Below are 45,071 nucleotides of genomic sequence, written 5' to 3'. Positions count from 1 at the left end.
GGCGGACGGTGGGATCGGGCGGACGAGGTGCTCGGGGCGGGTCGGCGGCGTGCGCTGGGCGGGCACCGCGGGCGCCTGGGCCTCGGTGCGGCCCCAGCCGCTGAGCCACGAGCGCTTCTTCTTCGCCTCCTCGGGCCGCAGCAGCGCCCGCCGCAGCAGCTCGTCGGTCTGGGCGAAGTCCGCGCGGGCCTTCGGGTCCTTGCGCAGCAGGGCGCGCAGCACCGGGGCGAGGGCGCCCGCGCGCTGGGGCGGGTCGGCCTCCTCGGACGCGAGCGCGGTCAGCGTCTCCATCGCGGAGCCGCGGCCGAACGGGGAGCGGCCCTCGACGGCGGCGTACAGGGTGGCGCCCAGCGACCACAGGTCGCTCGCCGGTCCGGCGATGCCCTCGCGGGCGCGCTCGGGCGCGATGAACTCGGGCGAGCCGAGCACGAGGCCGGTGCGCGTCACGTGGCCCTCGCCCTCGACGCGGGCGATGCCGAAATCGGTGAGCACCACGCGGCCGTCCTCGGCCATCAGCACGTTGCCGGGCTTGATGTCGCGGTGGTCGACCCCGGCCCGGTGGGCGGCGCGCAGCGCGTCGAGCACGGCGAGGCCGATCTCGGCGACCCGGCGCACCGGCAGCGGCCCGTCCTCGCGCATGACCTGGTCGAGCGAGCGCGACCGCACGTATTCCATGACGAGCCACGGCTGCCCCTCGGCCGCCAGCACGTCGTAGACCCGCACCACGTTGGGATGGCTCAGCCGCGCCGCCGCCCGCGCCTCGCGCAGCGTGCGCTCCATGGCCACGTCCCGGGCGCTGTCGAGCAGCTCGGGAGGCAGGACGATCTGTTTGACCGCGACGTCGCGATGGAGGGTCTCGTCCCGGGCTCGCCACACCCGCCCCATGCCCCCGACACCTAGCGGCTCGAGAATGCGGTAACGGTTGGCGACGACGGGGGGCGCGGCGGTCATGCACCATTGTGTACCCGAAGGATCTCTCCGTGACGCACACCCCTCGCCGGTGTGTGTCGCCGGACAGATTTCCGACGGCCCGCAACCCGGCCGTCCCCTCATCCGGCAGGCGCCCCGGCCGATCACATGACAGTGCGCGCACGGGTGCTCGCCTACCGTGGTTGCAGGTCGGTTGCGAGATGGTCATGGAGGAGCTTCGGTGGGCGAGACCCTGTTGCAGTTCGGTGGCACCCGCGGGGAGCTGATGCTCCTGGCGTACCTCATCGGCGGTCTCGCCGTGTTCGGGGCGGCCTTCCTGCCGGGCAACACCGCGCTGTACCGCGTGGTCTGCCTCATCCTCGGCACCGCGATGGCGGCGTGGGCGGCCGAGGTGATGATGTTCGGCGGGTTCGTCTACATCAACGCGTTCGTCCTGCTGGCCCCGGCCGTGCTGCTGGTGCGGGGCGCGATCGGCACCGTCCGCTTCGCCGTCACCCGTCCGGGTCCCCGCCCGGGGATGCGGCCGCACCCGGCGGCCCGCCAGCTCGGCGGCACCGGCTCCTACCAGATGCACCCGCCGGCCGCGTACGCCACGGTGCATGCGAGCTACCCGTCGGCCGAGCCGGTCTACGCCCGCGCGGTCTTCGGCACCGAGCCCGCGTACGCGCCGCCGGTGGACGAGCGGCGGGGCGCGCACGCGGCGGACGACCGGCGGGGCGCGCACGCGGCGGAGCCGACCGGTCACATTCCGCGCCAGCCCGGCCCGCGCATTCGCGAGCTGCCGGGCCCGGCCGTCGCGAGGGCCCGGCACCGGGCGACCTGATCGGGGCAAAAAGCCGTATAAAGATCGGCATGACCCCGATGCGGGAGCCGACCTTCCTGATCCTGACCGCCCTCGCGGTGCGGCCCATGCACGGCTACGCCGTGATTCAGGAGGTCACCGAGCTCTCCGGAGGCCGGGTGGTCCTTCCGGCCGGCACGCTCTACGCCGCCCTCGACCGCCTCACCGCCGAGGGTCTCGTCGCACCGGAGGGCTCGGAGGTCGTCGACGGGCGGCACCGGCGCTACTACCGGCTGACCGAGAGCGGCGCCGCGGCGCTGGCGGCCGATGCCGAGCGCCAGCGCCGCAACGCCGCGGCGGCCGCGAAGCGGCTCCGGCTGCGGGCGGCTGAGGCCCGCTGACCCGCGCGGAGCCGGCTGTGCACAGGGTCCCTGTCAACGGGTCGGGCCGGCCCATTGGTTGCGCATTGTGTTCATCCTCTCGGTTCTCGAATGCCGGACGGTGCCGGCGGTGGTGGGGCGGGATCCGCCGCTCCATACCCTGGCCCAGGCCCCTGACGCGGCGCTGAAACCGCGACATCCGGTCGCCGTCAGTGACTCCGGCAAATAGGACATGCCGGATCGGTCGCCCCGGCTAGACGGCCGCGGCGAGGGTCAGGGCGAAGCGGCCCGCCCGGTCCGTCCACCAGTCGCGGACCGTGAACCCCGCGGCCGCCAGCTCCCCGGTCAGGCCCTCGCGGCGGAACTTGGCCGACACCTCCGTGCGCAGTTCCTCGCCGGCCGCGAAGCCGATCTCCAGGTCGAGGGCGTCGAGCCGCACGCGCATGGGCGCGAGCGCCCGCAGGCGCATCTCGATCCACTCCCGCTGCTCGTCCCACGCGGCGACGTGGGCGAACGCGTCCGGCTCGAAGTCCGCGCCCAGCTCGCGGTTGAGCACGTGCAGGACGTTGCGGTTGAACTCGGCCGTCACGCCCGCGGCGTCGTCGTAGGCCGGGACCAGCACCTCCGGGCCCTTCACCAGGTCGGCGCCGAGCAGCAGGAACTCGCCCGGGGCCAGGCGCCCGCGCAGGGCGGCCAGGAACGGGGCCCGCTCGGCCGGCGTGAAGTTGCCGATCGTGCCGCCCAGGAACGCGACCAGCCGGGTGCCGGCCTCGGGCAGGACCTCCAGGTGGTGCACGAAGTCGGCGACGATCCCGTGCAGGTGCAGGTCCGGGTACTCGCGGCGCAGGTCGCCCAGCGCGTGGCGCAGCGCCGCGCCGGAGACGTCCAGCGGGGTGAACGAGCCGAGCGTGCCGTGCTCGCGCAGGGCGTCGAGCAGCAGGCGGGTCTTCTCCGACGAGCCGGAGCCGAGCTCGATGAGCGTCTTGGCCCCGGTGAGCCGGGCGATCGTCCCCGCGCGGGCGGTCAGGATCTCGCGTTCGGCGCGCGTCGGGTAGTACTCCGGCAGCCGCGTGATCTCCTCGAACAGCTCGCTGCCGCGGGCGTCGTAGAAGTACTTCGGGGGCAGCCACTTCGGGTTCGCGGCGAGCCCGCGGCGGGCATCCTCCCGCAGGCCCGCGGCGAGGTCGGCGTCGGTCAGATGGACTTCGAGGTCAGCGTCCGGCAGCGTCACGTGAGAGCACCTTCCAGCGCGATGATCGTCACGGCCGGCGGGGCCGCGACGAGCAGGGACAGGTCGGGGACGGCAGTCCAGGCGGGGTCGGGGGAGAGGGGTTCGGAAGCGACGAGCACGGCCCCCTCCGCGGTGGACAGATACGACAGGGAGTGCCCGGCGGTCGTGGCGGCGATCGTCTCGCCGTCGGTGAGCAGGAGGTTGAGGCGGGAGCCGGGGGCAGCCGCCGACACGTCGGCGACGACCCCGGCCAGGGCCGTGTCCAGGGCGGCGCCGTCGCGCAGGCGGGCCCGGACCAGGGCCCACACCAGGGCGCTGTCGGTCGGGGCGTCCAGGGTGATCAGGTCGCGGACCGGCAGCCCGGCGGCGAGGGCCGTCACGCTGTCCGGCCAGCCGGCCACCCTGCCGTTGTGCGAGAACAGCCAGCGGCCCTCGGCGAACGGCGCGGCGGCCGTCTCGATGACCGGCATGCCGACCGTTGCCGAGCGGACCGCCGCGAGCACCGCCGTGGAGCTGGTCGCGGCGGCCAGCGCCGGCAGCCCGGCATCACTCCACAGTGGAGTGTCGCGGCGGTACCGTACGAAGGCCGCGTCCTGCCGCCAGCCGACGCCGAACCCGTCGGCATTGATGGTGCCGCCGCCGCGCATGTCCAGGGGCGCCCACGACTGGCGGGCCAGGGAGTGCGGCGGGGTGAACAGCAGATCCGACAGCGGGATCGGCGGCCCGAGGTAGGCCAGGTGCCGGCACACTAGGCGAGCTCCGAGGGCGTGGCGTCGCGGGCCGTGCGCAAGCCGCTGAAGATCTGCCGGCGGATCGGGTAGTCCCAGTTGCGGAACGTGCCCCGGCAGGCGGCGGCGTCGGTGCCGAACGAGCCGCCCCGCAGCACCTTGTACTCGGGGCCGAAGAACACCTCCGAGTACTCGCGGTAGGGGAACGCGGTGAAGCCCGGGTAGGCGGCGAAGTCGCTGTCGACCCACTCCCACACGTCGCCGATGAGCTGGTGCACGCCCAGCGGCGAGGCGCCCGCGGGATAGGCGCCCACCGGCGCCGGGGCGAGGTGCCGCTGGCCCAGGTTCGCGTGCTGCGGGCCGGGATCCTCGTCACCCCAGGGGTACCGCCGCGAACGCCCGGTCGCCGGGTCCCACCGCGCCGCCTTCTCCCACTCGGCCTCGGTCGGCAGCCGCCGGCCCGCCCACGCCGCGTAGGCCCGCGCCTCGGGGAAGGACACGTGCACGACCGGCGCGCCGGGGACGATCGGCGCGGTCCGCCCGAACCCGGTCGCCAGCCAGCCGCCCGGGTCGCGGCTCCAGTGCAGCGGGGGATTCGCCGCGGTCTCGTCCAGGAACGCGGCGTACTGCCCGTTCGTCACCGGCGCCCGGTCGATCCAGAACGCGGGCACGTCGACGGTGTGCGCGGGCCGCTCGTTGTCCAGCGCCCAAGCCTCGGTCGAGGTGCCCATGGTGAACGGCCCGCCCGGCACCAGCACCTCGCCGCGCACGTCCACAGTGGACTCCGGCGGGGGCGGCGCGGACAGCACGGGGTCGCCGGCGCGCAGCTGGTGGGTGGCGAGCATGGTCTCGTCGTGCTGCTGCTCGTGCTGCACGATCATCCCGAAGGCGAAGGCGTCCTCGGTCAGCCGTCTTCCTTCCAGGTGTACGCGCTCAAGCACGTCGAGCGCCTTGTCGCGCACGGTCGCCACGTAGGCCCGCGCCTCCTTCGGCCCGAGCAGCGGCAGCGCGGGCCGGTCCTTGCGGGCGTGCCTGAAGGCGTCGTAGAGGTGGTCGATGTCGGCCCGCACCGGCTCCCGGCCGCCGACGTCGCGCACCAGCCACAGCTCCTCCTGGTTGCCGATGTGCGCCAGGTCCCAGACCAGTGGCGACATGAGCGGCGAGTGCTGGCGCACCAGGTCGCCGTCGTCGACCGCCTCGGTCAGCCCGGCGGAACGGGCCCGGGTCCGCTCGAGCTCCCGGGCGACGCGATCCCGCAGGTCAGCCATTGCGTGTACTCCCTTCGAGCACGTCTTCGGTCAGGTGCGGCGGCAGGTCCAGCCGCGCCAGGGCGAGCTCGCGCACGGCTCGGGCGGCCCGGGCGAGCACCGGGTCGGCCATCCCGTCGCGGGCCGCCTCCACCCAGCGCCCGGCGGCCGGCGCGCACAGCTCCAGGACCCGCGAGACGGTGGCCGGGTCGGCGAGCAGGGCGTGCAGCAGCGCCGCGGGCGCGAACCAGGCGCGCCCGGGCTGGGTGTCGAGGTAGCGGATCTCCAGGTACCCGCGCGGGCGCACCGGCGGGAAGAGGGTGCTGAGGTGGTAGTCCAGGTCGGCGTACGTCGGCCTCGTCTCCAGTGCGCCGCGGATCCAGTCGGCGAACGTCACCCCGGCCGGGGTGTCCCAGGCCCCGTCGGGCCGCCGGACGCACAGCAGCTTCGCGGCCAGCGCGTATCGGGCCCAGCCGGCGGAGGGCTGCCCGTCGGTGGCCACGGCCCGGGTCCGGGACGGGTCGATGCCCCGCCAGGCCCGCTGCCGCGCCGAGGCCCAGCCGGTCTCCGCGCCCGCGAAGCGCGCCGAGTTCGCGAACAGGGCCAGGAGCGGGGGGCCGAGCGCGTGGACCGCGGCCCAGCGGTCGGGGAGCTCGTGCGCGGGGCCCGGGTCGAGGCAGACCTGCAGGCCCGCCGTCGAGCACATCATGATTTTTCCGGATATGCCGCGACGGTCGAAGGCCGCCTCCATCGCGTCGTACCGGGGGGTGGAGAGCATCCGCCTCGGTGGGCGGTGCGGATCGGTGCCGGTGTCGCCCAGGACCAGGCCGACCCGGTCCAGCAGGGCGGTGAGCTGCTCGATATCGGCGCTGACGGCCGTGTGGAGCTCGATCAGGGAGGCGTGCGGCAGGCTGGAGATCTCCACCTGGCCGCCGGGCTCGAGGGTGACGCTGCCGCCGCTGCGCAGCGGGAGCGCCGGGGAGTCGGCCCGCAGGGTCGGCGGTGCGTGATCGCCGAGGGCCTGGCAGAGCCGGGCGGGGTCCAGCGCGGCGGCCGGATCCTCGCGTTGGTGAACGGTGAACTCGAGTTCGACACCGACCGCCGCGGGTGGCCCGGTCTTGAAGCAGATCGATGCGATGTAGCCCTCGGCCTGCTCGATCTCGGCGATGACCGCGTCGTGGTCGGCGGCCGTGCGGGTGCCCTGCAAGGTCGCCATGGGAGCCGACGCTACCCCGGGATTCGGGGATCGGCGAACGCTGCCGTTGAACAACTGGTTACCGTACGACTACGTGCAGCGCTACTTCAGCAGCCGGTACATCTTCAGCGCCTCCCTGGTCACCGACTTCAGGCCGGGCATCCGGGCCAGCGTGACGAGCCGGTCGATGAGCGGCACCGCGCGCTCGATGAGCAGGCGGGTCTTCGCCTGATCGGGTGACGTGTCGTGGACCCAGTAGAGGGTGATGCCCATCTGCCCGAGCCACAGCAGCTCGGGCAGGTCCGGCTTCAGCTCCGCGTCGATCTTCGTGGTGGCGCCCTCGACGACCTGGCGCAGCACCGCGATCGAGCGCTCCCGGGCCGGCTCCGACTCGGCGCTGAACGGGCTCAGCGGCGAGCCGGGCTCCACGGCGGTCTTGATGAACTTGCCGGCGAACGCGTGGTACGGCGTCATCGTCTCCAGCATGCCGGTCAGCGCCACCCGCAGCCGCTCGTCGAAGGGGCCCGGCTCGGCCAGGGCCTCGGCGACGGCGGCCGCGGCGTCCTCCTGGACCGTGGCGTAGAACTGCTGCACCAGGTGATCCTTGGAGGGGAAGTAGTAGTAGGCGTTGCCGACCGAGACGCCGGCGGCCTGCGCGATGCCCCGCATGGTGGTCTTGTCGTACCCCTGGTCGCGGAACAGCCGCACCGCCGTGTCCACGATGAGCCGCTTGGTCTGTTCGCCGCGGCCCGTCTCCGGCGTGTCAGGTGTCGCAGGTTTCACCACAGTCCTGACGATATCCGCGCAGGTTCCCGGCCGACTGCGCCACCCGGCGCGCGATCGGCCGCAGGTGGGGCTGGGAGAGGCGCGCCGCCAGCCCCCGATAGCCGTCCAGCGCCCAGAGGTAGACGAGCCAGGCCGCATCCCCGACGTACACGCCGCCGTCGTCGGCGACCACGGTGATGTCGGCGAGGGTCTCGTCCGGATCGAGCGCCGGATACCGGCGGCGCGCCTCCTGCGATCCCGCCGCGACGAACTCGAGCGGGACGATCTGGGCCCGGCCGCCGAGCCAGGTCCTCGCCGTGCGGCAGAGCCGGCAGCCATCGTCGTAGAGGACGGTGAGCCGGGTGATCATTGCGGTGGCGGCATCTCGCCGGGCTCCGGACGTGGCTCCGGGCGCGGCCCCGGCGGGGGCGGGAACGGCGGCATCAGCGGCGGCCGCATGTGCAGCGGCGCGGTGAGCGGCGCGATGGTGCGGGTCGGCTCGACCGGCGGCGCGGACTGCTCCAGCAGCCGGCGCCGGCGGAAGCGGCTGAGCACGAACAGGTTGAAGAAGTGCACCGCGCCGAGCACCAGCAGGACCGTGCCCAGCTTCATCGCGAGGGCCTCCACCGCCCCGCTCTCGTCCGTGATCGGCTCGCTGATTTTCAGTGCGACCGCCACGTAGCCGAGGTTGAGCAGGTAGAAGCCGACCACGAGCAGGTGGTTGACCGATGTGGCCAGGCGCTCGTCGGCGAACGCGTCGTCGAGGAACACCTGGCCGTTCTTGAGCAGCGTGCGGGCGACCCACACCGTGAGCACGATGCTGACCGCGAGGTACAGCAGGTAGGTGACGAGCTTCAGGTATTCCATTCCTGACCTCCGTTCTATCTGAACGTGTTCAACTAGACGGTAGACCAGCTCCTGAACGTGTTCAACTGTGCTTCCCGTCACGGATGGGTGTAGCGCACCCACTGCTCGTGCTCCCCGCCGACGATCAGGGTGCCGTCGGGCATGGAGAGCGTGATCGCCCCGTCGCTCAGGACTATCGGCAGCGCGGCCTCGTGCAGCGGCGCGGGCAGCGGGGTGAAGGTGCCGCCGCGCCAGACGCCCACGCCCCGCCCCGGCACGAGCATCAGCAGGCCGCCCTCGCCCACCGCGCTGATCATGGACGGGTCGGCCCCGGCCGGGAGCTCCGGCTCGGCCTCGGTGCCCTCCGGCGTCAGCCGCCAGGCCCGTGTCGGCCGCGCGGCGATCGCCCAGGCGTCCCGATCGTCCGCCGACACCCGCACCTCGGCCTCGGCGCCGACCGGGGGCTCGAGCCCGCGCCAGGTCGAGCCGCGGTCGGGGGAGTGGAACGCGTGCGACTCGAGCCCGTCGTGGGTGACCTTCCACGAGCCGCTGATCTCGCGGGAGGGCGGCACGACGATCGCCGACGTGCCGTCGGTGACGATGCTCCGCCACGTCAGGCCGCCGTCGTTCGTCTCCCATACGGTGGTGGGCGACCCGGTGACCCCGATGAGCGCGGAGGCCGGTCCGGGGCGCGCCACCAGCCGGCCCTGTGCCGGCAGCTCCGGCAGCGCGACCCGGCGCCACGTCAGGCCGCCGTCGGTGGTGCGGCCCAGGAAGTGCTCGCAGTCGCCGCCGGCCCGGCAGTCGTTGAACGTGACCCAGCCGTTGGAGCGGCCGGCGAACCCGACCGCCATCTCGCCGCGGGCGCCCTCCAGCCGGACCACCCGATCGGTGAACGGTGCCGGGGCGGGCCGGGCCGCGGGCTGCAGCGCGTTGAGCGAGAGGGCCGCGACCAGGGCCGCGCCGAGGCCGGCCAGCCACAGCGCCCCGCGCCGCCGGGTGCGCCGCCACCGGGGCATCGCCTCGGCCGGCACCGGCCGGAACGTCCCGGTGAACGCCTCGGCGAACCGCGCGAACTCGTCCTCGACCAGGGTGTCAGGCATGCCGGGCCTCCGGGGTCAGCTGGGCGGCGAGCCGGGCCCGGCCGCGGGTGAGCCAGGAGCGCACGGTGCCCTCGGCGACGCCTTCCTGCTCGGCGATCTCGGCCACGCCGAGCCCGCCGAGGTGGTGCAGCACGAGCGCGCGCCGCTGGGCCGCGGGCACCTCGCGCAGGGCCGCGACGAGCGCGACGCGGTCCGGGGTCGGGCCGTCGACGTGCTGCTCGCGCTGGCGGGCGAGGAACCCGATCGCGGTGCGCAGCCGTCGCAGCCGGCTCGTGGCCAGGTTCCAGGCCACGCGGCGCACCCAGCCGGCCGGGTCGGCGTACCGCTGAATCCGCGGCCACTGCTCCAGCGCCCGGCAGAACGCCTCCTGGGTGAGGTCCTGGGCCTCGGCGTGATCGCCGAGATAGGCGTAGAGCTGCACGGCGATGCGCTGGAAGTGCGCGCCGTAGAACTCGCTGAAGGGCGGCTCGGGCATGTCCATGTCACGCGCGGGCGCACCGGATCGCTGCAGGCGTTCGGGAATCGGTGAAGAACCGGCATGTGACCCGACGGGCGAAAAATCCGAAAAGTCGCGGCGCGAAGCGCCCGGCTTTTCGCGTCACAGCGCCGCGATCATCAGCGCCGTCACCAGCAGGGCGAGCTGGTGCAGGGCCTGGTCGGCGACGTACATCCCGCACACGGGCGTCGTCGCCTCCGCGAACCCGGCCGAGCGGGTGGACCGCAGCAGCGCGCGGACCGGCCAGCGCCGGTCCAGCCAGCCGTGGGTGAGCACCGAGAAGGTCAGGCCGGCGGCCACCCCGAGGGGGGACAGCGGCAGCCGCAGCGCGAACGTCGTCAGCAGCAGCACCGCGGTGACCACGAGGTGGTAGTTGAGCAGATGGCCGGCCAGGGCACGCCAGCCGGCCGCGCTGCGCTCCGCCTTGTGCCCGGCCTGATGGTCGGTCTGGGCGACGTGATCGCCGACCGCATGACCGACCAGGAGCGCCACGAGCACGACGGCGAAGACGACCGACCGGGTGAGCGTGTCGTCCGGCATGGGCCGCTCCTCACATCGACGGGAGTTCCGATCATCCGCCCGCCGATGGCCGACTTCTACGCCGAACGCGACAGAACACATGTGTCCTCGGTCGCGTCACCCGGTCGTACCTGGCGATATGCGTAACTAAGCGGACAAGTCGGCCGTTGGGTCAAGGTGCGCAGCGACCCGAGCCCGACGACCCGCGTGCTCTACCTGGCCGGATGGGGGCGCAGCGGCAGCACGCTCGCCGAGAGCCTGCTCGACCAGGTCCCCGGACTGGTCGGCGTCGGCGAGCTCAAGTTCCTCTGGGAGCGCGGGCTGCTGCAGAACCGGCGGTGCTCCTGCGGCACGCCCCTGCGCTCCTGCGAGTTCTGGGTCGACGTGCTCGGCGAGACGTTCGGCGGGATGCCCGACGACGCGACCGCCGAGGCCCTCGACGCCGCGTCGCGCCGGTTCCGCACCCGCCACCTGCCCGGCCTGCTGCTGAAGCCGGCCAGCCCGCCGGACGCCGACCGCCTGCTGTGGTACTACGAGACCCTCGAGCGCCTCTACCGCGCGATCGTGGCCGTCAGCGGGGCCCGGGTGGTCGTCGACTCCTCGAAGTTCCCGTCGTACCTCACCGCACTGCTCCAGTCGCCCACGCTGGACGTGCGCGTGGCCCACATCGTGCGGGACCCGCGCGCGGTCGCCTACTCCTGGCAGCGGCACCGCCACGACCCCGACGCCCCGAACGGCGCGCAGATGCCGCGCATGCACCCGGGGTTCACGGCGCTGTACTGGTCCGCCTGGAACCTCGCGACCGAGCGCATCGCGCGCCGCTCGGGCCTGTCCTACCTGCGCTTCCGGTACGAGGACCTCATCGCCGACCCCGAGGCCACCGTGCGCGCGATCACCGAGCTCAGCGGGGTGCCGGCGGCCGCGCTGCCGGTCGGCGAGCGGGGCGAGGTGGTGGTCCCGCGCACCCACCAGGTCTCCGGCAACCCGATGCGCATGCACTCCGGGCCGGTGGCGCTGCGCCTCGACGACGAGTGGACCACGGGCATGGCGACGCGGCACCGGTACCTCACCGGCGCCGTCACCGTGCCGCTGCGCCACCGGTACGGGTACAAGGACAGCTAAAGCGCTCCCGGCCGCGGCCGATGTGACCGTGGTGAAGGCGTGGCTCGTCACGGCCGCCGTCGTGCTCTCGGTCGCGCTCGGCGGCGCCCTGACCTGGCAGCACTACGTCGGCCGGGTGGGCGAGGCGGACCTGCTCGGCGACACCGGCCGCGAGCACCGCGGGCCGCCCCGCCAGATCGACATCCAGTCCGCGCCGCGCCTGTCCGCCGGCCCGGACGGGCGCCCCGGCGCCGACGTGCAGCGCCGGCTCGACGCCGAGCCCGGGCGCAACCTGCTGCTCGCCGGCCTGGACGCGCGCCCGGGGGAGGACCGGGCCGGCGCTCGCGCCGACACCGTGATCATCGTGCACGTGACCGAGTCGGGCGACCGCGCCTTCCTGATCTCGCTGCCCCGCGACACCCGGGTCGCCATCCCCGGCCACGGCACCGACAAGCTCAACGCCGCCTTCGCGCTCGGCGGCTTCGAGCTGCTCGCGCGCACCGTGCAGCAGCTCACCGGCCTGGTCTTCGACGCCGGCGCGATCATCGACTTCGCCGGCCTGCGCAAGGTCGTCGACGCGGTCGGCGGGGTCGAGCTGTGCGTGGACGAGGAGACGACCTCGGTGCACATCGGGTGGGACGCCTCGGGGAGGGAGACGCCGCCGTACCGCCTGATCCCGCCCTCGTTCCGCCCGGAGCGCATCGCCGGGGTCCGGGCGCAGGTGTACCACGTCGGCTGCCGCCACTTCGCGGGCTGGGAGGCCCTCGACTACGTGCGCCAGCGCGAGCTGATCCCCGACGGCGACTACGGCCGCCAGCGCCACCAGCAGCAGCTGCTGCGCGCGATCGCGGAGAAGGTGACGTCGGCCGGCGTGCTCGCGAACCCGATCGCCCTGAACCGCGCGATCACGGCCGTCGGCGACTCGCTCACCTTCGACGGCAACGGCGCCTCGGTGACCGACTGGATCGTCCGCCTGCGCGCGATCGGCCCCGGGGATCTGACCCTGCTGCGCACGAACGCGGGCCGGTTCCACACCGAGCAGCGCGGCGGCCGCGACTACGAGAACCTGGACTCGACGACGTCGGCGCTCTTCGCCGCGGCCCGCGACGACCGGCTGGCCGAGTTCGCGCGCCGCAATCCGTCGTGGGTCATCTGAGGCCGGACCACCAGCTCGCCTGCGTGAGGTGCTCGAAGCCGAGGGACTCGTACAGCGGCCGCCCCATTCGCGAGGCCGTGAGCGTCATCGGGCGGTCGTCGAACCGGCGCAGCACCGCGTGCATGAGCGAGCGCCCGACGCCCCGGGAACGGAAGGCCGTGCCGGTCGTCACCCAGTACACCCCGACGACCTCGGGCTCGGGGACGGCCACGCACGCGCCGGCCGGCTCGCCGTCGAGCTCGGCGAGGTAGACCTCGACGCCGGTGAGGAGGTCCTCGGGCAGCACGACGCCGCGCTCGTACGGCTGGAAGAGCTCCAGCGGGAACTCCTCGACCACGAGCCGCTCGGCGACGTGCAGCTCGTCCGCCCCGATCCGGCGCACGGGGACGCGGGGCTCGCCGGCGGGCCGGGCCGGGCGCCGCAGCATCACCGGCATCGGGCGCCGGTCGTAGCCCTGCTCGGCCAGGCTCACCGCCCCGAACGCGTCCTCGACCAGGACCCGTCCGGGGCGCTGGATGAGGGCCGCGAAGTCCTCGGCGCCGCGGGCCGCCAGCGTGAGCACGCGCAGGCTGCCGCGCTCGTCGTCGAGCACCGCGAACCAGCCGTCGCCGCGGCGTGTCTCGTGGCCGCGGGCGCGGGCGACCCGGGTCCAGAACTCGGCCGCGTTCCCGGCCGCCATCCGCAGCGCATCCCCGTCCATCCGCGCAGCGTAGGTCATGCCAACCGTACGGTTGCCGATATGCATCGGTGAACGCACGCTGCCCGCCCGGTTTCCGGTGCTAAAGTGGAGGCTTACCTCCGATAGAAGGTGACCGGATGCAGACGCAGGGCGGGGTGCGGCGGCCGCAGCGGGCCGACGCGCGGCGCAACTTCGACGCGCTCATCGCCGCCGCGCGGGACGCCTTCGCGGAGCACGGCACCACCGCCTCGCTCGAGGAGATCGCGCGGCGCGCCGGGGTCGGGATCGGGACGCTGTACCGCAACTTCCCGACCCGGCAGGACCTGTTCGACGCGGTGTACCTGGGCGAGCTCGACGCGCTGTGCCGCGCCGCCGACGACGTCGCCGGGCTGGAGCCGTGGGACGCGGTCGCGGCCTGGCTGCGCCGGTTCGTCGGCTACGTCGCGACCAAGCGCGCCATCTACGAGGAGATCAACCGCGACTCCGAGATGGTGCGGGGTGCCCGCGAGGCCATGTACGCCGCGTTCGAGCCGCTGCTCGCCCGCGCCCAGGAGTCCGGGGCCGCGCGGCGCGACGTCAGCACCGATGACCTGCTGCGACTCGTCTCCGGGCTCACCGCGGGCGGATACGTCGACGAGGCGCAGCGCGAGCGCGTGCTGACCGTCGCCCTGGACGGCGTGCGCGCTCGTTAGTCGATCATGACGCCCGGGTATCGAGCGGTGCATGGGTGTCGATCTGCTGCACAAGCCGGTCGTGGATCTGGCCGGGCTGCCCATCGGAACGGTGGACGGCATCGAGATGACGGTCGGGCGGGACGGGGCGCGGGAGATCGCGGCGCTCGTGGTCGAGCCGCGGCGGCGCTTCTGGGGCAGTACATCGGAAAGAATGCGAATCTCGTGGGACCTTGTGGCCTTCTGTGACCGCAGCATCACGCTCATGGTGCGCAAACACCTCCTGTAGCCTTCGGGTCGACGCGCGCTTCGGTCCTTGATCACGGGGTAGTGGTCGGTGGCCCGGGGCAGAGAGCTCGACTGGATGAGGTGCATCGCAGATGTCCGACCTGGCGCAGATCGGCGTGACCGGTCTCGCGGTGATGGGCCGTAACCTGGCCCGGAACCTGGCCCGCAACGGTTACACCGTCGCCGTGCACAACCGCTCGTACGAGCGCACCCGCCGCCTGGTGGACGAGTTCGCGGATGAGGGCACCTTCGTGCCGAGCGAGTCCATGGCCGACTTCGTGGCTTCCCTGGCCCGCCCGCGGGCCGTCATCATCATGGTCAAGGCCGGCGGCCCCACCGACGCGGTCATCGACGAGCTCGTGCCCCTCCTGGAGGAGGGCGACATGATCGTCGACGCCGGCAACGCGCACTTCGCCGACACCCGCCGCCGCGAGCAGGCGCTGCGCGAGCACGGCCTGCACTTCGTCGGCACCGGCGTCTCCGGCGGCGAGGAGGGCGCCCTGCTCGGCCCGAGCATCATGCCCGGCGGCTCCCCGGAGTCGTACCAGACCCTCGGCCCCATGTTCGAGAAGATCTCGGCGAAGGTCGACGGCACCCCGTGCTGCATCCACGTCGGCCCCGACGGCGCCGGGCACTTCGTGAAGATGGTCCACAACGGCATCGAGTACGCCGACATGCAGCTCATCGCCGAGGCCTACGACCTGCTGCGGGCCGGGCTCGGCGCGACCCCGGCCGAGATCGCCGACATCTTCCGCACCTGGAACACCGGCGACCTCGAGTCGTTCCTGATCGAGATCACCGCCGACGTGCTCTCCCAGATCGACGGCGACACCGGCCAGGCCTTCGTCGACATCGTGCTCGACCAGGCCGAGCAGAAGGGCACCGGCCGCTGGACCGTGCAGAGCGCGCTCGACCTGGGCGTGCCGATCACGGGCATCGCCGAGGCGACCTTCGCCCGCTCGCTGTCCGGCCACGCCGACCAGCGCGAGGCCGCCCGCTCCGCCTTCGGCACCGAGGTCGCGGCGCTGGACATCACCGACCGCGACCAGTTCATCGAGGACGTGCGCGCCGCGCTGTACGCCTCGAAGATCGTCGCCTACGCCCAGGGCTTCGACCACATCCAGGCCGGCAGCGAGGAGTTCGGCTGGAACATCGACCGCGGCGCCGTGTCGACGATCTGGCGTGGCGGCTGCATCATCCGCGCCCGGTTCCTCAACCGCATCCGCGAGGCCTACGACGAGAACCCCGGGCTCAAGAGCCTCATGGTCGCGCCGTACTTCGCCGACGCCGTCAACGCCGGCGTGCCGGCCTGGCGCCGGGTCGTGGCCGCGGCCGCCGCGGCGGGCATCCCGACCCCGGCGTTCTCGTCGTCGCTGTCGTACTTCGACGGCCTGCGCGCGCAGCGCCTGCCCGCCTCGCTGATCCAGGGCCTGCGGGACAACTTCGGCGCGCACACGTATCGCCGCACCGACCGCGAGGGCACCTTCCACGTCGAGTGGGCCGGCGACAAGAAGGAGCACAGCGCGTAGTAGTCGCCTGGTCCACGTTCCGCATTCATGGACATGATCGGTTAGGTCGGTCCTGGTACGGTCATGAAAGCGGAGCGAGACCGGGGCCGCGGTCGTCTTGTGGTTGCCGGAGCGCGACGAGGGCTCCGGCAACCGCCGCCGCGGCGGTGAGCCAGAACGCGATCGCATACGCGCCGGTGCGCAACGGCAGCGTGAGCAGCGCGACGGCGACGGCCCCGGCGAGGTACTGCGCGGTGGTCATCGTCGCCCCCGCGGACGACTGCCGCTCGGCGGGCACGTCACGCGCGCCGAGCACGAACATCGCGGTGTAGACGACCCCGTGCGCGGCGCCGCTGACGAGGAGCCCCGGCAGGACGCCGCCGGGGTAGCCGGTCCCGGCGGCCATCGCGAGCCACGCCAGGCTCGCGGCGGCGACGGCGAACCCGCCGCCGAGCGTCCGCGCGGCGCCGAAGCGGCGCACGAGCCGCGCGGTGAGCGAGCTGCCGACCGTGACGAGCGCGGCGAGCGGCAGGAACGCGAGCCCGGCCTCCAGCGGCGCGAAGCCGTCGCGGTCCTGCAGCATCAGCGTCACGACGTAGAACTCCGAGCCGACGCTGGCCATGTAGAGCGCGGCGGCCAGCGACCCCGCCCGCAGCGACGGCGGGCGCAGCCGGGCGGCCGGCCGCACGATCGCCGCCCCCAGCAGCGCCGCGCCCGCCAGCACCGCGACCGCCGCCGGGTCCGACCAGCCGCGCTCGCCCGCCAGCGTCAGGCCCAGGGCCGCGGCGACCGCCGCCGCCGTCGACAGCAGCACCCGCGCCAGCGGCGCCGGCGCGGGGCGGGCCGGCGCCGAGCCCAGCAGCCAGATCGCCGCGCCCGCGGCGCAGGCCAGGGTCACGGGGACGTTCACGAGGAAGGTCCAGCGCCAGCTGTACCGCGTGAGCAGGCCGCCCAGCACGACCCCGGCCGCCAGCCCCGACGCGCCCACGGCGCCCCACACCGACAGCGCGCGCGTGCGTGCCGGACCCGTGAAGCGGGCGCCGATCAGGCCCAGAATCGCCGGTTGCAGCAGCGCCGCGGCCAGGCCCTGCACCCCGCGCGCGGCCAGCAGCAGCGCCCCGGAGCCGGCCAGGCCGCCGGCCAGGCTCGCCGCGCCGAAGAGCAGGGACGCGGTCAGGAACACGCGGCCCGCGCCGAGCCGGTCGCACAGGCGGCCGCCGAGCAGCAGCAGGCCCGCGAACGGCACCGCGTACGCGCTCACCACCCACTGCGCCGCGGCCAGGTCGAGATCGAGCTCGCGGGCGATGGCGGGCAGGGCGACGTACACGATCGAATAGTCGAGGGCGAGCAGGAACTGCGCCGCCGAGAGCACGGCAAGGATCATGCTCGCCATCGTCCGACCCTCACACTAGTGTGAAGGTCAATGCGCATCGGCGAACTTTCCGCGCGCACCGGGACGCCCGCCCGGCTGCTGCGCTACTACGAGGAGCAGGGCCTGCTCGCGCCCGAGCGCCGCGCGAACGGCTACCGCGACTACGGCGAGCACCTCGTGGACCGGGTGCAGCAGATCCGCGGCCTGCTCGAGTCCGGGCTGCCCACGCGCCTGATCAAGAACGTGCTGCCGTGTCTGGACAACCCCTGCGACATTACGATGTCCGATGCCGGGCCCGAGGTGGTCGACCTGCTGCGCCACGAGCGGGACCGCATGGACGCCCGGATCGCCTGCCTGAGCCGCAACCGTGACGCCATCGACGCGTACCTGGCGAAAGTGACCCGACCCATGAGCGATCCCCGCGTGACCGTCGCCACCGCCGCCGACCGGGAAGCGGTCGTGGCCACCTTCGTGGCCGCGTTCGCCGCGGACCCGGCCCTGCGCTGGTTCCTGCCCGACGACGCCACCTACCCCGCCGAGGCGGCCGCGATGGCGGGCTCGCTGTTCGACCTGCGCGTCGGGCACGGCACGGTGTGGGTCGCCGACGGCGGCGCGGCGGTCGCGATGTGGGACCCGCCGAGGTCCCCGGCCGGCCCCGGCGTCGAGCACCCGCCCCAGGCCGGGCGCTTCGGGCGCTACCAGTCCATCGTGCACACCAAAATGCCACAGACGCCGCATTGGTACCTCGGGGTGCTCGCATCGCACCCCGAGCACCGCGGTCGCCGGCTCGGCCGCGCCGCGATGGCCGCCGGGCTCGCGCGCGCGGCCGCCGACGGGCTGCCGGCCTACCTGGAGACCTCGAATCCGGGCAACGTCGAGGTGTACCGCTCGGCCGGCTTCGGCGTCGTCGAGTCGCTGCACGTCGACGAGCTCCCGGTATGGATCATGAAGTGCGACGGAGAAAGTCGTCGAACGACGTCGTGAGCTGCGGCCCGAGCGGCTCGGGCGCCTCGGCGATCGGCGCGCGGGCCGCCACCAGCGCGGCCAGGTCGGCCCCGGCGCGCCGGACGCGCTCGTGCAGCGTGTCCCGCCCGCCGGTCGCCCAGTCCTCGGTCGCCGCGAACACCGCGGTGGGCGCGACGACCGCGTGCAGGTAGGCGAACATCGGCCGCAGCGCGTGCTCCAGCGCGAGCGAGTGCCGCGCGGTGCCGCCGGTCGCGCCGAGCAGGACCGGCTTGCCGCGCAGCACGTCGTCGTCGAGCACGTCGAAGAACGACTTGAACAGCCCGCTGTACGACGCGTTGAAGATCGGCGTCACCGCCACGAGCCCGTCGGCCCCCGCGACGGCGTCGATGACCTCCTTGAGCGCCGGCGACGGGAACCCGGTGAGCAGGTGGTCGGTGATGTCGTGGGCCACGGCGCGCAGCTCGAACGTGCGCACCGCGGCGTCGTCCAGCCCGTCGGCCACGGCGGTGGTGAGCCGGTCGGCCAGCAGCCGGGTGGACGACGGCTGGCCGAGCCCGGCGCTGATCGCGACGATCGAGCGAGTGGTCATGGCTAGGCGTCCACCTTCTGCGCGGCGGCCTTCAGGGACTCGTGGGTGGGCGCGTCCGGCACGTGCGCGGGGCGGCCGATCGCGAACTCCTTGCGCAGCACGGGCACGACCTCCTCGCCGAGGATGTCCAGCTGCTCCAGCACCGTCTTCAGCGGCAGGCCCGCGTGGTCGAGCAGGAACAGCTGGCGCTGGTAGTCGCCGACGTACTCGCGGAAGCCCAGCGTGCGGTCGATGACCTCCTGCGGGCTGCCGACCGTCAGCGGGGTCTGCGCCGAGAAGTCCTCCAGCGACGGGCCGTGCCCGTAGACGGGGGCGTTGTCGAAGTAGGGCCGGAACTCGTTCTTGGCGTCCTGGGAGTTCTTGCGCATGAACACCTGCCCGCCGAGGCCGACGATGGCCTGGTCGGCGGAGCCGTGGCCGAAGTGCTCGAAGAGCTTGCGGTAGAGCTCGACCATTTGCTGCGTGTGCTCCTTCGGCCAGAAGATGTGGTTGGCGAAGAAGCCGTCACCGTAGTACGCGGCCTGCTGCGCGATCTCCGGCGTGCGGATCGAGCCGTGCCAGACGAACGGCGGCACCCCGTCCAGCGGCCGCGGCGTGGCCGTGAACCCCTGCAACGGCGTGCGGAACTCGCCCTGCCAGTCCACGACGTCCTCGCGCCACAGCCGGCGCAGGAGCGCGTAGTTCTCGAACGCGAGGTCGACGCCCTTGCGGATGTCCTGGCCGAACCACGGGTACACCGGCCCGGTGTTGCCGCGGCCCATCATGAGGTCCACGCGCCCGTCGGCGAGATGCTGCAGCATCGCGTAGTCCTCGGCGATCTTCACCGGGTCGTTGGTCGTGATGAGCGTGGTCGCGGTGGACAGCAGGAGGCGCTCGGTCTTCGCCGCGATCCACCCGAGCATGGTGGTCGGCGAGCTCGGCACGAACGGCGGGTTGTGGTGCTCGCCCATCGCGAACACGTCGAGCCCGACCTCTTCGGCCTTGAGCGCGATCGTCGTCATCGCCTTGACCCGCTCGGCGTCGGTCGGCACCCGCCCCGTCGTGGGGTCCTGCGTCACGTCACCGACGGTGAACACACCGAACTGCATTTCGAACGCCACCTTCACTGCGGACCCGGGCGGCTCCCCGGCCTCTGCGCGCTACAACATAGCTGACTTGTCAAACATTCCGCCAGTGAACAATCAACTTCCATGACTTCCCGCCGGACCGCGCGGCCGTTAGGGCGATCAGCGAGGTGGCCGACCGTTCTGTGTCCTGATGTGTGCGAACGGCACGTCTGTCCGGGGGCTGCGGGTCAGTTGCCCGCGCTCCCGTAGCGGCGCAGGCCCCGCGCGAAGATCCAGCCCGCGACGGCCAGGCAGTACGCGGCGACCAAGGGGGTCAGCAGGCCGACCCACGCGTGGCCGTGGCCGAGCAGGTAGCTGACCGGGAAGAAGCTCACGAACGCGAAGGGCAGCGCGAAGCCCAGCGCGGCCTTGAGCGCCCACGGGTACACGCTCAGCGGGAACCGGGCCAGGTCGCCGGCCTGGTGCACGGCCATGGCGAAGAGCGGGCTCGGGCTCTGCATCCAGAACGAGGCCGCGTTCGTGGCCAGGTTGATCGCCACCTTGACGGCGATCGCGGAGAGCAGGACGACCAGGCCGAGCAGCACGCGGGCGGCCGACCACTCCACGTCCACATGTGCCAGTGCGGAGCCGAGCATGAGGGCGCCGGTGACGATGTTGGACAGGCCGTACCAGCCAGCCGAGCTGCACCGCCACCAGGAGCAGGGCGTGGCGGCCCGAGGCCTGGCCGACGAAGATGAGCGCGGGCGTGGACGTGAGGCCGGCGAACGGTGACCACTGCGCCGCGGTGGCCAGCCAGCCCGGGAAGTACGCCAGCGGGACGAGGGCGCCTGAGAGCAGCCCCGTGATCGCCTGGCGGGCCCACAGCACGCCGACGAAGTTCTGCGTCCAGAAGCAGGCGAGCGTCGAGACGTACACGACGATGAACTTCAGCGGCACCAGCAGCACCATGCTGAGGGCGAACAGGGCCAGCTCGGGGCCGGGCGGCAGGTCCGGCGGACCACTGACCACAATGGACACCGTGGTCACCAGGGCGACCACGGCGACCTCGATCCACACGCCGCCGAGCGTCTCCCACAGCCGCGCGCGCTGGTAGTCCACCGGCTTGACCAGGTCGAGCGCGACGAGCCCGGACTGGATGCGGTGCGACATGCGGAAGTCGACGAAGGTGCCGACCAGCGCGCCGGACGCGAAGGCGACGAGCAGGTAGCTGCGCCTGGCCCGCGGTCATCGCGAACCGGTCGAAGCGGACCGAGAACTGCACCGGCGTCTCGCCCGGCTCCACGGTCGCGCCGGGGAGGGCGGTTCGCAGGGTTTCCAGTGGTACCGCCGAATCGGCCTCCACATTGAGGATCCGCTCGCGCGCGAAGGCGTCCTTCACCGCCTCGAGGTCGCCGTCGAAGATGATCCGGCCCGAGTCGATGATGACCAGGCGGCGGCAGAAGCCCTCGATGTCGCCGAGGTCGTGGCTGGTGAGCATCACCGTGGTGCCGGCGTCGCGGACGGTGCGGAAGAACTCGCGGACGCGGTCCTTCACGGCGAGGTCGAGGCCGATGGTGGGCTCGTCGAGGTACACCACCGGCGGCGCGTGCAGCAGCGCGGCGGCGAGGTCGGCGCGCATCCGCTGGCCGAGTGAGAGCTTGCGCCCGAGCACGGGCAGCACCTCGCCGAGGTCGAGCACCTCGTCGAAGCGGGCGAGGCGGCGGCGGTACGTGCCGTGGTCGATCCCGTAGATGTCGCGCAGCACGGCGAGCGACTCCGACACCGGCAGGTCCCACCACAGCTGGGTCCGCTGGCCGAAGAGCACGCCGATGCGGTGCGACACCGCGATGCGGTCCTTGCGCGGGCTGAGCCCGTCGATGCGGACCTCGCCCGAGGTCGGCACCATTAACGGTGGTAGCGGAAGGGCCACGATCCGGGGCCTTCGCGGCGGTACTGTCGGCGGCGTGAGCGAACTCGGGCTGTTCCTGCGCACGCGCCGGGCCGCGGTCAAGCCCGCCGACGTGGGGCTGCCCACCGGTCCCCGCCGCCGCACGCCGGGCCTGCGCCGCTCCGAGCTCGCGGCGCTGGCCGGGGTCAGCGCCGAATACGTCACGCGGCTGGAGCAGGGCCGCGACCGCCACCCGTCGCCGCCGGTGCTCTCGGCGCTCGCGGAGGCGCTGCGGCTGACGCCGTCCGAGCGGGTCCACCTGCATCGGCTGACCAAAGCCGCGGACCCCGGGTTCACGTGCCGCGGGCCCCGGGCCACGCCGCCGGTGACCGTCCGGCCGGCGGTGCGGGCGCTGCTGGACCGGCTCGACCCCGCCCCCGCCGCGATCCTCAACCGGCTCGGCGACCTCGTGGCCCGCACGGCCGCCTTCGAGCTGCTGGCCCGCCCGCTGGGGCTGCTCGACGCGGCGCCGCCGAACCTGACCCGCTTCGTGCTGACCGACCCGCGCGCCCGGGCCGCCTTCCCCGACTGGGAGCACGTCGCCGACGAGCAGGTGGCGGCGCTCAAGCACGGCCCGTTCCGCGCCGACCCGGCGGTGGCCGCGCTGGCCGACGAGCTGACCGTCGTCGCGGGCGACGCGTTCACCACGCGGGTGGGCGCGATCCCGGGCCTGCCGCGCGCCTCCGGCATCCTGCGCCTGGCCCACCCGTCGGCCGGGCCGCTGCGGCTGGCCTTCGAGACCCTCGACCTGCCGGCCGACGACGACCAGCGGCTGCTCGTCTACCTGCCCGCCGACCCGGCCACGGAGGCGGCTGTGGACCGGCTCGTGACCGCGCCGCAACCGGGGCTGCGGCTGGTGCCCGGCGGCCTGTAGACCGGCCTCAGTTCGACCGGCCTCAGTTCCGGGGGCGCAGGGAGGACCAGGTGGCCGCGGCCACGACGAGCATCAGCGCGCCGCCGAGGCCGAGGCCGGCCCGGGGCGAGAGCTGGGCGACGGCCCCGGCGGCGAGCCCGGTGAGCGGGTTGGCGCCGGGCAGCGCCATGGCCCAGATGCCCATGACGAGGCCGCGCAGCCCCGGGGCGGCCGCGAGCTGCACGAGCGTGTTCGCGGTCGCGACGAGCCAGATCGAGCAGAAGCCGACGATGGCCATGCCGGCAAAGGCACCCGCGGGGACGGGGGTCAGGCTGGTGGCGAGGACGGCCAGCGCGGTGGCGAGGGCCAGGAGGCGCACGACCCGGGGCGACGGGGTGCCGTGGGTGCTCGCGGCCATGAAGGCGCCCGGGAGGGCGCCGAGGCCGAAACAGGCCGTGAGCGCGCCGTAGCCGCCTCCGCCCAGGTGCAGGACGCTCGTGGCGAACAGCGGGGTCGTGACGCCGAGGTTGAACACCATGCCGCTGACGGCGGCCAGGACGACGCAGGCCAGGATCGCGGGATCGCGCCGGACGGCGGCCAGGCCGGCGCGGGTCCGGTGGCCCGGGGGCGCCGCGCGGGCGGGCTCTCGGCGGGCCGGGTGCACGCGGAAGCGGACCAGCAGGACGGCGACCGGCACGTAGGTCAGGGCGTTGAAGAGCAGGCACGCCGCGACGCCGGCCGTCGCCAGCAGGACGCCGCCCGCCGCCGGGCCCAGGGCCCGCGATGCGTTCAGGACGACCTCGTACAGGCCCACGGCGCTGGTGATCCTCGCGGGGCCGACGAGCTCGAAGACGTAGACCTGGCGGGCCGGCTGGTCCAGCGCGAACACCACGCCGTTGAGGGCGCTGAAGGCGAACAGCATCCACAGGCGGATGCCGCCGGTGGCGATGAGGACGGCCTGGGCGGCGGCCAGCGCGGCGAAGGCGACGTTGGTGGCGAGCAGGAGCCGGCGGACGTCGATGCGGTCGGCCAGGGCGCCGGCCCAGGCGCCGCCGAAGAGGGTCGGCAGGAACATCAGGGCGGTGATGAGGGCGATGTCGACGGCGCTGCCGCTGATCTGCAGGACCAGCCAGGACTGGGCCACGGCGGAGGTCATCGAGCCGGACGACGAGAAGATCTGGCTCAGGAACCAGGCGCGGTACCGGCGGTCCCGCAGCGACTCGAACGCGCGCACTAGCCGGTTACCGGACGTTTGCTCGGAACCGATCGAATTGAGCGTCGCGGTCATGTGCCATACGCTATGAACGGCCGGACCGGGTGCAGTATCGGCCGTTCGTTTTTGTCGTATCCGATCGAATCGAGGGAGCCGTGATGCGGGCGGTGCAGCGGCGGGTGGTCGCGTATCTCGGGCAGGCCGGCGAATGTAGCCGGGCCGAGCTGGGCGAGGCGCTCGGGCTGCCCAAGGGGACCGTCGCCGGGGTCGTCGCCGGGCTCGTCGAGCTCGGGATCGTGGTGGAGCGCCCGGCCGCCCCGGGCCCGCGGGCGGCCGGGCGGCCGGCCCGGGTCGTGGCGCTCGCCGGGGCCGGGGCCGCCGTCGGCGTGGTCACCGTCGCCTCCGGCCGGGTGCGGGTCAGCGTGGCGACGCTGCGGGGGGAGGTGCTCGGGGCCGCCGAGGGCGTGCTGGAGCCGACCGCCGGCCAGGCGACGGCCGTCGAGGTGTTCGCCGGGCTGATCGAGTCGGCCGCGGCCCGGGCCGGGGCAGGGCTTGTCACGGGGCTCGTCGCGGTCGTCGTCGGGGTCGGCTCGCCGGTGCCGCCGCCCGGGGGCCGGGGCAGCGGCGGGGCCGGGCGGCGGTGGGAGTTCGTGCCGGTCTGGCTCGACGGCGCGCTGGCGGCGGCGGTCCGGGCCCGGACCGGGGTCGAGGCGCTCGTGGAGAACGACGCCAACCTCGCGGCGCTGGGCGAGTGGCGGTTCGGGGCGGGGCGCGGGCGCAGCGACGTCGTGCTGCTCAAGCTGGGGGAGCGGGCCGTCGGGGCCGGGCTCATCCTCGGGGGCCGGCTGATCCGGGGCCGCGGCGGGTTCGCCGGCGAGCTGGCGCACGTGCAGGTCCGCGCCGACGGGCCGGTCTGCTCGTGCGGGGGCCGGGGCTGCCTGCTGCACGCGATCTCGACCGAGCTGCTGGAGCTCGCGCAGCCCGCCTATGACGAGCGGCTGACCTTCGCGAGCGTGCTGCGCCTCGCCGCCGCCGGGGACATCGGGCTGCAGCGGCTGCTCGCGGACGTCGGGCGGCTGGCCGGGCGGCCGCTGGCCGACCTGTGCACGCTGCTCGACCCGGAGATCGTGGTCGTGGACGGGTCCGTCGGGGCCGCCGGGGCGCACATCGTGCACGGGGTGGCCGAGACCATCGAGCGGCATGCCAGCCCGGCGATGGCGGCCGCCGTCGTCGCGGGGGAGCTGGCCGAGCGGGCCGACGTGTTCGGGGCGGCGGCCCTGCTGCGCCACGAGTGGAGCCGCTCCGAGGTCTAGGCGGACACCTCCGTCAGAGAGCGCTCCCTGGTCGTACAACCGCAGCCCACAGCCCTTGACCTGGCTTGGAGAGCGCTCTCCGATTCCGGGTGAGCCATTGACAGGGTTTCAGCGAGGGGTCATTGTGGCTTCCTGAGAGAGCGCTCTCTCAACTCCGCCGTAACACCCCCGCCACGAAGGAGTCACCCATGGACTGGTCGGTCTCCGCCCCCGGCCATCGATCCGTAAGGTTCACAGACCACAACCGCCCGAGTAGGCGCACCATGCGCTACGGCATCATCGCGCTCGCGGTGTTCGCCATGCTCACGGCGTACATCACCGTCGTCGTCACCCGCGCCAACGCCGCCGAGACCCTGTTGTCGCAGGGCAAGCCGACGACCGCCTCCTCGGCCGAGAGTGCGGCCACCCCCGCCTCGAGCGCGACCGACGGCGACGCCGGCACGCGCTGGTCGAGCGCCTTCTCGGTGCCGCAGTGGTTGCAGGTCGACCTCGGCTCCCAGCAGTCGATCACCCGGATCGGGCTGAACTGGGAGGCCGCGTACGCCACGGCCTTCACCATCCAGACCTCCAACGACGCCGCCACCTGGACGAACATCTACTCGACCACCACGGGCGCCGGCGGCAGCGCCGTCAGCCTGAGCGTGACCGGCAGCGGCCGCTACGTCCGGCTCAACGCGACCGCCAAGAGCACCCAGTACGGCATCTCGCTCTGGGAGTTCCAGGTCTTCGGCGGCTCGCCGAGCACGCCCGGCAGCTGCGGCGCCGCCAACGCCGCGCAGGGCAAGACGGCCACCGCGTCCTCGACCGAGAACGCGGGCACCCCGGCCTCGTCCGCCGTGGACGGCAACAACGGCACCCGCTGGTCCAGCGCCGCCAGCGACCCGCAGTGGCTGCAGGTCGACCTCGGCTCGGTGCAGTCGGTCTGCGGCGTCACGCTGAACTGGGAGACCGCCTACGCGACGGCGTTCCAGATCCAGACGTCGACCAACGGCACCACCTGGACGACCATCTACACGACCACGACCGGTACCGGCGGGGTGCAGAACCTCAACGTCACCGGCAGCGGCCGCTACGTGCGGATGAACGGCACCGCGCGGGCCACGCAGTACGGCTACTCGCTGTGGGAGTTCCAGATCCGCGTCGGCGGCACCGTGTCGACCACCAACGACACCCCGAGCTCGCCGAGCCCGACGCCCAGCACCAACCCGGGCAACGCGGTGCTGCTGTCCTACAAGAAGCCGGCCGTCGCGTCGACCTCGCAGAACGACAGCAACTGCAACCCGTGCACGCCGGACAAGGCCTTCGACAACGACCCGGCGAGCCGCTGGGCCACCAGCCCCGACAACGGCTGGGTCGACCCGGGCTGGATCTACGTCGACCTCGGCGCGCAGGCCCACATCACCCAGGTCGTCCTGCAGTGGGACCCGGCCTACGCGGTGTCGTACCAGATCCAGACCTCCAACGACGCCGCCAACTGGACGAACATCTACTCGACCACGACGGGCAAGGGCTTCAAGGAGACCCTGACCGTCAACGGCAACGGCCGCTACGTGCGGATGTACGGCACCCAGCGCTCCAACGGCTACGGCTACTCGCTGTGGGAGTTCAAGGTGTACGGCACCGGCGGCGCCCCGACCCAGCCCCCGGCCCCGCCCGCGGACCCGATCTTCCCGGCCACCAACCTGGTCTGGAGCGACGAGTTCAACACCGGCACCAACGTCGACACGACCAAGTGGCACGTCGACCCGGGCACCGGCCAGAACGGCGAGATCCAGTACTACTCCAACCTGAGCAACACCAGCATCCAGGGTGGCTCGCTGGTCATCGAGGCCCGCAAGGAGACCGCGGGCGGGCGTGACTACACCTCCGGCCGCATCAACACCAGCACCAGCTTCACCACGCAGTACGGCCGCGTCGAGGCCCGGATCAAGGTGCCGAAGGGCAACGGCCTCTGGCCCGCGTTCTGGATGATGGGCGCCGACTTCCTGCAGGGCCGCCCGTGGCCGTACAACGGCGAGATCGACATCATGGAGATCCTCGGCAAGAGCACCACGGACGTGTACTCGACGCTGCACGCGCCGGCGTACAACGGTGGCGGCGGCTACGGCCAGAAGCTCACCACCGTGGACCTGTCGCTGGACTACCACGTGTACTCGGTCGAGTGGGACAGCAAGCACATGACGTTCCGCGTCGACAACACCGTGATCCTCGTCGCCAACAAGGACACGGTCGAGTCGACCCGGGGCCCGTGGGTCTACGACCACCAGTTCTACCTGATCCTCAACCTGGCCGTGGGCGGTGACTTCCCCGGCCCGATCGACGCCAGCACGCCGTTCCCGTCGCGGATGTACGTCGACTACGTCCGCGTCTACAAGTAAGAAGCCGGCCGCGGGTGGACGTGACGAACGGGTCCGTCCACCCGCGGCTCCTCATCGCGACGGGGCACGATCTACCGTGACAACCATGACGGGCAGCGACTCGCGACCGCCCACCCTCGAGCAGGTCGCCAACTACGCCGGAGTGTCACGCGCCACGGTGTCCCGGGTCATCAACGGTGTCTCCACCGTCGACCCGGAACTGCGCCGCACGGTCGAGCGGGCCATCGCCGCGACCGGGTACGTGCCGAACCTGGCCGCCCGATCGCTGGTCACCGGCCGTACGGACTCGATCGCGCTGGTCGTGTCGGAGCCGGAGAACCGGGGGTACTCCACCCCGTTCCTGACGCGCATGTTCACCGACCCGTTCCTGGGCCGCGTGACCGCCGGCGCCCAGGAGGTGCTCCGGCCGCTGGGCATCCACCTGGTCATCTTCCTGGCCGACCCGCCCGCGCGCCCGCATCTGCAGCGGTACCTCCGCCAGGGCCACGTCGACGGGGCGCTGCTCATCTCCAGCCACGTCGACGACCCGCTCCCGGCCCAGCTGGTCGAGCTCGGCATCCCCGTCGTGCTCTCGTGCCGCCCGGGGCACCCGGTGACCATCAGTTACGTGGACGTCGACCAGCGCGCCGGGGTGCAGCTCGCCGTCGACCACCTCGCCGGCCTCGGCCGCCGCTGCCTGGCCACCGTCACCGGCCCGCTCGACATGCCGGCCGCGCAGGACCGCCTCGCCGCGTTCGAGGAGGCCGTCAAGGCCCACGGCCTCACGCCGCGGCACATCGAGGGCGACTTCACCCGCTCCGGCGGCGAGCGCGCCGCGGCCCGCCTGCTCGCCGAGCACCCCGACGTCGACGGAGTCTTCGTCGCCAACGACCTCATGGCCGACGGCGCCCTGCGGGTGCTGCAGGAGGCCGGGCGGCGGGTGCCGGAGGACATCGCGGTGATCGGGTTCGACGACAGCACCGCCGCGCTCGAGTGCCACCCGCCGCTCACGACCGTCCGCCAGCCGGTCGAGGAGATGGCCGGGGAGATGGCGCAGCTGCTGATGACCCGCATCCGCGAGCCGCAGCGCACGCCGCGCTCGGTCATCTTCAACCCCGAGCTGATCGTCCGCGCCTCGGCGTAGCTTTTTCGCGCTCGCCACCGCGGAGGCCGGGATTCCTGGCGGGAGCGACGGTCCGGACCACCGCGGACCCGAGCCATGGAAAATAACGGGACGGCGGGGAACCCGGCGTTCGGCCATACTGCACCCCGTGCGAACGCGAATCTTGAGCAGTTCGATAGCGATAGCGATGACGGTGGCGGCGGCATCGGTCGCGGTGACGGGCGCGAGCCCGGCCGCGGCCGCCGCGGCCCCCCGGATGATCATTTATGTGGCGGGCACCGCGCCCGGCAGCACGACCGTGCTCGACCAGGCCACCGGCCGGGACGTCAACACCATCGCGGCCGGCGGCGGGTCCGGGGAGATCGCGCTGGTGCCGCAGTGGAGCCGTGGCTACATCGCCGACTCCGGCGGCAACAAGGTGACCGTGTTCGGCACCGCCGACAGCTCGCCCTCGGGGACCATCGCGGTCGGCGCGCAGCCGCACGGCGTGGCCGTCGCGCCCGGCATCCGCCGCGTCTACGTCGCCGAGTTCGGGGCCGACACGGTGTCCGTGATCGACGCCCAGCTCAACAGGGTCGCCGCGACCGTCACCGTCGGGGCCGCGCCGCAGGGCGTCGCGGTCGCGCCGGACGAGCGGCACCTGTACGTCACCACCGCCGACGCCGTGGTCGTGGTCGACACCGCCACGAACGCGGTCACCGGGCGCATCCCCGTCGCGCGGCCCTACAGCATCGCGGTCACGCCGGACGGGTCCCGGGCGTACGTGACCGGCTGGACGTCCGGCACCGTGTCGGTCATCGACACGGCCGCCAACACCGTCACCGCCACGGTCGCGGTCGGCACCAAACCCTACGACGTGGCCCTCACGCCCGACGGCCGGCGCGCCTACGTCACGAACTGGGGCACGAGCTCGGTGTCGGTGCTCGACACCGCCGCGAACACGGTCTCGGCCACGATCACCGGGATCGCGCACCCCTACGGCGTCGACGTCACGCCCGACGGGGCGAAGGCGTACGTCACCGCCGGCGACACCACCGGCACCGTGACCGCGATCGACACCGCCACCGGCACCGCGTCGACGGCGGCGACCCTCGGCCGCGGCGTGCTCGGCATCGCGACCGGCCTCGTCGAGCCGGCGCTGCCCCGGCCCCTGCTGGACGTCTCCCGCGGCGACCCGGCCGGGTTCGGCGGGCAGGTCCGGGTCCAGGGCACCGGGTACATGACCCTCGCCCGCATCGCCTCGTACTCCTTCGACTTCGGCGACGGCACCGTCGTCACCGGGCCGGACCAGGTGGTCTTCCACACCTACGCGCACGGCGGCGACTACACCATCACCGTCGTGGCCACCGACGTCCTCGGGCACACCGGCACCGCCTCCCAGCCGATCCAGGTGACGCCCTTCGTCAAGTCGATGGGCCTGATGGCGCGCAGCAACCTGCGGTACGTGAGCGCGGAGGGGGCCGGCGCGTCGCCCGCGGTCGCCAACCGCACGGAGATCGGGGCGTGGGAGGGCTTCGAACTCATCGACGCCGGCCGGGGCGACGTCGCCCTGCGAGCCAAGGTCAACGGGCTGCTGCTCGGGGTGAACCCGACCGTCGGCAACCGGCTCATCGCCTTCGGCCGCGCCGAGGCGGGGATCGGCGCCGCGTTCCGGTTCCAGCTCGTGACCGGGGCCGACGGCACGCTCAGCCTGCTGTCGAGGCTGAACGGCAAGTACGTCACCAGCAACGCCGGCACCGCCCCGCTCGCCGCCGACCGCGCCGAGATCGGCCCGTGGGAGCAGTTCTGGTTCACCTACAACGTGGACGCCGCGGCGCTCAACCAGTCCCTCTGGCTGCAGGCCCAGGTGAACCAGCGGTACGTCACGGCCGACGCGGGCGGCGCCCAGCCGCTGATCGCCAACCGCCTGCAGATCGGCCCGTGGGAGAGGTTCGACCTGATCGACGCCGGCGACGGCTGGGTCGCGCTGTACTCGCGGGCCAACGGGCGCTTCGTCACCGCCGAGAACGGCGGCAACGCGGCCCTGATCGCCAACCGCACCACCATCGGCGCCTGGGAGAAGTTCAAGCCGGTGCGGACGGCGAGCGGCAAGTGGGCGCTGCTGGCCGGCGCCAACGGCAAGTACGTCACCGCGGAGAACGGTGGCAACTCGCCGTTGATCGCCAACCGCACGCAGGCCGGGGCGTGGGAGGAGTTCGCCGGCCTCGTCTAGGGCTCGCCTAGACCAGGCCGCCCATCAGAGGGTCGCTGATCGAGGGCGCGCCGTCCTCGACGTGGCCCGCATACTCCACCGCGAACCCGGGGTCACCCGGGATCGTGATCGTGATGCCGTACCAGCCGTGGCTGCGGGCGAGGCGGAAGTCGACCGAACGGGTCTCGCCCGCCCGCAGCGCCACGCGGGCGTGGCGGCCGGTGTAGTGGTCCGCCGTCTCGACCTCGGCACGGTAGGAGCTCCGGTTCGCCAGCTCCAGCACCACGCCGTGCTCGTCGTAGCGGACGCGCGCCGTCACGCCCGGGTGACGCGGCCCGGCGGCGAAGCGGCGGAAGAAGCCGTTCGGCCCGTGGACCGACAGGTCGTAGCCCCGGTCCGCGGGCCACACGTCGGTCACCTGCTTGGCCGGCTCCACGGTGTACGTCCGCGGCGCGATCGACGGATCGGTCGAGCGGACCTGGTAGACGCCCGTCGCGGTGCCCGCGTTGCGGAAGTCCACGGCGAAGGCTCCGGCGGACGGGCGGCCGTCGGCGTGCAGCGCGTACGGCAGCGCGCGGGCGGGCCGCACCCCGCGCTCCTGGGCCGGCAGCCGGCCGCCGACCGGCGGGACCGGCACCTCGTCGGGCCGGCGGGTCAGGTCCGCCGGCTTCAGGTCGCCGGTGCCGGGCAGGTCCACGCGGCGCGACGCGTTCGGGGTCTTGAAGTCGAACGCGGAGGTCAGGTCGCCGGTGACGGCCCGGCGCCACGGGGTGATGTTCGACTCGACGAGGTCGGGCCGCCCGTGGCCGAAGCGGCGCTCCAGGAACCGGATGAGCGACGTGTGGTCGAACAGCTCCGAGTTGACCCAGCCGCCCCGCGTCCACGGCGACACGATGATCATCGGTACCCGCACGCCCAGCCCGTACGGGCCCGCCGGGTGGTCGGCCGAGCCGGGGTAGATCTCGTTCGTCACCGGGACCGTGGACAGGCCCTCGGCCCGGGTCGCGGGCGGGGTCGGCGGGACGAGGTGGTCGAAGAAGCCGCCCTCCTCGTCGTACGTGATGAACAGGGCCATCTTCGACCACACCTCGGGGTGCGCGGCCAGGATGTCGATGACCTGGGAGACGTACCAGGTGCCGTAGTCCGGCTCCCAGTTCGGGTGCTCGGTGTACGCCTCCGGCGCCACGATCCAGGAGACCTGCGGCAGCCTCCCGGCGGCGACGTCGGCGCGGAAGTCGGCCAGCAGCGCGTCGGGGCTGCGGCCCTGCTTGTTGATCTCGGTACCGGTCTTGGCCTTCGCCAGCGGGCTGCCCGGGGCGGCGTTCTGGTACTGGTGGAAGTACAGCAGCGAGTTGTCCCCGTAGTTGCCGATGAACGGGTCGCTCGTCCAGCCCCAGAAGCCCTCGGCGGTCAGGCCCAGCCCGACGTCCTGGTACACCTTCCAGGAGACCCCGGCCCGCTCGAGCCGCTCGGGGTAGGTCGACCAGTCGTAGCCGGCCTCGGCGTTGGTGATCACCGGGCCGCCGGCCTTCCCGTCGTTGCCGACCCATCCCGTCCACATGTGGTACCGGTTGGGGTCGGTCGGCCCGAGCAGCGAGCAGTGGTAGTTGTCGCACACCGTGAACGCGTCGGCGAGCGCGTACTGGTAGGGCAGGTCCTTGCGGGTGTGATGGGTCATCGTGGTGACGCCCTTGTTCGGCACCCAGCCGTCGTACTTCCCCCGGTTCCAGGCACCGTGGGTGTCGTTCCACCCGTGCGGCGGGTCGGGCAGGAACGTCTTGCCCATGTCGCGCACCTCGGGCCGGAACGGCAGCACCTCGCCGGCCCCGTCCGGCTGGTGGAACACGCTGCGCCCGTCGGGGTGCCGCGCCGGGTGCGGGTCGGCGAACCCGCGCACGCCCCGCATGGTGCCGAGGTAGTGGTCGAACGAGCGGTTCTCCTGCATCAGGAAAATGACATGCTCAACGTCCTCGATGGACCCGTGGCGGTCGTGGGCCGGGATGCGCAGTGCCTGCTCGAACGGCAACGGCACCGCGGCGGCCGCCGCCATCTGCAGAAATGTACGACGATCGACGTTTGCCATGGTTCCGGACGCTAGGCCCGGAGCCCGACATCGAGGCGTCCGGCGACTGCGCGCCCGATTGCCGGTCGGTGAACGCGGGCCCCGCCCTGCACGCGCTCCCGCCGGCGCTCGGCGGCTGGGCCGTCAGCAGGTCGAGTGGAACAGGCCGGCCACCGCGGCGGTGTCCACGAGCTCGTTGTAGAGCGCGACGGCCTCCGAGGTCTCCGCGACGTGCACCTCGACGCCGTGCTCCTCCAGCAGCGCCAGGGTCGCCGGGGCGACGCCGAGGCGTTCCTCCATGCCGCGCGACAGCACGATCACCGTCGCGCCGGCCTCGAGGAGCTCCTCGACGTCCGCCGGCTGGGTGCCGGGGGAGTGGCGGGTGCCGGTCTCGTCCCAGTCCCACGCGCGGGCGCCGCCGGGCCAGAGCTTGGCGTCCTTGAACTCGCCGTGGCCGTCCACGGTGATCGAGCCCCACGAGATGGAGAGGATCCGGGGCGAGCGCGTCGTCATCGGGTTTGCTCCGGCCGGAGGAGGGAACCATGCCCGGCCCACGCTACAGCGACCGCCGAGTGAAAGGTTGTATAGAGGAACCATGCGACTTTCGATCTGGCCGGGAGCGGGACAGCGGTACGACGACATCCTCGACATGGCGAGGCACGCCGAGGCGACCGGGTGGGACGGCGTGTATGTGGCCGACCACTTCATGCCCAACGCCGGGCCGGGGCGTGACCCGGACGGGCCGACGCTCGAATGCGGGACGCTCGCGGCCGCGCTGGGGGCCGCGGTGCCGCGGGTGCGGATCGGGACGCTGGTGTACGGCAACACGTACCGCCACCCCGCCGTCCTCGCCAACATGGCCGTGACCGCCGACCACGTGACCGGCGGCCGGTTCACCCTCGGCGTGGGGGCCGGGTGGCAGGTCAACGAGCACGAGCAGTACGGCATCGAGCTGCCGCCGGTGAAGCAGCGCCTGGACCGGTTCGTCGAGGCGCTCGAGGTGCTGCACGGGCTGCTGCGCCGGCCGAGCACGACGTTCGCGGGCGAGTATTACCAGCTCACCAACGCCGTGTGCAATCCCAAGCCGGTGCAGGACCCGCTGCCGATCCTCGTCGGCGGGGGCGGGGAGCGGCGGATGCTGGGGATCGTCGCGCGCTACGCCGACATCTGGAACACCTGGGGCCGGCCCGACGTGATCGCGCACAAGTCCGCGGTGCTCGACGAGTTCTGCGCGAAGCAGGGCCGCGACCCGCGCGCGATCGCCCGCACGGCCCAGGCGCTCGTGGTCGCCGACGGGCCGCTGCCGGAGGTGCACTTCCCGGTCATCGGCGGCTCCCCGGGCGCGCTGGCCGACGCGCTCGCCGAATACCGCGCCGGCGGCCTCGACGAGTTCATCGTGCCCGACGGCCTGTTGGGCCGGGGCGCGGAGCGGCTCAAGGCGATGGACACGATCCTGGCCGTAGGCCGCGCGGCGTGAGCCGTAGGCCTCGCGGCGTGAGGCGTCGGCCGTGCCGTATGAGCGTCAGCCGCGGGGCGTGAAGGTCAGCACGCGGTAGTTGAGCAGGCCGTTGAGCAGGCACCACTGCAGCGCGTCGCCGCCGGAGAGCATCTTCCAGTATTCGCCCGACAGCCGCAGCGGGCGACCGGCGGCGACGAGCGCGGCGATGAACCGGTCGCGCGGGCGGCGCAGCTCCAGGTAGGGCGTGAGGTCCACGTCGCCGGTCAGCTCCAGGCCGTGCCCGGCGGCCGCGGCGCGGACCTGCTCGACGGTCAGCAGCGAGCCGACCCGCCAGCCGTCGCGGAACTCGGCCAGCCGCCTCGCCTCGCGGGGCGGGGCCGCGGGCGCGGCGGGCGACAGGAAGTCGTCGCACACGAGCAGCCGCCCGCCCGGCCGCAGCACCCGGGCGGCCTCGCGGAAGTAGCCGGCCGCGTCGGGGCTGTGCAGGAACGCCTCGATCGAGAACACGACGTCCGCGGTGGCGTGCAGATCATCCGGTACGTCCAGATAGTTCCCCTCGCGGCACCGCACCCGGCCGGCGAGCCCCGCCCCGGCCAGCAGCCGCGTCGCCCCCTCGGCCTGCTTCGGGCTGATCGTGAGCCCCTCGCCCCGGATCGGCGCGCGGCCGGCCAGGTACATCAGGCTCGCCCCCAGCCCGCAGCCGAGGTCCACGACCGCCGGCTCGGCGACGCCCTCGGGCAGCGCGGCCAGGATGAGCTCGTCGACGTGGTGGAACGACTCGGCCCGGCCGGTCACCCCCGGCGCCCACACCGCGCGGTGGATCGACGCGCCGCCCTGTCCGAGCCGGTCGAACGCGGCCGTGTTCTGGTCGTAGTAGCGCCGGACGGCCTCGGCGTGTGCGGCGGTCGAAGTGGTCACACCCTTATGTACTGCCACAAGGGCGGATCGGTTCAACGGACTCGCGCGGGTACGCTGATCGGCGATGAAACAGGGCGCTGAAACAGAGCAGGAACAACCGTCGCGGGTCACCATCCGGGACGTGGCCGCGCAGACCGGTCTGTCCATCGCGACCATCTCGCGGGTCCTCAACGGCCGGGCCAACGTCGCCCCCGACACCCGCGACCGGGTCCTGCAGGCGATGGGCGGGCTCGGCAGGCGCGCGCCCCGCCGCCGCGGCGCCGGGGTGCCCAAGGCCGACAACGGCGTCTACGTGCGCTGCCCCTACCTGCTCACCGACTACTTCGGGCTGATCGTCTCGGCCATCACCGAGGCACTCGACGTGCACGGCATGCACGCCGTCGTCGACGCCGGGGAGTCGGCCTGGCGGCGCACCGACGTGCTGCCCACGCTCACCGGCTGGCCGCAGGTCACCGGGGCGATCCTGATCCTGCCGCCGGAGCCGGAGGGCGACCTCGAGCGGCTGCGCGACCAGGGCTTCCCGTTCGTCGTGGTCGACCCGCGCACCGCCCCGCCGCGCGACGTCGCCGCGGTGTCCGCGGCCAACTTCGCCGGCGCCCGGCGGCTCATGTCGCACCTGGTCGAGCTCGGCCACCGCCGCGTCGGGATCCTCGGCGGGCCGCTCACCTGGATGGCGATGAGCGACCGGCTGGCCGGCTACCACGCCCCGCTCGTCGCCGTCGGCGCGTATCCGGAGGCCGACCTGCTGCGCACCTCGACCGACCCGACCGTGGAGGCCGGCCGCGCGCTCGCCGGCGACCTGCTCGACCGGCCCGACCGGCCGACGGCCCTGGTCGCGTTCAACGACAAGATGGCCGTGGGCGCGCTGCAGGCCGCGGCCGAGCGGGGCCTGCGGGTGCCGGAGGAGCTCTCGATCGCCGGCTTCGACGACATCGACGTCAGCCGCGCGACCCACCCGATGCTCACGACCGTGCGCCAGCCCCTCGGCGAGATGGGCCGCATGGCGGTGTCGCTGCTCAGCCGCATGCTGACCGGCCACGAGCTGGACGCCCTGCACGTCGAGCTGGCCACCGAACTGGTCATCCGCGGCTCCACGGGCCCGGCGCTGACGCGTGTTTCATAAACACTTACGCCGCGACACGAAAAAAGTTACAGCGATTCATTGACATGCCTCGGCCGGGGCGTGTTTCCTGGCGTTACCCCCACCCTCCGCCAGGGACAAGGAAGCCCCCGCCATGCACGCACCAAGACGAGTGCGGCGCTCGATGCTGCTCGCGGCCGCGATCACCACCGCGACCGTGGCCACCGTCGGCGCCATCGCCATGACCACCGCCTCCGCCGCCAGCACCGGCCAGATCACCAGCTCCGCCAACGGCAAGTGCCTCGACGTCACCAACGGCTCCACCGCCGACGGCAACCAGCCGCAGATGTGGACGTGCTACGCCGGCAGCGCGAACCAGACCTGGACGCTCGCCGACAACGGCTCGGTCCAGGGCCTCGGCAAGTGCCTCGACGTCGTCAACGGCGCCACCAACGACGGCGCCGTCGTGCACCTGTGGACCTGCTACGACTCGGTCGCCAGCCAGAAGTGGTCGCTCAACGCCGCCCACGACCTGATCAACACCAAGTCCGGCAAGTGCCTGGACATCAAGGACAACAACCTCGCCGACGGGGCCAAGCTGCAGATCTGGACCTGCGGCGGCGGCGCCAACCAGAAGTGGAACTTCACCGGAGGGACGAGCCAGCCGACCGCGACCGCCACCGGCGTGCCCAACAACCCGAACAACCCCGACCTCGGCCCGAACGTCACGGTCTTCGACCCGTCGATGTCCCAGGCCACCATCCAGAACAAGCTCAACTCCGTGTTCAACGGCCAGGTGAGCAACCAGTTCGGCAGCCAGCGCTACGCGCTGCTGTTCAAGCCGGGCACGTACAACGTCGATGCCAACGTCGGGTTCTACACCCAGGTCGCCGGGCTCGGCCTCACCCCGGACGCCGTGGTCATCAACGGCGCCGTGCACGCCGAGGCCGACTGGTGGCCGGACGGCTCGCAGAACGCGACCCAGAACTTCTGGCGCTCGGCCGAGAACCTCTCCGTCACCCCGAACGGCGGCCTGGACCGCTGGGCGGTGTCGCAGGCGGCCCCGTACCGCCGCATGCACGTCCGCGGCAACCTCGCCCTGTCCGACGGCGGCTGGTCCTCCGGCGGCTTCATCGCCGACTCCAAGATCGACGGGCAGATCCAGTCCGGCACCCAGCAGCAGTGGCTGACCCGCAACTCGGCGATGGGCAGCTGGAACGGCTCCAACTGGAACCAGGTCTTCGTCGGGGCCACCGGCGCGCCCGGCAACAGCTTCCCGAACCCGCCCTACACCACCGTGGGCACCACCCCGGTCGTGCGCGAGAAGCCGTTCCTGTACGTCGACAGCGCCGGCGCCTACCAGGTGTTCGTCCCCGCGCTGCGCACCAACTCCTCCGGCGTCAGCTGGGCGAACGGCAACCCGGCCGGGACCAGCCTGCCGATCAGCCAGTTCCAGGTCATCAAGCCCGGCGACACCGCCGCGACCATGAACGCCGCCCTCGCCGCGGGCAAGAACCTGCTCGTCACCCCGGGCGTGTACCACCTCAACCAGACCCTGAACGTGACCCGCGCCGACACCGTGATCCTCGGCCTCGGCCTGGCCACCCTCGTGCCCGACGGCGGGATCACCGCGCTGACGACCGCCGACGTCGACGGCATCAAGCTCGCCGGCCTGCTCTTCGACGCCGGCACCACCAACTCGCCCGTGCTCGCCGAGATCGGCCCGTCCGGCTCGACCGCGAGCCACGCGGCCAACCCGACGAGCCTGTCCGACGTGTTCTTCCGCATCGGCGGCGCCGGCGTCGGCAAGGCGACCGTGAGCCTGCGGATCAACAGCAACGACGTGATCGGCGACCACTCGTGGATCTGGCGCGCCGACCACGGCTCCGGCGTCGGCTGGACCACGAACACCGCCCAGAACGGGCTGATCGTCAACGGCAACAACGTGACGTTCTACGGCCTCTTCGTCGAGCACTACCAGCAGTACCAGACCATCTGGAACGGCAACAACGGCCGCACGTACTTCTACCAGAACGAGATGCCGTACGACCCGCCGAACCAGGCCGCCTTCATGAACGGCAGCACCCAGGGCTGGGCCGCCTACAAGGTCGCCGACTCGGTCACCAACCACGAGGCGTGGGGCCTGGGCAGCTACTGCTACTTCAACGTCAACCCCGGCGTCGTCGCCGCGCACGCGTTCGAGGTGCCGGTCAAGGCGGGCGTCAAGTTCCACGACATGGTGACCGTCTCGCTGGGCGGCACCGGCACCATCTCGCACGTCATCAACAACACCGGTGCCGCGGTGAACTCGGGCCACCAGGTCGAGTACCTGGTCTCGGGGCCGTGACCGGAAAGGACATCATGCGACGCATCATGACCGTCACCTCGACGGCGTTGCTCGCCCTGACCGTCGGGGCCGCGCCCGCAACCGCGGCCCCGGCGCATCGGGCCGAGACCGTCACGGGAACGTACTCGGCCGGGGCCGGGCAGGCGTGGAAACCGCTGCCGGCGGTCAAGGTGGGCGACAACGCGTCCGTCGCCGCCGACGCGACCGTGGTGGTCGACCCGAGCCAGGTCCGGCAGCGGTACAGCGGCATCGGCTTCTCCCTGGACGAGACCAGCGTCTCGAACCTGTGGAAGCTCACCCCGCAGCAGCGCGAGGACGCCGTGCGGCTGCTCGCCGACCCGCGCACCGGGGCCGGGCTCAGCCGCTTCCGGCTCACCATCGGCAGCCCCGACCTCATCGAGCACCTGCCGTTCTGGTCCGAGGACGACCTGCCCGCCGGGGTCACGGACGACTTCGGGCTCAGGTACTTCTCCATCCAGCGCGACATCGACCTGCACATCGTCGACACCATCAAGCTGATCCAGAAGTACAACCCCCGGGCCACGTTCTTCGCCTCGGCCTGGAGCGCGCCCGCGTGGATGAAGACCAACAACAGGTTCCTCGGCGAGGTCGCGCTGAGGCCGGGCAGCACCACCGACTACTACCAGGTCGGCAAGCTGCGCGACGACTGCATCGACGTCTTCGCCCGCTACTACGCCAAGTACGTGGAGGCCTACGCGCGCAAGGGCATCCGCGTCGACGCGCTCACGCTGCTCAACGAGCCCGGGATGGACGTGGTGTACCCGGCCATGGACATCAGCGTCGAGCAGCAGCAGAAGCTCGCGGTCGCCATGCGCAGGTACCTTCCGCGGGACGTCGACGTGTACGTCCACGACTTCAACTTCTGGGACTGGAAGGACCCCGGCAGCACCGAGACCAAGAACTACTACCGCATCCTGAACGACCCGGCCGCGCGCAAGGCCGCGGACGCGATCGCCTTCCACCCGTACTGGGGCGACCCCACGGTGATGCGGGACGCCTACGAGCAGACCGGCAAGCCGGTGCACATGACCGAGACCAGCGACCTCTCGCCGGCCACGATCCTGAGCTACTTCCGGCTCGACGCGAGCTCCTACGTGATGTGGGCGCAGGCGACCGACCAGGACGGCGGCACCCTGCACTGGACGCCGCTGCGCGACAACAACGTCGACTGGGACCAGATCGCGGCCACCACCAAGTGGCCCGACCGCCTGGTGAAGGTCGACACCGCGTCCCGCACGTTCACGGTCCGCGACGAGCTCTACGCCATGGGGCAGTTCGCGAAGTACCTCACCCCGCGGCACACCCGCGTCGAGTCCAGCGCCACGGCGAACGGGATCGGCAACGTGGTGTACCGCGACGGCGACGACTTCGTGGCGGTCGTCGGCAACGCGAACACCACGGCGCGCAAGGTCCGCGTCGTGCTCGCCGGCCGGCAGTTCGTCGAGACCGTGCCCGCGGGCGCGTACGCGACGTTCCGCTGGCGCGCCGAGGTGCCCTCTGCGCGCGGCAACCACGCGCCGGTGCTCTCCGCGGTGCCGGACGTGCTCGCGGACCAGTACACGACGACCACCTTCCGGCTGCGGGCCACCGATCGCGACCGGGACGCGCTCGCGTTCTACGCGGTCGACCTGCCCGACGGCGTGACCGTGGACGCCGCGACCGGCACCGTGAGCCTGCACCCGACGACGGCGGGCACCCTGAACCTGACGTTCCGGGCGACCGACGGCGCCGCGAGCTCCCAGGTGTCCGTGCACGTGACGGTCAACCCGCACGGGGCGCCGATCGGGGAGAAGGTCGAGGCGGAGGCGTACGTCGCCGAGCACGGCTGGACCGACGGCGGCGCGAACTTCGTGGAGAACAACCCCTCCGCGAGCGGCGGGAAGAACGTGGGGTGGACGGCGGCCGGCAATTGGCTGCAGTACCGCCTGGCGGTGGCCCAGCCCGGGACGTACGACCTGGAACTGCGCGTGGCGAACGGCTCCGGCGCGGCGGCGACGGACGCGATCACCTTCCGCGACGCCAACGACCAGGTCCTGTCGACGGTCTCGGTGCCGGACACGGGCGGGTGGGCGAACTATCAGTCCGTCCACACGACGGTCACCCTCCCGGCGGGCGACCAGCTCGTCACCGTGCACTGCGAGACGGGCGGCTTCAACCTGGACTACTTCCGGCTGACCACCTGACGCGCACGCCCCCCGCGTCCGGCGCTAGAGTCGGCATCGGACGCGGGGGGTCGTGTCCCGCGGAAGGATCCACCCGGATGGCCGCCGTAGTTCAGGCTGACCTCGTCACCGTCCCCGCTCGCCTGCGCCCTGTCCTCGCGGCGATCGTCGTGGCGTTCACCCTCGCGGCGCTCGGCGCCGGGTTCGGGGCCGTGCTCGGCTGGGTCGGCGCGCCCGACCTGCCCGATGACGACGCGGCCGTGGCGATGGTGGCGCCGGCGGTACCGGTCGACGCCGACGGAACCGCGGCCTCCGTGACGGTCGCCGGGCGGATGCCGGAGCTGTTCGGCTACGAGCACCCCGGCGGGCCGTGGACGTGGCTCGTGGGCGACACCGGATACATCGGCGGGGCCGTCTGGCTCACCACGCCCGGCGGGGACGACCCCGGCACCCTCGTGCGCACGATCGGCGACGCGCTCGCGTCCGGCGGGTGGAAGGTCACCGGGGACGTCGTCGCGCGCAAGGGGGCGTGGACGCTCGAGGTGTACCCGTGGACCGACGGCTCGGTCGTGCTCGAGCTCGGGCGGACCCGGCCCGGCCGCGTCGGGCCGCTGGCGCTGGCCGGGTATCTCGCCGGGCTGGCCGTCGGGTGGGCCGGCGGGCGGCGGTTCGCGGGCGGGCCCACGCCGGCCCGGGTCGCGGGGTGGGCGGGCGTCGCGCTGCTGCTGCCCGGGACCGCGCTCACCACCGTCGCGCTCATCCCGCCCCAGCCCGACGCGATCTGGGGCGCGTACCTCCTCGTCGTCATCCGGCTGCTGTCCACCGCGGGCCTCGCACTGCTCGCCGGGGCCGTCGCGCTCGCGGCGACGACCCGGGTCCGGCGGAAGGTCAGGCGGTGGCGGCGGTGATGCGTTCGAGCGCGCGCAGCACGGCTCCGGCACCGTCCTCTTCGGACAGCCGGGCGGCCAGGGCCTCCGCTCGCCGGCGGTACACCGGGTCGGTCACGGCGGCCGTCAGGGCCTCGGCCAGGCGGCCGGCGGTCAGGCGGCGGATCGGGATCGGGCCCGGGGTCACGCCCAGCAGCCGGAGCCGTTGCGCCCAGAACGGCTGGTCGACCATCACCGGGACCGGCACGTGCGGCACGCCCGCGCGCAGGCCCGCGGCGGTGGTGCCCGCGCCCGCGTGGTGGACGACGGCCGCCACGCGCGGGAACAGCCACTCGTGCGGCACCTCGCCGACGGCCAGGACGTCGTCGGCGTCGACGGTCAGGCCCGACCAGCCGGCGCTCACGACCGCGCGGACGCCCGCCTTTCGCACCGCCGCCGCGACCGCGGACGAGAGCCGGTCGCGGTCGGGGACGGGCATGCTGCCGAAGCCGATGTACACCGGTGGCGGGCCCGCGGCCAGGAAGTCCTCGAGCTCGGGGGCGGGCGCGAAGTCGGGCTCGGGAGCCGGCCACCAGTAGCCGACCGGGCGGTACCAGGCTGGCCAGTCCTTCGGGGTGGGCACGACGATGGGGCTGTAGCCGTACAGGATGGGCCAGTGCTTCGCCTCCTGGGAGCGCAGCCAGGCCGAGGGGGTCGTCTCGGGCAGGCCGAGTTCCCGGCGCAGCTCGGCGACCACGCTGCGGAACGGGCGCTGGCCCGCGGTGAGCAGCAGCGTGGCGAGGCGGTGGTTGGCCCAGCCGCCCAGGTCGCGCTTGGTGAGGGCCGGGGGCGGGAACTCGCGCGTCGGGGTGAGCGGCTGCAGGTACACCCCGATGCTGGGAATGCCCAGACCCTCCGCGATCACGACGCCGAACCAGCTCGTCGGCGTCACCAGCAGCGCGTCGGCCTCGCGGGCGGCGGCCAGCATCGCCGTGGCCAGCGGGCGGGCGTGCTCGGCGACGACCTGGTTCACGGCCATCGTCATGCGCACCAGGCCGCGGTCGGCGAAGCGGGTGCGCAGCTGCTCCTGGGCGTCCATCGGCAGCAGGTGGAAGCGCAGGCCGTGCCCGCGCACGAGCGGCTCGAAGGCGGCGTGGGTGGCGATGGTGACCTCGTGACCGGCCTGCTGGAGCCTGACGCCGAGGCCGGTGTAGGGGGCCACGTCCCCCCGGCTGCCGATCGCCATGATTGCGACTCGCACCCGGCCATCATCGCCTACTGGGGCTGTGGTCCCCCTGAGTGGTGGAACACGTGGAACATGCGCCCGTGGTAGATGAGGCGGGCGTCCTCGGCGCCCGTGAGCACGCTCGTGACCTCCGCGACCACGACCGTCGACGCGCCGACGGCCACCCGGTGCAGGGGCACGCACCGCATCACGGCCTGCGCGTCGCGCAGCGCCGGCTCGCCCGTCGGCAGCGTCATCCAGCCCTGGCCGGGCGTGAAGCGGGGGCCGCCGGAGCGGGCGAAGTCGTGCGCGAGGTCGGCGTGCCCGGCCCCGAGGAGGTTCACGACGAGGCTGGGGGCGTTGACGATGACGAGCGCGGACGGCGAGTCCATGACCGAGAACGACAGCGCGGGCGGGGCGAGGGAGACCGAGGCGACGCTGGACGCGGTCAGCCCGGCCGGCCCGTCGGGGCCGGCGACGGAGATGATCGCGACCCCGGTCGGGTAGCCCCGGAACGCGGCCTTGAACCCGGCCACCACGTCACTGTTCACTGTTCCCACCGTAAAACCTCAACCTCAGTTGAGGTCAAGAGCGCGGGCCGCCGATCTATCGAGCAGCGCTCCGGCGTTCGGGTCGCCGGGTCTGGCGCAAGGCCGGGACCATTCCGGCAGCGGCATCGATAGCGTTCGGGCGTGTCGGATCCTCAGGACCCCGCGGCCGGTCAGCCGTCCAGCGATCGGGACCGGCTCGATCTGCTCGCCGGCGGCGTCGTGGCCGGCGTCGTCGCCGTCGCCGTGGTGCTGGCGCTCGTCGTCGCCCCGGCGTTGCGCACCACGGGGGAGCCGGCCGTCGCGCCGTCGCGGCCGCCGCCGGTCGCGGACTCGGCCACCTCCGGCGGGGAGCCGGCCGGGACGCAGCTCGCGTCGTACCCGGTGACCGTGAACGGCGGCTCGGTGCCGCTGGACGACGCCGCCCCGGACCATGCGCAGTTCGTCCAGCCGTGCTCGTCCGGCGACATCTGCCTCGACCCGGACTCGTCGTCCTTCGTCCCGGTGGGCCCGCAGGTGCGGCAGTACGTCCTGGCGGATCACGCGCCGCCGACGTACCTGGGGTGCAAGGCGGCGACCGTGCTCGCCGCGCGTGTGCCGATCGCCGTGGGGCAGACCTTCTGCGTGCTCAAGCCCGGCCGGGCGGTCGGGGTGGCGATCACGTCCTCGCCGCGCGTCGCCGGCAGTGCGGTCGCGTTCACCGCGACGGTGTGGGCCGACCCGCCCGGCTCCCCGGTGGTGGCCGCGCCGCCGCCGAGCGGCCCGCCGGCCGGGGCGCAGGTCGGGGCGTACCCGGTGACGATGACCACGGGCTCGGTGCTGCTCGGCGACGGCGGCATCCAGATCGACAAGGACTGCGAGTCCGGGGACCTGTGCGTGGACGGCGACTTCGGATCGCTGGACCCGGTGGGCGTGGCGGTGCGGGCGTACACGCCGGCGGGCGGCGCGGCGCCGACGTACCAGGGCTGCAAGGCGGCGACGCTTGCCACCGTCCGCATTCCGATCCAGGCCGGGCAGACGTTCTGCGCGCTGCGCCCCGGCCGGGTGATCGGTGGCACCGTGACCGCCGCGCCACCCGCCGCGGGCGGGCCGATCATGTTCACGGTCACGATCTGGGCCGACTAGCCCACGACTGGCCCTGCGCCTGCTCGCGTTCGTATCGCTCGGCGAGGCGCTGCACCTGGCCGTTGTGCACGTCGCTCACCCATTCCCAGCCGGGCTTGGCCGACGGGCCGACCCGCGGGTCGCCGGGGTCGCGGCCCTCGCGCAGGGCGCGCACGTACGCCCGGTCCCGCTCGATCCGGGTGCGCAGCTCGTCGGCCCCGCCGGCCGACCCGTGCCCGGGGACGAAGACGTCGACGTCGCCGGCCACGCTTTCCAGCAGCCCCAGCGCGGCGAGGTACTCCTCGATCGGGTCGGCGGTGCCGTGCACGTCGAGCATCGGCACCAGGACGTCGGAGAGCATGTCGCCGGCGACGAGCACCCCGCGCTCCTCGATGCACAGCGCCGCATGGCCCTGGGCGTGCGCCTGATGCTCGATGATCCGGGCGTGCGGGCCGTCCCAGGGAATCCGCGCCGTCTCGGCGGGCAGGGCGGTGATCTCGCCGAGCAGGTCCAGCGGGATCTGCTCGGCGATGCCCGTCGGCTCCAGGTGCTCGGCGATGCGGGCCTTCGCCTCCGGGTCGGACAGCTCCTCCCGGATGACGGCCGCGCAGCGGGCCGTGCCGTAGCGCGGGGCCGTGCCGAACCGGGCGTGCCAGAGCAGGTGATCCCAGTCCGGGTGCGTC

At 73.1% G+C, this 45,071-nt stretch carries 43 protein-coding genes and 2 pseudogenes (1 of these 45 only partly in view); 20 read left to right on the top strand and 25 right to left on the bottom strand.

Annotated features, from left to right (window positions below; genetic code table 11):
- Window positions 1-951: serine/threonine-protein kinase (locus ABT369_RS29365; protein WP_350616750.1), on the bottom strand; the 951-nt coding region annotated here is incomplete at its 3' end.
- Window positions 952-1,150: 199 nt separating this feature from the next.
- On the opposite strand from ABT369_RS29365, the gene ABT369_RS29360 reads away from it, so the two are divergent.
- Both ABT369_RS29360 and ABT369_RS29355 read left to right on the top strand, forming a co-directional pair.
- Window positions 1,151-1,753: a hypothetical protein gene (locus ABT369_RS29360; RefSeq protein WP_350616749.1), complete on the top strand. Its 603-nt coding sequence runs from the start codon at window positions 1,151-1,153 to the stop codon at window positions 1,751-1,753.
- 29 nt (window positions 1,754-1,782) lie between these two features.
- The gene (locus tag ABT369_RS29355; protein ID WP_350616748.1) at window positions 1,783-2,112 is read left to right on the top strand and encodes a PadR family transcriptional regulator; all 330 of its coding nucleotides are present in this window, start codon (window positions 1,783-1,785) and stop codon (window positions 2,110-2,112) included.
- A gap of 232 nt (window positions 2,113-2,344) precedes the next feature.
- Here ABT369_RS29355 and egtD read toward each other — a convergent pair whose 3' ends face one another.
- The 10 genes from egtD to ABT369_RS29305 all read right to left on the bottom strand — a co-directional run bounded on the left by egtD (window position 2,345) and on the right by ABT369_RS29305 (window position 10,242).
- On the bottom strand, window positions 2,345-3,316 hold the full coding sequence (gene egtD / locus ABT369_RS29350) for an L-histidine N(alpha)-methyltransferase (protein WP_350616756.1): 972 nt from the start codon (window positions 3,314-3,316) through the stop codon (window positions 2,345-2,347).
- Between the two features lie 2 nt (window positions 3,317-3,318).
- Entirely contained in the window at window positions 3,319-4,071 is a 753-nt protein-coding gene (gene egtC / locus ABT369_RS29345) for an ergothioneine biosynthesis protein EgtC (RefSeq protein ID WP_350616746.1), read from the bottom strand.
- Window positions 4,071-5,318, bottom strand: coding sequence for an ergothioneine biosynthesis protein EgtB (gene egtB / locus ABT369_RS29340; RefSeq protein WP_350616745.1), 1,248 nt, complete (start codon window positions 5,316-5,318; stop codon window positions 4,071-4,073). Before egtB ends, egtC begins: the two co-directional genes overlap by 1 nt.
- Window positions 5,311-6,513 carry an ergothioneine biosynthesis glutamate--cysteine ligase EgtA gene (egtA, locus tag ABT369_RS29335; protein WP_350616743.1) on the bottom strand — a complete coding sequence of 401 codons (1,203 nt, stop codon included), beginning with the start codon at window positions 6,511-6,513 and terminating at the stop codon, window positions 5,311-5,313. Before egtA ends, egtB begins: the two co-directional genes overlap by 8 nt.
- An 81-nt stretch (window positions 6,514-6,594) precedes the next feature.
- Window positions 6,595-7,278 carry a TetR/AcrR family transcriptional regulator gene (locus ABT369_RS29330; protein WP_350616742.1) on the bottom strand — a complete coding sequence of 228 codons (684 nt, stop codon included), beginning with the start codon at window positions 7,276-7,278 and terminating at the stop codon, window positions 6,595-6,597.
- On the bottom strand, window positions 7,256-7,627 hold the full coding sequence (locus tag ABT369_RS29325) for a thiol-disulfide oxidoreductase DCC family protein (protein WP_350616740.1): 372 nt from the start codon (window positions 7,625-7,627) through the stop codon (window positions 7,256-7,258). Before ABT369_RS29325 ends, ABT369_RS29330 begins: the two co-directional genes overlap by 23 nt.
- The gene (locus tag ABT369_RS29320) at window positions 7,624-8,124 is read right to left on the bottom strand and encodes a hypothetical protein (protein WP_350616738.1); all 501 of its coding nucleotides are present in this window, start codon (window positions 8,122-8,124) and stop codon (window positions 7,624-7,626) included. The genes ABT369_RS29325 and ABT369_RS29320 overlap by 4 nt, the downstream gene beginning before the upstream one ends.
- A gap of 77 nt (window positions 8,125-8,201) precedes the next feature.
- Entirely contained in the window at window positions 8,202-9,206 is a 1,005-nt protein-coding gene (locus ABT369_RS29315; RefSeq protein ID WP_350616736.1) for a WD40/YVTN/BNR-like repeat-containing protein, read from the bottom strand.
- Window positions 9,199-9,687, bottom strand: coding sequence for an RNA polymerase sigma factor (locus ABT369_RS29310; RefSeq protein ID WP_497981873.1), 489 nt, complete (start codon window positions 9,685-9,687; stop codon window positions 9,199-9,201). Before ABT369_RS29310 ends, ABT369_RS29315 begins: the two co-directional genes overlap by 8 nt.
- A gap of 117 nt (window positions 9,688-9,804) precedes the next feature.
- Window positions 9,805-10,242 (bottom strand): DUF3307 domain-containing protein, encoded by a 438-nt coding sequence (locus ABT369_RS29305; RefSeq protein ID WP_350616732.1) that lies wholly within the window; start codon window positions 10,240-10,242, stop codon window positions 9,805-9,807.
- 156 nt (window positions 10,243-10,398) lie between these two features.
- On the opposite strand from ABT369_RS29305, the gene ABT369_RS29300 reads away from it, so the two are divergent.
- Window positions 10,399-11,343: a sulfotransferase gene (locus ABT369_RS29300; protein ID WP_350616730.1), complete on the top strand. Its 945-nt coding sequence runs from the start codon at window positions 10,399-10,401 to the stop codon at window positions 11,341-11,343.
- A 31-nt stretch (window positions 11,344-11,374) separates the two neighbouring features.
- Window positions 11,375-12,478: an LCP family protein gene (locus ABT369_RS29295; protein ID WP_350616728.1), complete on the top strand. Its 1,104-nt coding sequence runs from the start codon at window positions 11,375-11,377 to the stop codon at window positions 12,476-12,478.
- On the opposite strand, the gene ABT369_RS29290 is transcribed toward ABT369_RS29295, so the two are convergent.
- Window positions 12,471-13,178, bottom strand: coding sequence for a GNAT family N-acetyltransferase (locus ABT369_RS29290; RefSeq protein ID WP_350616726.1), 708 nt, complete (start codon window positions 13,176-13,178; stop codon window positions 12,471-12,473). The two genes, ABT369_RS29295 and ABT369_RS29290, sit on opposite strands and share 8 nt — an antisense overlap.
- A 116-nt stretch (window positions 13,179-13,294) precedes the next feature.
- On the opposite strand from ABT369_RS29290, the gene ABT369_RS29285 reads away from it, so the two are divergent.
- The 3 genes from ABT369_RS29285 (at window position 13,295) to gnd (ending at window position 15,645) form a co-directional block, all read left to right on the top strand.
- A complete protein-coding gene (locus ABT369_RS29285) occupies window positions 13,295-13,849 on the top strand; it encodes a TetR/AcrR family transcriptional regulator (protein WP_350616724.1) in 555 nt (184 codons plus the stop codon).
- 31 nt (window positions 13,850-13,880) lie between these two features.
- Window positions 13,881-14,117, top strand: coding sequence for a hypothetical protein (locus ABT369_RS29280; RefSeq protein WP_350616723.1), 237 nt, complete (start codon window positions 13,881-13,883; stop codon window positions 14,115-14,117).
- 91 nt (window positions 14,118-14,208) lie between these two features.
- Window positions 14,209-15,645, top strand: coding sequence for an NADP-dependent phosphogluconate dehydrogenase (gene gnd / locus ABT369_RS29275; RefSeq protein ID WP_350616722.1), 1,437 nt, complete (start codon window positions 14,209-14,211; stop codon window positions 15,643-15,645).
- A 61-nt stretch (window positions 15,646-15,706) separates the two neighbouring features.
- Here the strand turns inward: gnd and ABT369_RS29270 are convergent, their stop codons facing one another.
- Complete coding sequence (locus tag ABT369_RS29270; protein ID WP_350616721.1) at window positions 15,707-17,008, bottom strand: MFS transporter; 1,302 nt, start codon at window positions 17,006-17,008, stop codon at window positions 15,707-15,709.
- 39 nt (window positions 17,009-17,047) lie between these two features.
- Between ABT369_RS29270 and ABT369_RS29265 the strand changes: the two genes are divergently transcribed.
- Window positions 17,048-17,980 (top strand): MerR family transcriptional regulator, encoded by a 933-nt coding sequence (locus ABT369_RS29265; RefSeq protein ID WP_350616719.1) that lies wholly within the window; start codon window positions 17,048-17,050, stop codon window positions 17,978-17,980.
- On the opposite strand, the gene ABT369_RS29260 is transcribed toward ABT369_RS29265, so the two are convergent.
- The 4 genes and pseudogenes from ABT369_RS29260 to ABT369_RS29245 form a co-directional block, all read right to left on the bottom strand.
- A complete protein-coding gene (locus tag ABT369_RS29260) occupies window positions 17,940-18,551 on the bottom strand; it encodes an FMN reductase (protein WP_350616717.1) in 612 nt (203 codons plus the stop codon). The two genes, ABT369_RS29265 and ABT369_RS29260, sit on opposite strands and share 41 nt — an antisense overlap.
- A gap of 2 nt (window positions 18,552-18,553) precedes the next feature.
- Entirely contained in the window at window positions 18,554-19,639 is a 1,086-nt protein-coding gene (locus ABT369_RS29255) for an LLM class flavin-dependent oxidoreductase (RefSeq protein WP_350616715.1), read from the bottom strand.
- Between the two features lie 206 nt (window positions 19,640-19,845).
- Window positions 19,846-20,271 carry an ABC-2 family transporter protein gene (locus ABT369_RS29250; protein ID WP_350616755.1) on the bottom strand — a complete coding sequence of 142 codons (426 nt, stop codon included), beginning with the start codon at window positions 20,269-20,271 and terminating at the stop codon, window positions 19,846-19,848.
- A 94-nt stretch (window positions 20,272-20,365) separates the two neighbouring features.
- A pseudogene (locus ABT369_RS29245) lies at window positions 20,366-20,767 on the bottom strand (ABC transporter permease); the annotation flags it as partial.
- A gap of 313 nt (window positions 20,768-21,080) precedes the next feature.
- Here ABT369_RS29245 and ABT369_RS58025 point away from each other — a divergent pair.
- Window positions 21,081-21,251, top strand: coding sequence for a hypothetical protein (locus ABT369_RS58025; RefSeq protein WP_502891839.1), 171 nt, complete (start codon window positions 21,081-21,083; stop codon window positions 21,249-21,251).
- On the opposite strand, the pseudogene ABT369_RS29240 reads toward ABT369_RS58025, so the two are convergent.
- Window positions 21,231-21,503 (bottom strand): annotated as a pseudogene (locus ABT369_RS29240) (sugar ABC transporter ATP-binding protein); the annotation flags it as partial. The gene ABT369_RS58025 and the pseudogene ABT369_RS29240 sit on opposite strands and share 21 nt — an antisense overlap.
- A gap of 58 nt (window positions 21,504-21,561) precedes the next feature.
- Between ABT369_RS29240 and ABT369_RS29235 the strand changes: the two are divergent.
- Window positions 21,562-22,419: a helix-turn-helix domain-containing protein gene (locus ABT369_RS29235; protein WP_350616713.1), complete on the top strand. Its 858-nt coding sequence runs from the start codon at window positions 21,562-21,564 to the stop codon at window positions 22,417-22,419.
- A 22-nt stretch (window positions 22,420-22,441) separates the two neighbouring features.
- On the opposite strand, the gene ABT369_RS29230 is transcribed toward ABT369_RS29235, so the two are convergent.
- Window positions 22,442-23,686, bottom strand: a complete 1,245-nt coding sequence (locus tag ABT369_RS29230; RefSeq protein ID WP_350616712.1) for an MFS transporter — start codon at window positions 23,684-23,686, stop codon at window positions 22,442-22,444.
- A gap of 83 nt (window positions 23,687-23,769) precedes the next feature.
- Between ABT369_RS29230 and ABT369_RS29225 the strand changes: the two genes are divergently transcribed.
- From ABT369_RS29225 to ABT369_RS29210, 4 genes are all read left to right on the top strand, one after another.
- Window positions 23,770-24,924, top strand: a complete 1,155-nt coding sequence (locus ABT369_RS29225) for an ROK family transcriptional regulator (RefSeq protein WP_350616710.1) — start codon at window positions 23,770-23,772, stop codon at window positions 24,922-24,924.
- A 263-nt stretch (window positions 24,925-25,187) separates the two neighbouring features.
- Complete coding sequence (locus ABT369_RS29220) at window positions 25,188-27,302, top strand: discoidin domain-containing protein (protein ID WP_350616709.1); 2,115 nt, start codon at window positions 25,188-25,190, stop codon at window positions 27,300-27,302.
- 85 nt (window positions 27,303-27,387) lie between these two features.
- Window positions 27,388-28,425, top strand: coding sequence for a LacI family DNA-binding transcriptional regulator (locus ABT369_RS29215; protein WP_350616707.1), 1,038 nt, complete (start codon window positions 27,388-27,390; stop codon window positions 28,423-28,425).
- A gap of 166 nt (window positions 28,426-28,591) precedes the next feature.
- Window positions 28,592-30,616, top strand: a complete 2,025-nt coding sequence (locus ABT369_RS29210) for a YVTN family beta-propeller repeat protein (protein ID WP_350616705.1) — start codon at window positions 28,592-28,594, stop codon at window positions 30,614-30,616.
- Window positions 30,617-30,623: 7 nt separating this feature from the next.
- Here the strand turns inward: ABT369_RS29210 and ABT369_RS29205 are convergent, their stop codons facing one another.
- Both ABT369_RS29205 and ABT369_RS29200 read right to left on the bottom strand, forming a co-directional pair.
- A complete protein-coding gene (locus ABT369_RS29205; protein WP_350616703.1) occupies window positions 30,624-32,678 on the bottom strand; it encodes a phosphocholine-specific phospholipase C in 2,055 nt (684 codons plus the stop codon).
- Between the two features lie 123 nt (window positions 32,679-32,801).
- Complete coding sequence (locus tag ABT369_RS29200) at window positions 32,802-33,170, bottom strand: Mth938-like domain-containing protein (protein WP_350616701.1); 369 nt, start codon at window positions 33,168-33,170, stop codon at window positions 32,802-32,804.
- Window positions 33,171-33,252: 82 nt separating this feature from the next.
- Here ABT369_RS29200 and ABT369_RS29195 point away from each other — a divergent pair, with 82 nt between their 5' ends.
- Window positions 33,253-34,134, top strand: a complete 882-nt coding sequence (locus ABT369_RS29195) for a TIGR03560 family F420-dependent LLM class oxidoreductase (protein WP_350616700.1) — start codon at window positions 33,253-33,255, stop codon at window positions 34,132-34,134.
- A 45-nt stretch (window positions 34,135-34,179) separates the two neighbouring features.
- Here ABT369_RS29195 and ABT369_RS29190 read toward each other — a convergent pair whose 3' ends face one another.
- A complete protein-coding gene (locus ABT369_RS29190) occupies window positions 34,180-35,034 on the bottom strand; it encodes an SAM-dependent methyltransferase (protein WP_350616699.1) in 855 nt (284 codons plus the stop codon).
- 64 nt (window positions 35,035-35,098) lie between these two features.
- Here ABT369_RS29190 and ABT369_RS29185 point away from each other — a divergent pair, with 64 nt between their 5' ends.
- The 4 genes from ABT369_RS29185 to ABT369_RS29170 all read left to right on the top strand — a co-directional run bounded on the left by ABT369_RS29185 (window position 35,099) and on the right by ABT369_RS29170 (window position 41,553).
- A complete protein-coding gene (locus ABT369_RS29185) occupies window positions 35,099-36,157 on the top strand; it encodes a LacI family DNA-binding transcriptional regulator (protein WP_350616698.1) in 1,059 nt (352 codons plus the stop codon).
- A 112-nt stretch (window positions 36,158-36,269) separates the two neighbouring features.
- Window positions 36,270-38,462, top strand: a complete 2,193-nt coding sequence (locus ABT369_RS29180) for a pectate lyase-like domain-containing protein (RefSeq protein ID WP_502891837.1) — start codon at window positions 36,270-36,272, stop codon at window positions 38,460-38,462.
- Window positions 38,463-38,476: 14 nt separating this feature from the next.
- On the top strand, window positions 38,477-40,666 hold the full coding sequence (locus tag ABT369_RS29175) for a carbohydrate-binding protein (protein ID WP_350616696.1): 2,190 nt from the start codon (window positions 38,477-38,479) through the stop codon (window positions 40,664-40,666).
- Window positions 40,667-40,743: 77 nt separating this feature from the next.
- On the top strand, window positions 40,744-41,553 hold the full coding sequence (locus ABT369_RS29170; RefSeq protein ID WP_350616694.1) for a hypothetical protein: 810 nt from the start codon (window positions 40,744-40,746) through the stop codon (window positions 41,551-41,553).
- Here the strand turns inward: ABT369_RS29170 and ABT369_RS29165 are convergent.
- The gene (locus tag ABT369_RS29165) at window positions 41,534-42,772 is read right to left on the bottom strand and encodes a glycosyltransferase (RefSeq protein WP_350616692.1); all 1,239 of its coding nucleotides are present in this window, start codon (window positions 42,770-42,772) and stop codon (window positions 41,534-41,536) included. The two genes, ABT369_RS29170 and ABT369_RS29165, sit on opposite strands and share 20 nt — an antisense overlap.
- A 14-nt stretch (window positions 42,773-42,786) precedes the next feature.
- Window positions 42,787-43,287: a flavin reductase family protein gene (locus ABT369_RS29160; RefSeq protein WP_350616691.1), complete on the bottom strand. Its 501-nt coding sequence runs from the start codon at window positions 43,285-43,287 to the stop codon at window positions 42,787-42,789.
- A gap of 141 nt (window positions 43,288-43,428) precedes the next feature.
- Between ABT369_RS29160 and ABT369_RS29155 the strand changes: the two genes are divergently transcribed.
- On the top strand, window positions 43,429-44,409 hold the full coding sequence (locus tag ABT369_RS29155; RefSeq protein ID WP_350616690.1) for a hypothetical protein: 981 nt from the start codon (window positions 43,429-43,431) through the stop codon (window positions 44,407-44,409).
- Here the strand turns inward: ABT369_RS29155 and ABT369_RS29150 are convergent.
- On the bottom strand, window positions 44,390-45,071 hold the 3' portion of the coding sequence (locus ABT369_RS29150; RefSeq protein WP_350616688.1) for an MBL fold metallo-hydrolase. 182 nt of this gene lie beyond the right edge of the window; only the last 682 of its 864 coding nucleotides appear in the window; its start codon lies beyond the right edge, outside the window; the stop codon is at window positions 44,390-44,392. The two genes, ABT369_RS29155 and ABT369_RS29150, sit on opposite strands and share 20 nt — an antisense overlap.

Source organism: Dactylosporangium sp. NPDC000244 (assembly GCF_040300725.1).
Classification (GTDB): Bacteria; Actinomycetota; Actinomycetes; order Mycobacteriales; family Micromonosporaceae; genus Dactylosporangium.
Note: the sequence above shows the minus strand (reverse complement) of the source record. Positions and strands in the feature narration are given on the sequence as shown.

Bases quoted from the DNA above. Each gene is read 5' to 3' on its own strand.
- ABT369_RS29355 (WP_350616748.1), top strand. From the start codon at position 1,783: ATGACCCCGATGCGGGAGCCGACCTTCCTGATCCTGACCGCCCTCGCG.
- egtB (WP_350616745.1), bottom strand. From the start codon at position 5,318: ATGGCTGACCTGCGGGATCGCGTCGCCCGGGAGCTCGAGCGGACCCGG.
- egtA (WP_350616743.1), bottom strand. From the start codon at position 6,513: ATGGCGACCTTGCAGGGCACCCGCACGGCCGCCGACCACGACGCGGTC.
- ABT369_RS29325 (WP_350616740.1), bottom strand. From the start codon at position 7,627: ATGATCACCCGGCTCACCGTCCTCTACGACGATGGCTGCCGGCTCTGC.
- ABT369_RS29320 (WP_350616738.1), bottom strand. From the start codon at position 8,124: ATGGAATACCTGAAGCTCGTCACCTACCTGCTGTACCTCGCGGTCAGC.
- ABT369_RS29315 (WP_350616736.1), bottom strand. From the start codon at position 9,206: ATGCCTGACACCCTGGTCGAGGACGAGTTCGCGCGGTTCGCCGAGGCG.
- ABT369_RS29310 (WP_497981873.1), bottom strand. From the start codon at position 9,687: ATGGACATGCCCGAGCCGCCCTTCAGCGAGTTCTACGGCGCGCACTTC.
- ABT369_RS29305 (WP_350616732.1), bottom strand. From the start codon at position 10,242: ATGCCGGACGACACGCTCACCCGGTCGGTCGTCTTCGCCGTCGTGCTC.
- ABT369_RS29290 (WP_350616726.1), bottom strand. From the start codon at position 13,178: ATGGACGGGGATGCGCTGCGGATGGCGGCCGGGAACGCGGCCGAGTTC.
- ABT369_RS29285 (WP_350616724.1), top strand. From the start codon at position 13,295: ATGCAGACGCAGGGCGGGGTGCGGCGGCCGCAGCGGGCCGACGCGCGG.
- ABT369_RS29280 (WP_350616723.1), top strand. From the start codon at position 13,881: ATGGGTGTCGATCTGCTGCACAAGCCGGTCGTGGATCTGGCCGGGCTG.
- gnd (WP_350616722.1), top strand. From the start codon at position 14,209: ATGTCCGACCTGGCGCAGATCGGCGTGACCGGTCTCGCGGTGATGGGC.
- ABT369_RS29270 (WP_350616721.1), bottom strand. From the start codon at position 17,008: ATGATCCTTGCCGTGCTCTCGGCGGCGCAGTTCCTGCTCGCCCTCGAC.
- ABT369_RS29265 (WP_350616719.1), top strand. From the start codon at position 17,048: ATGCGCATCGGCGAACTTTCCGCGCGCACCGGGACGCCCGCCCGGCTG.
- ABT369_RS29260 (WP_350616717.1), bottom strand. From the start codon at position 18,551: ATGACCACTCGCTCGATCGTCGCGATCAGCGCCGGGCTCGGCCAGCCG.
- ABT369_RS29255 (WP_350616715.1), bottom strand. From the start codon at position 19,639: ATGCAGTTCGGTGTGTTCACCGTCGGTGACGTGACGCAGGACCCCACG.
- ABT369_RS29230 (WP_350616712.1), bottom strand. From the start codon at position 23,686: ATGACCGCGACGCTCAATTCGATCGGTTCCGAGCAAACGTCCGGTAAC.
- ABT369_RS29225 (WP_350616710.1), top strand. From the start codon at position 23,770: ATGCGGGCGGTGCAGCGGCGGGTGGTCGCGTATCTCGGGCAGGCCGGC.
- ABT369_RS29220 (WP_350616709.1), top strand. From the start codon at position 25,188: ATGCGCTACGGCATCATCGCGCTCGCGGTGTTCGCCATGCTCACGGCG.
- ABT369_RS29215 (WP_350616707.1), top strand. From the start codon at position 27,388: ATGACGGGCAGCGACTCGCGACCGCCCACCCTCGAGCAGGTCGCCAAC.
- ABT369_RS29210 (WP_350616705.1), top strand. From the start codon at position 28,592: ATGACGGTGGCGGCGGCATCGGTCGCGGTGACGGGCGCGAGCCCGGCC.
- ABT369_RS29205 (WP_350616703.1), bottom strand. From the start codon at position 32,678: ATGGCAAACGTCGATCGTCGTACATTTCTGCAGATGGCGGCGGCCGCC.
- ABT369_RS29200 (WP_350616701.1), bottom strand. From the start codon at position 33,170: ATGACGACGCGCTCGCCCCGGATCCTCTCCATCTCGTGGGGCTCGATC.
- ABT369_RS29195 (WP_350616700.1), top strand. From the start codon at position 33,253: ATGCGACTTTCGATCTGGCCGGGAGCGGGACAGCGGTACGACGACATC.
- ABT369_RS29185 (WP_350616698.1), top strand. From the start codon at position 35,099: ATGAAACAGGGCGCTGAAACAGAGCAGGAACAACCGTCGCGGGTCACC.
- ABT369_RS29180 (WP_502891837.1), top strand. From the start codon at position 36,270: ATGCACGCACCAAGACGAGTGCGGCGCTCGATGCTGCTCGCGGCCGCG.
- ABT369_RS29175 (WP_350616696.1), top strand. From the start codon at position 38,477: ATGCGACGCATCATGACCGTCACCTCGACGGCGTTGCTCGCCCTGACC.
- ABT369_RS29170 (WP_350616694.1), top strand. From the start codon at position 40,744: ATGGCCGCCGTAGTTCAGGCTGACCTCGTCACCGTCCCCGCTCGCCTG.